The organism is Dysgonomonas sp. ZJ709 (assembly GCF_011039195.1).
In the GTDB taxonomy this organism is placed as follows: Bacteria; Bacteroidota; Bacteroidia; order Bacteroidales; family Dysgonomonadaceae; genus Dysgonomonas.
The window spans coordinates 57,672-115,342 of record NZ_JAAKEM010000001.1 but is presented as its reverse complement, the minus strand read 5'-3'; the positions used below and the strand labels follow the sequence as shown (position 1 = coordinate 115,342).

Annotated in this window: 50 protein-coding genes and 1 tRNA gene (2 of these 51 cut by a window edge); 22 read left to right on the top strand and 29 right to left on the bottom strand. The window is 38.0% G+C overall.

The annotated features are described in order from the left end of the window. The 4 genes in view from G7Y56_RS00510 to G7Y56_RS00495 are tightly spaced (at most 50 nt apart) and all read right to left on the bottom strand, a layout consistent with a single transcriptional unit that may run on beyond the window. Positions 1 to 976: the 5' portion of a TonB-dependent receptor gene (locus tag G7Y56_RS00510; RefSeq protein ID WP_185153965.1), read on the bottom strand. 812 nt of this gene lie to the left of the window's left edge; the window shows 976 of its 1,788 coding nt (coding positions 1–976); it begins with the start codon at positions 974 to 976; the stop codon falls past the left edge of the window. Positions 977 to 1,026: 50 nt separating this feature from the next. Continuing rightward, positions 1,027 to 4,026, bottom strand: coding sequence for a tetratricopeptide repeat protein (locus G7Y56_RS00505; protein ID WP_165040217.1), 3,000 nt, complete (start codon positions 4,024 to 4,026; stop codon positions 1,027 to 1,029). Next, entirely contained in the window at positions 4,023 to 4,556 is a 534-nt protein-coding gene (locus tag G7Y56_RS00500; RefSeq protein WP_165040215.1) for an NUDIX domain-containing protein, read from the bottom strand. The genes G7Y56_RS00505 and G7Y56_RS00500 overlap by 4 nt, the downstream gene beginning before the upstream one ends. A gap of 14 nt (positions 4,557 to 4,570) precedes the next feature. Continuing rightward, the gene (locus G7Y56_RS00495; RefSeq protein WP_165020365.1) at positions 4,571 to 5,155 is read right to left on the bottom strand and encodes a DUF3109 family protein; all 585 of its coding nucleotides are present in this window, start codon (positions 5,153 to 5,155) and stop codon (positions 4,571 to 4,573) included. A gap of 203 nt (positions 5,156 to 5,358) precedes the next feature. On the opposite strand from G7Y56_RS00495, the gene G7Y56_RS00490 reads away from it, so the two are divergent. The 7 genes from G7Y56_RS00490 (at position 5,359) to G7Y56_RS00460 (ending at position 14,633) form a co-directional block, all read left to right on the top strand. Beyond that, positions 5,359 to 5,430 (top strand) — tRNA-Arg (locus G7Y56_RS00490). A 113-nt stretch (positions 5,431 to 5,543) separates the two neighbouring features. Beyond that, complete coding sequence (locus tag G7Y56_RS00485; RefSeq protein ID WP_165040213.1) at positions 5,544 to 6,164, top strand: porin family protein; 621 nt, start codon at positions 5,544 to 5,546, stop codon at positions 6,162 to 6,164. 78 nt (positions 6,165 to 6,242) lie between these two features. Further along, a complete protein-coding gene (gene priA / locus G7Y56_RS00480; protein WP_165040211.1) occupies positions 6,243 to 8,681 on the top strand; it encodes a primosomal protein N' in 2,439 nt (812 codons plus the stop codon). Positions 8,682 to 8,806: 125 nt separating this feature from the next. Beyond that, positions 8,807 to 11,176 carry a transglycosylase domain-containing protein gene (locus G7Y56_RS00475; RefSeq protein ID WP_165040209.1) on the top strand — a complete coding sequence of 790 codons (2,370 nt, stop codon included), beginning with the start codon at positions 8,807 to 8,809 and terminating at the stop codon, positions 11,174 to 11,176. 306 nt (positions 11,177 to 11,482) lie between these two features. Beyond that, positions 11,483 to 12,544: a type III polyketide synthase gene (locus tag G7Y56_RS00470; RefSeq protein WP_165040207.1), complete on the top strand. Its 1,062-nt coding sequence runs from the start codon at positions 11,483 to 11,485 to the stop codon at positions 12,542 to 12,544. A 1-nt stretch (position 12,545) separates the two neighbouring features. Further along, positions 12,546 to 13,037: an isoprenylcysteine carboxyl methyltransferase family protein gene (locus G7Y56_RS00465; RefSeq protein WP_165040205.1), complete on the top strand. Its 492-nt coding sequence runs from the start codon at positions 12,546 to 12,548 to the stop codon at positions 13,035 to 13,037. A gap of 201 nt (positions 13,038 to 13,238) precedes the next feature. Then, entirely contained in the window at positions 13,239 to 14,633 is a 1,395-nt protein-coding gene (locus G7Y56_RS00460) for a DUF3943 domain-containing protein (protein ID WP_255498594.1), read from the top strand. Positions 14,634 to 14,787: 154 nt separating this feature from the next. Here the strand turns inward: G7Y56_RS00460 and G7Y56_RS00455 are convergent, their stop codons facing one another. Next, on the bottom strand, positions 14,788 to 15,891 hold the full coding sequence (locus tag G7Y56_RS00455; RefSeq protein ID WP_165040201.1) for a glycosyltransferase: 1,104 nt from the start codon (positions 15,889 to 15,891) through the stop codon (positions 14,788 to 14,790). 224 nt (positions 15,892 to 16,115) lie between these two features. Between G7Y56_RS00455 and G7Y56_RS00450 the strand changes: the two genes are divergently transcribed. The 5 genes from G7Y56_RS00450 (at position 16,116) to G7Y56_RS00430 (ending at position 22,150) form a co-directional block, all read left to right on the top strand. After that, entirely contained in the window at positions 16,116 to 19,577 is a 3,462-nt protein-coding gene (locus G7Y56_RS00450; protein WP_165040199.1) for a DUF2723 domain-containing protein, read from the top strand. A gap of 71 nt (positions 19,578 to 19,648) precedes the next feature. After that, positions 19,649 to 20,260, top strand: a complete 612-nt coding sequence (locus tag G7Y56_RS00445; protein ID WP_165040197.1) for a polysaccharide deacetylase family protein — start codon at positions 19,649 to 19,651, stop codon at positions 20,258 to 20,260. 55 nt (positions 20,261 to 20,315) lie between these two features. Next, the gene (locus G7Y56_RS00440; protein ID WP_165040195.1) at positions 20,316 to 21,422 is read left to right on the top strand and encodes a DNA replication/repair protein RecF; all 1,107 of its coding nucleotides are present in this window, start codon (positions 20,316 to 20,318) and stop codon (positions 21,420 to 21,422) included. Beyond that, on the top strand, positions 21,419 to 21,712 hold the full coding sequence (locus tag G7Y56_RS00435) for a DUF721 domain-containing protein (RefSeq protein WP_165020354.1): 294 nt from the start codon (positions 21,419 to 21,421) through the stop codon (positions 21,710 to 21,712). Before G7Y56_RS00440 ends, G7Y56_RS00435 begins: the two co-directional genes overlap by 4 nt. Positions 21,713 to 21,718: 6 nt before the next feature. Next, on the top strand, positions 21,719 to 22,150 hold the full coding sequence (locus G7Y56_RS00430; protein ID WP_165020353.1) for a thioesterase family protein: 432 nt from the start codon (positions 21,719 to 21,721) through the stop codon (positions 22,148 to 22,150). A gap of 212 nt (positions 22,151 to 22,362) precedes the next feature. On the opposite strand, the gene G7Y56_RS00425 is transcribed toward G7Y56_RS00430, so the two are convergent. The 4 genes from G7Y56_RS00425 to G7Y56_RS00410 all read right to left on the bottom strand — a co-directional run bounded on the left by G7Y56_RS00425 (position 22,363) and on the right by G7Y56_RS00410 (position 27,184). Then, positions 22,363 to 23,271 (bottom strand): AraC family transcriptional regulator, encoded by a 909-nt coding sequence (locus G7Y56_RS00425; protein WP_165040193.1) that lies wholly within the window; start codon positions 23,269 to 23,271, stop codon positions 22,363 to 22,365. A gap of 76 nt (positions 23,272 to 23,347) precedes the next feature. Next, complete coding sequence (locus G7Y56_RS00420) at positions 23,348 to 24,766, bottom strand: L-fucose/L-arabinose isomerase family protein (protein ID WP_165040191.1); 1,419 nt, start codon at positions 24,764 to 24,766, stop codon at positions 23,348 to 23,350. A 241-nt stretch (positions 24,767 to 25,007) separates the two neighbouring features. Next, positions 25,008 to 26,012, bottom strand: a complete 1,005-nt coding sequence (gene gap, locus G7Y56_RS00415) for a type I glyceraldehyde-3-phosphate dehydrogenase (RefSeq protein ID WP_165020350.1) — start codon at positions 26,010 to 26,012, stop codon at positions 25,008 to 25,010. 158 nt (positions 26,013 to 26,170) lie between these two features. Continuing rightward, the gene (locus tag G7Y56_RS00410) at positions 26,171 to 27,184 is read right to left on the bottom strand and encodes an NAD(P)-dependent oxidoreductase (RefSeq protein WP_165040189.1); all 1,014 of its coding nucleotides are present in this window, start codon (positions 27,182 to 27,184) and stop codon (positions 26,171 to 26,173) included. A gap of 297 nt (positions 27,185 to 27,481) precedes the next feature. On the opposite strand from G7Y56_RS00410, the gene rpmB reads away from it, so the two are divergent. The 7 genes from rpmB to G7Y56_RS00375 all read left to right on the top strand — a co-directional run bounded on the left by rpmB (position 27,482) and on the right by G7Y56_RS00375 (position 32,142). Beyond that, complete coding sequence (gene rpmB, locus G7Y56_RS00405) at positions 27,482 to 27,721, top strand: 50S ribosomal protein L28 (RefSeq protein WP_165020348.1); 240 nt, start codon at positions 27,482 to 27,484, stop codon at positions 27,719 to 27,721. Between the two features lie 19 nt (positions 27,722 to 27,740). After that, positions 27,741 to 27,929, top strand: a complete 189-nt coding sequence (rpmG, locus tag G7Y56_RS00400; RefSeq protein WP_165020347.1) for a 50S ribosomal protein L33 — start codon at positions 27,741 to 27,743, stop codon at positions 27,927 to 27,929. Between the two features lie 13 nt (positions 27,930 to 27,942). Continuing rightward, positions 27,943 to 28,104, top strand: coding sequence for a DUF4295 domain-containing protein (locus tag G7Y56_RS00395; RefSeq protein ID WP_165020346.1), 162 nt, complete (start codon positions 27,943 to 27,945; stop codon positions 28,102 to 28,104). A 248-nt stretch (positions 28,105 to 28,352) separates the two neighbouring features. Continuing rightward, positions 28,353 to 29,306, top strand: a complete 954-nt coding sequence (gene ftsY, locus G7Y56_RS00390; protein WP_165040187.1) for a signal recognition particle-docking protein FtsY — start codon at positions 28,353 to 28,355, stop codon at positions 29,304 to 29,306. Between the two features lie 8 nt (positions 29,307 to 29,314). Beyond that, positions 29,315 to 30,613, top strand: a complete 1,299-nt coding sequence (gene rimO, locus G7Y56_RS00385; RefSeq protein ID WP_165040185.1) for a 30S ribosomal protein S12 methylthiotransferase RimO — start codon at positions 29,315 to 29,317, stop codon at positions 30,611 to 30,613. A gap of 19 nt (positions 30,614 to 30,632) precedes the next feature. Next, on the top strand, positions 30,633 to 30,923 hold the full coding sequence (locus G7Y56_RS00380; RefSeq protein ID WP_165040183.1) for an HU family DNA-binding protein: 291 nt from the start codon (positions 30,633 to 30,635) through the stop codon (positions 30,921 to 30,923). After that, positions 30,916 to 32,142, top strand: a complete 1,227-nt coding sequence (locus tag G7Y56_RS00375) for an HU family DNA-binding protein (protein ID WP_165040181.1) — start codon at positions 30,916 to 30,918, stop codon at positions 32,140 to 32,142. Before G7Y56_RS00380 ends, G7Y56_RS00375 begins: the two co-directional genes overlap by 8 nt. A 14-nt stretch (positions 32,143 to 32,156) precedes the next feature. Here G7Y56_RS00375 and G7Y56_RS00370 read toward each other — a convergent pair whose 3' ends face one another. From G7Y56_RS00370 to trpB, 15 genes are all read right to left on the bottom strand, one after another. Continuing rightward, on the bottom strand, positions 32,157 to 32,963 hold the full coding sequence (locus tag G7Y56_RS00370; protein WP_165040179.1) for a phosphorylcholine transferase LicD: 807 nt from the start codon (positions 32,961 to 32,963) through the stop codon (positions 32,157 to 32,159). Then, a complete protein-coding gene (locus G7Y56_RS00365) occupies positions 32,963 to 33,964 on the bottom strand; it encodes a glycosyltransferase family 2 protein (protein ID WP_165040177.1) in 1,002 nt (333 codons plus the stop codon). The genes G7Y56_RS00370 and G7Y56_RS00365 overlap by 1 nt, the downstream gene beginning before the upstream one ends. Positions 33,965 to 33,972: 8 nt before the next feature. After that, the gene (locus G7Y56_RS00360) at positions 33,973 to 34,848 is read right to left on the bottom strand and encodes an alpha-1,2-fucosyltransferase (RefSeq protein WP_165040175.1); all 876 of its coding nucleotides are present in this window, start codon (positions 34,846 to 34,848) and stop codon (positions 33,973 to 33,975) included. A 15-nt stretch (positions 34,849 to 34,863) separates the two neighbouring features. Further along, the gene (locus tag G7Y56_RS00355; protein WP_165040173.1) at positions 34,864 to 36,303 is read right to left on the bottom strand and encodes a lipopolysaccharide biosynthesis protein; all 1,440 of its coding nucleotides are present in this window, start codon (positions 36,301 to 36,303) and stop codon (positions 34,864 to 34,866) included. A 91-nt stretch (positions 36,304 to 36,394) separates the two neighbouring features. Beyond that, positions 36,395 to 37,168 (bottom strand): tryptophan synthase subunit alpha, encoded by a 774-nt coding sequence (trpA, locus tag G7Y56_RS00350; RefSeq protein WP_165020337.1) that lies wholly within the window; start codon positions 37,166 to 37,168, stop codon positions 36,395 to 36,397. Beyond that, on the bottom strand, positions 37,161 to 37,787 hold the full coding sequence (locus G7Y56_RS00345; protein ID WP_165040171.1) for a phosphoribosylanthranilate isomerase: 627 nt from the start codon (positions 37,785 to 37,787) through the stop codon (positions 37,161 to 37,163). Before G7Y56_RS00345 ends, trpA begins: the two co-directional genes overlap by 8 nt. Beyond that, the gene (gene trpC, locus G7Y56_RS00340; protein ID WP_165040170.1) at positions 37,784 to 38,566 is read right to left on the bottom strand and encodes an indole-3-glycerol phosphate synthase TrpC; all 783 of its coding nucleotides are present in this window, start codon (positions 38,564 to 38,566) and stop codon (positions 37,784 to 37,786) included. The genes G7Y56_RS00345 and trpC overlap by 4 nt, the downstream gene beginning before the upstream one ends. 14 nt (positions 38,567 to 38,580) lie before the next feature. Then, entirely contained in the window at positions 38,581 to 39,786 is a 1,206-nt protein-coding gene (locus G7Y56_RS00335) for an MFS transporter (RefSeq protein WP_165040167.1), read from the bottom strand. A gap of 38 nt (positions 39,787 to 39,824) precedes the next feature. Then, entirely contained in the window at positions 39,825 to 40,397 is a 573-nt protein-coding gene (locus tag G7Y56_RS00330; RefSeq protein WP_165040165.1) for an NAD(P)H-dependent oxidoreductase, read from the bottom strand. Between the two features lie 21 nt (positions 40,398 to 40,418). After that, entirely contained in the window at positions 40,419 to 40,745 is a 327-nt protein-coding gene (locus G7Y56_RS00325) for a chorismate mutase (protein WP_165040163.1), read from the bottom strand. Between the two features lie 27 nt (positions 40,746 to 40,772). Next, positions 40,773 to 41,771 (bottom strand): anthranilate phosphoribosyltransferase, encoded by a 999-nt coding sequence (trpD, locus tag G7Y56_RS00320; RefSeq protein ID WP_165020331.1) that lies wholly within the window; start codon positions 41,769 to 41,771, stop codon positions 40,773 to 40,775. Positions 41,772 to 42,077: 306 nt separating this feature from the next. Continuing rightward, on the bottom strand, positions 42,078 to 43,436 hold the full coding sequence (locus G7Y56_RS00315) for a TrpB-like pyridoxal phosphate-dependent enzyme (RefSeq protein WP_165040161.1): 1,359 nt from the start codon (positions 43,434 to 43,436) through the stop codon (positions 42,078 to 42,080). A 9-nt stretch (positions 43,437 to 43,445) separates the two neighbouring features. Then, the gene (locus G7Y56_RS00310; protein WP_165040159.1) at positions 43,446 to 44,021 is read right to left on the bottom strand and encodes an aminodeoxychorismate/anthranilate synthase component II; all 576 of its coding nucleotides are present in this window, start codon (positions 44,019 to 44,021) and stop codon (positions 43,446 to 43,448) included. 4 nt (positions 44,022 to 44,025) lie between these two features. After that, the gene (locus G7Y56_RS00305; RefSeq protein ID WP_165040157.1) at positions 44,026 to 45,432 is read right to left on the bottom strand and encodes an anthranilate synthase component I family protein; all 1,407 of its coding nucleotides are present in this window, start codon (positions 45,430 to 45,432) and stop codon (positions 44,026 to 44,028) included. A 4-nt stretch (positions 45,433 to 45,436) separates the two neighbouring features. Then, positions 45,437 to 46,627 (bottom strand): tryptophan synthase subunit beta, encoded by a 1,191-nt coding sequence (trpB, locus tag G7Y56_RS00300; protein WP_165040155.1) that lies wholly within the window; start codon positions 46,625 to 46,627, stop codon positions 45,437 to 45,439. 357 nt (positions 46,628 to 46,984) lie between these two features. On the opposite strand from trpB, the gene G7Y56_RS00295 reads away from it, so the two are divergent. Continuing rightward, positions 46,985 to 47,977, top strand: coding sequence for a metallophosphoesterase family protein (locus G7Y56_RS00295; protein ID WP_165040153.1), 993 nt, complete (start codon positions 46,985 to 46,987; stop codon positions 47,975 to 47,977). A 270-nt stretch (positions 47,978 to 48,247) separates the two neighbouring features. Here the strand turns inward: G7Y56_RS00295 and G7Y56_RS00290 are convergent, their stop codons facing one another. Then, positions 48,248 to 51,361 carry a glycosyl hydrolase gene (locus G7Y56_RS00290; protein WP_165040151.1) on the bottom strand — a complete coding sequence of 1,038 codons (3,114 nt, stop codon included), beginning with the start codon at positions 51,359 to 51,361 and terminating at the stop codon, positions 48,248 to 48,250. 197 nt (positions 51,362 to 51,558) lie between these two features. On the opposite strand from G7Y56_RS00290, the gene G7Y56_RS00285 reads away from it, so the two are divergent. Beyond that, positions 51,559 to 51,858, top strand: coding sequence for a Dabb family protein (locus tag G7Y56_RS00285; protein WP_165040149.1), 300 nt, complete (start codon positions 51,559 to 51,561; stop codon positions 51,856 to 51,858). A gap of 3 nt (positions 51,859 to 51,861) precedes the next feature. Continuing rightward, positions 51,862 to 52,533 carry a DNA alkylation repair protein gene (locus G7Y56_RS00280; protein WP_255498592.1) on the top strand — a complete coding sequence of 224 codons (672 nt, stop codon included), beginning with the start codon at positions 51,862 to 51,864 and terminating at the stop codon, positions 52,531 to 52,533. On the opposite strand, the gene G7Y56_RS00275 is transcribed toward G7Y56_RS00280, so the two are convergent. The 4 genes from G7Y56_RS00275 to gltA all read right to left on the bottom strand — a co-directional run. After that, positions 52,530 to 53,153 (bottom strand): 4'-phosphopantetheinyl transferase superfamily protein, encoded by a 624-nt coding sequence (locus G7Y56_RS00275; RefSeq protein ID WP_165040147.1) that lies wholly within the window; start codon positions 53,151 to 53,153, stop codon positions 52,530 to 52,532. The two genes, G7Y56_RS00280 and G7Y56_RS00275, sit on opposite strands and share 4 nt — an antisense overlap. A 105-nt stretch (positions 53,154 to 53,258) precedes the next feature. Further along, entirely contained in the window at positions 53,259 to 55,040 is a 1,782-nt protein-coding gene (locus tag G7Y56_RS00270; RefSeq protein ID WP_165020322.1) for a biotin/lipoyl-containing protein, read from the bottom strand. A 392-nt stretch (positions 55,041 to 55,432) separates the two neighbouring features. Beyond that, positions 55,433 to 57,358: an FISUMP domain-containing protein gene (locus tag G7Y56_RS00265; protein ID WP_165040145.1), complete on the bottom strand. Its 1,926-nt coding sequence runs from the start codon at positions 57,356 to 57,358 to the stop codon at positions 55,433 to 55,435. 308 nt (positions 57,359 to 57,666) lie between these two features. Continuing rightward, on the bottom strand, positions 57,667 to 57,671 hold the final stretch of the coding sequence (gltA, locus tag G7Y56_RS00260) for an NADPH-dependent glutamate synthase (protein ID WP_165040143.1). The gene runs 1,468 nt beyond the window's last position; 5 of the gene's 1,473 nt are visible here — the last part of the coding sequence; the start codon falls outside the window, past its right edge — the gene reads right to left on this strand; it ends in the stop codon at positions 57,667 to 57,669.

Sequence of the window (57,671 nt, the reverse complement as noted above, 5' to 3'; positions counted from 1 at the left end):
CACTGGCATTCAGTCCCAGTTCAGCAGTCCATGATACACCTTCGAATCGGATATAAGGAGTTCCTGTGACATTCGTAAACGAATGATAGGCATCTTTCAGATGTTCAGTAGGGCTATTGAACGATTGATTCATAATTAATCCTTTCACCCCGACAACCTTATCCGAGCCGAACTCTGTATAAATATCAGCATCCAAATTTATAATTCCTCCGCCGGGAGCTTTATCTGATTTTTGAAGCCCGTATTTACTTTTGAAATAGTCGTAGCTTACATTCCCTTTATATTTCAACAAACCACTATTCGTATCGGTCGATTTTAATCCTGCGCCAAAACTTACAACATCGACGTTCTGTTTCGATTTTATATCATAAGGGAAAGTTTCAGCTGCTGACAGAGACCAGAAACTGTTACCATAATAATTATAAGCTGTATTGAAATAAGAGCCATAGAATGATAAAACAGACGGTTCGAAAGCATGCTCATATTTCAATTTTACTTTGGTATCGGCATATTTTGCTTTTACCTCATTGAAAACATATCCCGGATGAGCGAATTTAACGTCACCGTTCATCGAATTATGAGTTGCCGATATATCTAACCTATCATTGCCGGAGTTTACTAATCTATATCCGAAAGCTCCATCTAAATTGGCATTAGTACCTCCACCGAATATCAGATAGCCACGCTTTTTGCTATACTCTATATCTGTTTTGATATCACCCGAAGCTACACTACCCAATAGATTGTTAGCTAAAGATATTTGTGGCGGCTGACTTACAAAACGGGCATCCCGCTTAGCTATTGTCGGCTCGTAAATAGAAGGGAGCGAATTTATTTTAGACGCATCCTGCAATGTCGGAGTGTATTCACGTTCGAGCATTACCTGACGGGTGAGCGTTGTATCTTTCTGTGCTGCGGCAGTAAGGCTTATTAAACCTAATGCTGCTACTAAAATGGATTTATGTATATTTTTCATTTTACTCTTTTTTGAATTCGTTCTTATTGATTCCATCTGTAACAGAATTATTAATTATTCAATTTAGATAAACGTCCTGCTATCATATCGGTAATATCCTGCTCCGAACCTTTATAATTCGCCTGCAAGCTTTCAAGATACTGACGTGCCTGGAATTTATCTCCTCTAGCAACGTAAACATCTGCCAGAACGATCACAGCTCGTGCCATCCAGTATTCGTGAGTAGTACCTTCTTTCATAAATGAAACCACTTGCGCTTCTGCCTTATCGTACGATTTGGCTTTATAATATGCCTCTGCCAATAAGAACTGAGATTCTGCACCGAATACTGTTCTAGTGTTTTTAGCTACAAATTGTAAGTCTACAATAGCCTCATCTACCTTACCCAGATTTCTCAGCGATTGTCCTCTATAAAAGCGAGCCTCGTTAGCAACATCAGCTGAAACCTTAGTATTAGCTAAAATCTTGCTTGCTGCGGCAACAACATCATTATCTTTCTTCATCAGATATGCACAGCGCAATATACCGAGTTGTGCCACATCTCTGTTCTCAGCACTTGAAGCCGATTGGTTAAGATGTTCGTATGTAGCATATGCAGCTGCATAATTTTTGTTATCGAATTCTATGCCCGAAGCATAAATAAGTGCATCGTCCAGATATTTCGGATTATTAGAACTTATTACATTCTTAAAATTATCGAGCGCTGTCGTAAAGTCTTTTGCATCGAACGCCATAGTTCCTAAATGGAAACTGGCATCGCTAGCAAAAACTCCTTTAGGATAAGCTTGTAAATATTTATTTAACGCAGATTTTGCTTCATCTTTACGGCCTTTCATAAATACATTCTCGGCAGCCAGATAAGTTAATGAATCCTGACGGCTTGCAGATAGAATATTTCCTTTACCCAACGAGTTTACGTAGGAAGCATATGAACCGATATCGTTAATATCTTTATATACCCCCTCCATACTTTGAATTGCAATACGTGCTTCATCTGTATTCGGATAGTTGGATACCACTTGCTTGTAAGCTGCAATAGATTTTTGAGGATTATTTGTATTGAAATATAATTGTCCTAATTGCACACCTGCTTTTTGAGCTAGATTTGTTTTAGGGTGTTCACTCAATAGCTTTTCCAGTACCGATATTGCTTCCGGCTCTTTATTCAACATAACTAATGCCCTGCTCTTTTCAAATAAAGCATCATCGTAATATTGAGAGTTCGGATATTTAGACATCATGCTATTCAAAGCAGTAACCTTACCGCTATAGTTGCGTTGCAGTCCTAAAACGAAAGCCTTTTGGAATTCCGAATAATCTGCATTCGCCGGATTAGCATTTACAGCCTGTGCATAATAGTTTTCCGCTTCGGAGAAATTACGGCTATACAAATAACAATCACCTATTCGGTTAAGTGCATCATGATAATTAGACGATGAGCGATCTTTCTCGACAGATACATATTTCTTAAAATTTGTCAGTGCTGCACTGTAGTTTTTTGTCTGAAAGTTGGTATAACCCAAGTTATATAGTGCCAATGGATAATTCTTTTGTGAAGAACTTACCTGCCCGATATATGTGCTATAATCTTTGGCTGCCGATTGATAATTCGATTGACGGTAAGCCGTCTCACCTCTCCAAAAATAAGCTTCATTTTTAGCATCCGTATTGTAAGTACCCATATTGATGGTTGCATTGAAGTCTTTTGTTGCAGAAACATAGTCCCCGTCAATAAACGCCTGAACACCTAATTGATAAAGTATTACCTGCTTGGCATCCAATACCGGTTTACCGGGCGATTTTATCTTATCTATCACATCGAGCGCCATTTTATAATTCTTCACAGACAGTAAGGTTGTAGCTAATGCACTGTTCACCTCGTCTGCATGTTTCGAATTCGGATATTCAGTCAGGAAGCGTTGGAAAGCTGTCACCGACTGCCCAAATGCAGAAACAGACTCTCTGTTTACCAGCATTACATAATTATATAGCGCCTCTTCGCTTATTGTAGAATCAAACTGACTACGTGCCGCTGCATCGAAAGCTAATAGAGCATTTTGAGTATCATTTAGTTTTAGATAAGATTGACCAAGCAACATATTACCTGCCTGCCCCAGCTGATCTAAACTCGAAGCTACGAACTTAAGAGCGTGTGCAGCCTCTGTATAATTACCTATACTATAATAAGCATCTCCAAGTTGGTACATATCTTCACGAATCGGATTCGATTCTGCCTGAAAATATCTTTCATAATAACTTATAGCACTACTCGTATTTCCTGTACGATAATAGCTATTACCCAACAAACGATAAACTTCTGTCGAATTTTTACTATTCGGATAAGAAGCTAAGTAATCTAATCCTTCAGTTATGGTTTCCGAAAGATTACCTTCCATATATGCACTCTGGATTAAGAAGAATGTTGCATTTTCCTTATATTCCGGCTTGCTCTTCAACTTATGGAATATGGGAGTGGCGTGTGCATAATCTTTATTTTGGAAATGGATATATGCCAAATAGTAAGATGCAGGCTCACCATATCGATGGCTCCTTCTCGATAGCACCTCGAACAATTGTATCGCCTTAGCTGTATTGCCAATCTGCAAATTTGCAAAAGCAGTTCTGTAGCTATAATCTTCCTGCTCATTTATGGAGAGATAATCCACATCGCATTGCGATAACCAGTAAACAGCTTTCTGCCAGTCTTTTTCACTAAAGTGAGTCGAACCGATAAAAAAAGCCAACTGATTACGGTGATAGGTTTCAGTATATTTTTCCAGATAATCTTTCAACATATTACCGATTCCCGCTTTACCCTGATAAAACATAGAACTCAGAATAATGTAATCGGCCTCTTGCTGAAGTTTTGCATCTTTCGACTGTTTCTTGAACTCTTCAAGAGCATTTATAGCCCCCACATAGTTGTTGTTCATAAACATTTCTTGGCCCTGCGTAAAGAGCCTGTTAGGCAATTCGGCATACACAGATTTCTGTGCGTGTGCAAATTGTACACTTGCAGCGATACCCAGTACTACGAGTATTTTTTTCATATAGTAGTATTTTTTATTTTCTTAATTACTTCTTTTACCGAGTGTAACCCAAATCGCTCAGGATCGAGTTCCGATATTTTGATAAACTCTAATTTTTCAACGTCGTCATCCGCTTTTAATTGTTCTTTATCCGAAACTTTGCACAAATAAACAAGATCTAAAGTGTGAACTTCAAATCCGGAATAAACATAAGTATTTGGAATAGAGAACCAATAACGTAGGTCTAAAATATTCAGATTAGTTTCTTCCTTTACCTCTCTGGCAACAGCCTCTTCTCCGGTTTCGTACATATCTACAAAACCACCGGGCAAATCGAGTGTACCCATAGCCGGCTCATGAGCACGAGTAGCTACTAGCAACTCGTCTTTATCATTTATGATGAGGGCTATTGTAGATGAACAGGAATTGAAATAATACACAAAACCACAATCTTCACACTTTTTCGATTTGAAATTATTCTCAACAAAGTGGTGGGAGCCACATTTGGGGCAAAAGCGAAACTGAGATAATGGGTGTAGGGTATTTTTCATTAGATTATAGCGAATTATTGATTTTCTTTGCTCTTAGCATATTCTTCGGCTATCAATTCCAGTTCGTTGTACCACCCCTCGCCAAAACGACGAATAAGCGGAGTTTTCAAAAACTGATAAATTTTCAATCCGTTTTTATTACCCAAAGCTACTGCTGCTTTACAGACTTTCCATCGGTGATAATTTACCGCAGTAAATTCACGATAACGCTGTAAACGTATGGGATACAAATGACAAGAAATTGGTTTGTAAAAATCAATCTTTCCTTCTTTATGAGCTTTTTCTATGGCACATTTGCAGATACCTTTCTCATCGTAGTAAGTAAAAACACAGTCTTTACCATTGACAATAGATGTTACCATCTCACCGTCACTATCTTTGTAAGCAACACCTTCTTTTTTTATTAGTTCTTGAGCTACGGGAGATAGATCATCCCATACATGAGGCAATATGTCTTCAATTATTTTCACTTCCTCATCCTCTAGCGGAGCTCCGGAGTCTCCCTCAACACAGCACTCACCTTTGCAGGCAGACAAGTCGCACAAAAAGCTCTCTTCAACTATATCTGTTGCAACTATCGTATCGTTTATTTGAAACATTTTTTATTGTTTGCAGTTATCAAAAAATTACTTAGCAAAGATAACTGTTTTTGCTACAACATGCCATTATCAGAACTGCTAATTGAGCAAAAGAGAGATTTCTTTTAACACAATTTGATTAAAATTGAATTCTATTTGACTATTGTCCGAAATTCTTTTACTTTTGCAGTTGAATTTTTCACTCTGACCAAAGTGAAATATCTGGCGCAGTAGTTCAATGGATAGAATAGAAGTTTCCTAAACTTTAGATTCGGGTTCGATTCCCGGCTGTGCTACTTTTACTCACTAACGCAATGACTGTGAACATAATTTAACAGGAACCGAACAAAAGAAAACCACATTTGTTTAACTGCTATAGTATTCGATGTAGAACAAACAAAAACTAAAAATGAAAATGACAAAGAAAATTATTCTTGCTTTAACATTCAGCCTAGCTGTACTAAGCATACAAACAGCCTCAGCCCAAATAGTTCGCTATGGCTTTAGAGGAGGCATTGATGTTATAAATCCTAGTTTTAACTCTGATGCTCTTAAAGTGAGTAATCGTGTTGGTTATCAATTAGGAGCATCTCTTGACTTAACAGTACCTATTATAGGCCTTGGTCTAGAAACAGGAGCACTATTCGGTCGTCACAACTACGACTCAAATAGTCTTATGAAAAATCAAAACAATGACATATCTAGCTTTAACTATTTGCAAGTACCTGTATTTATAAAACAGAAATTCTCTATATTAGGTCTTGCTGGTTTATATTTTACTGCTGGTGCATATGGTAACATTAAACTAAGTGGTGGCGACCTTACACTAGAGGGAGAAAAATATGAAGCTAAAGGTTTCCAAACCGGATTAAGTGGGGGAGCTGGAGTTAGCCTATTAAACCATTTGGAATTAGGTTTTATCTACCGTCACAAACTAGGTGATACTTATTCTAGTTCTACTACAGATCTTAGTCGATACAACAAGGTAGACAGAAATATATGGTCTATAACTGCTGCATATTACTTTTAATTTGTAATTTTATAGGTGTCATAAACAAGCTTGTTATGACTAGATGCGTAACAACAATACATTTATAGTACTTATAAAATGCCACTATATGCCGATCTAATATTGCCACTGCCCTTAGATACTCTTTTCACATACGAAGTTCCCAACGAATTAAGTAATATAGCGAAAGAGGGTGTAAGGGCAGTGGTGCATTTCGGCAAAAAGAAATACTACACAGGTATCATTTTCCGTGTATACGAATCGGAAGCCCGAAATGATATAAAAGAAATCACATCCATACTGGAAGATCACCCAATTGTTTTACCTACTCAATTGCGTTTCTGGGAATGGATCTCTAACTATTACATGTGCACCCTCGGTGACGTATATAAGGCTGCACTTCCTTCTTCCCTCAAACTTGAAAGCAAAACTTTTGTGATTCTTAATCCCGAATTTGAGGTACAAGAAATATTTACACCAAATGAACAGAAGGTTTTCAATCAGCTTTCACCAACAAAAGCTCAAACAATTGCAGATATAGAAAAGCTAACAGGCTTACCGAATCCCCTTCCTGCAATAAAATCATTAGTAGACAAGCAGGCAGCTTTCATCAGCGAAGATATCCAGAATACTTATTCTCCAAAAACACAATCAGCCGTTCGACTAACAAAATCGCATACAGACGAAGAACTGAATAACTTATTAGACAGCCTCAGTAAAGCCAAAAAGCAACAGCATTTGTTCACGACTTTTTTGCATCTCAATGAAAACCAGGGTCTCATATTAAAAAAACAGCTTCTTGAAAAAGCTGATGTATCATCTGTCGTACTTAATGAACTGGTAAAAAAAGGTCTTTTAGAAATATACAACAACGAAGTCAATCGGCTTTACTATGGAGAATCGAATATAGAATCGGCATACGCTTTGAATGACTATCAGCAAGAGGCATATAATGAAATCCAAACTTCATTCGTAGAAAAAGACGTAACTTTATTATTCGGAGTAACATCGAGCGGAAAAACAGAAATATATATCCAGCTGATTAAAGACATGATCAGTAAAGGCAAACAGGTCTTATATCTATTGCCGGAGATAGCACTGACAACACAGATTACAGAGCGTTTAAAAAGTGTATTCGGAAATCAATTAGCTGTCTACCATTCCAAGTTCAACGATAACGAACGAGCCGAAATATGGAATAAACTACTGAAAAACGATGAATGCAAAGTTGTTCTAGGCGCGCGATCTGCCGTATTTTTACCCTTCACCGATCTTGGACTCGTTATTGTAGATGAAGAGCATGAGGCTTCGTATAAGCAACAAGACCCTGCACCACGGTACAATGCCCGTAATGCCGCTATTGTTCTGGCAAATATACATAAAGCAAAAACACTGCTCGGTACGGCAACACCTGCTATCGAAACCTACTATAACGCACTGAACGGGAGATATGGATTGGTAAAACTAACCAAAAGACACGAAGATATAAAGCTACCTCATATATCTGTTATCAACACGAAGGAACTTCGAAGGAAGAAACAAATGAAATCTGTCTTATCTCCTCCTCTAATTGAGGTGATGAAAGATATTTTATCAAAAAAAGAACAGGTTATATTATTCCAAAACAGACGAGGCTTCTCCTCTTTATTGGAATGTAAAACATGCTCATGGACTCCGCATTGCAAGCATTGCGATGTGAGCCTCACTTATCACAAAGGACAACGGATGATGATCTGCCATTATTGTGGAGCAACTTATTCTGTTCCTTCGGTCTGCGAAGAATGCGAAACCCCCACCCTGGAGGTAATAGGCTATGGAACAGAACGTATAGAAGAAGAGGTAAGCACCATTTTCCCCGACACATCTATCGGAAGAATGGATCTTGATACAACTCGAGGGAAAAGATCATATGAGAGAATCATTTCTGATTTCGAAGACAATAAAACAAATATCCTTATTGGCACACAAATGGTATCTAAGGGTCTGGACTTCGACAACGTTAGTGTTGTAGGAATACTGAATGCCGACAATCTCCTCAATTATCCCGACTTCAGGGCACACGAAAGAGCATTTCAGCTGATGACGCAAGTTAGCGGAAGAGCCGGTCGCAAAAACAAACAAGGGCTTGTACTTCTTCAAACATCGCATCCCGGACATCCTGTTATCAATTATGTTAGGAATAATGATTATGAATCATTCTACGAACTTCAAACGGACGAAAGGCGGCTGTTCCATTATCCCCCATTTTTCAGATTAATAGCAATTGTTATCCGAGGACGAGATGAAAATATTGTTGATGGTGGCGCACGACACTTCACTCAATTACTGAAACAATCATTCGGCGATCGCATACTTGGCCCAAGCAAACCGCCTGTTGCCCGAGTGCAGGCACTATATATCAGAAAAATCCTATTAAAGATAGAAAATCAGGCATCGATACAAAAGGTAAGAGAATCTATTATTTTTCATCAGAAAACTCTACTAGCCGATCCTGCATTCAAGGCCGTATTATTTCATTTCGATGTCGATCCGGTGTGAGTATGCGGCTATATCCAGAGAGGAATATTATAAACAGAGAAATGAATAGCATAGGCATTTAAGTTTTTTTATCTGTATAATTGAAACGTTTTATATAAATTTGCAGCAATTTAGAAGTTCTATATATGAGCAAGAAAACAAAGAAAAATAAAAACACATTCTTTAAACAACTTAGTCCCAACAAGATTGTTAAAGCATTGTGGGTACTTTTCATAGCAGGTATAGTATCAATTACACTTATATTTATCCTTATAGGCACAGGTATTATCGGCTATATGCCTCCTATCAAAGACCTTGAGAACCCCATCGACAAATACGCTTCACAGGTATACTCGGTAGATGGTCAATTATTAGGCACATTTTCTCAGGATAAAAACAATCGGATTAACTCCAGCTATAGTGACTTATCTCCCTATCTGGTTGAAGCTCTTGTTGCAACAGAGGATGCCCGATATTACTCCCATTCGGGTATCGATATTTTCGCTTTAGTCCGCGCTGTTGTAAAAACAGGAATTCTTCAGCAATCCAGCGGAGGCGGAGGTAGTACCATATCTCAACAATTATCAAAACAGTTATATTCGCCTACTGCCGAAAATGTAGTAGAACGTGTATTGCAAAAACCTATTGAATGGGTTATTGCAGTTCAATTGGAGAGATATTACACCAAAGATGAGATTATAAACCTATATCTCAACAAATTCGACTTCTTATATAATGCAGTGGGTATCCAATCTGCCGCTCAGGTATATTTCAACAAAACACCTAAAGACTTAAAAATAGAAGAGGCAGCAACCCTGATCGGGATGTGTAAAAATCCTTCGTATTACAATCCTCTTCGTAAAAATGAACGCACCAGAGGACGGCGCAATGTTGTGCTTGAGCAAATGTATAATGCCGACTACATTACAAAACAAGAACTGGATTCGTTAAAGCAATTGCCATTAGTACTAGATTTCAAAAAGGTAGACCATAAGGACGGGCTTGCTCCTTATTTCCGCGAATATCTGCGCATGGCAATGAATGCAAAAAAACCCAGTAAATCGAACTACGCATCATGGCAAACAGAACAGTTTGCATCCGATTCGCTGCAGTGGGAAACAAACCCGTTGTACGGTTGGTGTAGCAAAAATAAAAAAGCCGATGGCTCAAATTACAATCTGACAACTGACGGGTTAAAGATATATTCTACAATTGATTCCCGCATGCAGAAATATGCAGAAGAAGCTGTAGAAGAACATTTCAGCAAAGAGTTACAACCCGATTTCGACAGAGAAAAGAAAGGCCGTTCGTATGCTCCATTTTCATCTTCTGTAGCCAAGAATGTAGATTCTCTTTTGCTGCGCGCAATGAAAGTGACTGACAGATACAGAGGGCTTAAGAATCAAGGATTATCTGAAAAAGAAATCCTCAAAGAATTCAAGACGCCTACCGACATGAAAGTCTTTTCGTGGAAGGGAGAAATCGATACCACGATGACTCCATGGGATTCGATTCGTTATCACAAAGGATTTCTCCGTACCGGATTTATGGCAATGGATACTCAAACAGGTTTTGTGAGAGCTTATGTCGGCGGAATTGACTTCAAATACTTTCAATACGATATGGTAAATATGGGACGGCGACAAGTCGGTTCAACAATCAAACCATATCTGTACACGCTTGCTATGGAGGAAGGTATGACTCCTTGCGATGAAATGCTGCATGTGGAGCAAGTTCTTATAACCGAAACCGGAAAAGAATGGCGTCCGAGAAATGCGAGCGCACGTAGAGTTGGCGAAGTAGTAACTATCAAATGGGGGCTACAAAATTCTGACAACTGGGTTACAGCCTATTTAATGAAACAAACATCCCCTTATACATTTGCACGTCTGCTACACTCGTTTGGAATTACAGGACGAATAGACCCTGTAGTATCTATGTCGCTGGGAACACATGATGTATCTGTCGCTGAAATGACTGCTGCTTACACTGCATTTGCAAACAAGGGTATCCGATCCAATCCTATATATGTTACTCACATAGAAGATATGTATGGAAACATTGTTGCTACTTTCACCCCTAAACTCGACGAAGTATTTGGAGAAAGCACTTACGTAAAAATGATCGATATGCTCCGCGGCGTAGTGGATGGAGGAACCGGAAGCCGCGTCAGACGAAATTATGGAATAACAGCTCCGATGGGAGGCAAAACGGGAACAACACAAAACAACTCCGATGGTTGGTATATGGGCTTCACGCCGAAATTATCTGCCGGATGTTGGGTAGGCGGAGAAGATCGCTCCATTCATTTCGATCGCACAAGTGACGGCCAAGGTGCTAGTATGGCATTACCTATATTCGGATTATTTATGAAAAAAGTATATGCTGATCCTGATTTAGAGTATAAGCAAACCGACCAGTTTCAATCGGCAAAATATAGTCCGTGCGACAGAGCCTCCGATGATGACGATGTAATAGATCATCAACCCGTTGTAATAGATAAGATGTTCAATTAAAGAAAATATGTATCGAACTGCAAAGTAATTATCCGGAGCTTTGTGTTGATGCAACAGAATATATAAATATTTAAAAGAAATGGCTATTCACTTAAGAATAGCCATTTCTTTTTAGCTTATCATTCGGATATTTCAGTTGACTATTTATTCCTACGTTCGCCATCTATCCAGCAACTTTAGAATATTATTAAAAACAATGAATAAAGATAAAGAGTAAGGCAGAACTATTATCGTCTGGTAATTGTTTAAAACAACAGTGTTACAATATACTACTTCATTTTACTTATTGTCATAAAATTATAAATTATGCCCTCATTAGCAGCAATATCTACAATAGATTTTCCTTTCAAAACGAATCAACAAGATGTAAAAGAGTATGCCAAAGGTTTATTTGCTGTATCATTTCCTGCAGTAGAAAGAATGTTGGGTGCATTTGATAACACAGAGATTGTAACAAGAAATTTGTGTAAGTCGCTTGATTACTATTCTGACGTGCATACTTTTCAAGAGCAGAATCTCGAATACATCAGGCTTGCTCTTGAATATTCCGTCAAGGCGATTGAAAAGTGTATTTCTTCCGCACAAATTAATAAGGACGATATAACCGATATTATTTTCATCTCAACCACCGGACTTGCCACTCCAAGCATGGATGCCCTGATAATAAACAAAATGAGGCTCAACCAGCATGTCAACCGCATGTCTATTTTTGGTTTGGGATGTGGAGGAGGCGTATCGGGTTATGCAAAAGCATGTACTGTAGCTAAAGCAAATCCTGAAGCTGTGGTATTGTTAGTAGCAGTAGAATTATGTTCACTTACTTTTCTGCGTGATGATTTTAGTAAAAGTAACTTTATCGGTTCCAGTTTATTTTCGGACGGGGTTGCTGCCTGCCTGGTTATGGGAGATAATCGTATAAATAAAGCTAAGCACCAAATCAAATTTGTTGGTAACGAAAGCAAATTATATTTCGATTCGCAAGAAATAATGGGATGGGATTTTACGGATAATGGCTTTAAAGTTTTATTTTCTTCGGGTATTCCTGCTATTATTGCTCAAAATGTACACAACGATGTCTCTTCTTTCTTAGCCAAACATCAGTTGAAAATTTCAGATATAAAGAATTTCATTTTTCATCCGGGAGGTAAAAAAGTACTTGCTGCTTATGAGGAAGCACTGGGTGTAGAAGGTGATTTTTTGAAGACAACCAGAACGGTAATGAACAATTACGGCAATATGTCGAGTTCCACTGTATTGTATGTCTTGGAACAGTTTTTCACTCATGATTTTGAAGACGGTTATGGATTGATGATGTCTATGGGACCGGGATTTTCTTGTGAGATTGTTCTACTTCAAATGAAAAAATAATATGGCCTTTTTCTTTTTTATTTCATTTGTAATTCTACTACGAATCGGTGAGTTAATTCTTGCCCGAAGTAATGGACAATGGCTTTTAAAACACGGAGCGATAGAATACGGACAGAAGCACTATCCGTTTATGATCGTACTTCATACCTTGTTTTTCATTTCGTTGATCACAGAATACACTCTTGCAGGAACAGGCTCGTACAACTACCTCTTGCTTATATTATTTTTCATTTTGATTGCTTTAAAGGCATGGACTATTTTGTCGCTAGGCAGATTTTGGAATACAAAAATATACCGTGCACCCAATTTTCCATTGATAAAGAAAGGCCCTTATAAATACTTCAAGCATCCTAATTACATCATTGTCATTGCTGAGATAGCAATTATCCCTCTTGCATTTGGTCTATATTACACTGCCATTATCTTCACATTACTTAATAGTATAATGCTGTTTATCAGAATTAAAGAAGAAAATAAAGTGCTGAAAATCTGAACATAATCTAAAAATCAGATTTGTCTTAATATTGAAATCTGCCGAACATTTTAAGATGTATTATGTTAATATTTTATATCGACATAATACAAACTGGATAAGTATATTTCAATGAAAGGCTTATTTTTTTTAATATCAGCAATTGTATTTTTTTCTTGCATTTCTGTATCCGCTCAATACTCTATGCATCAGGCGCCAGCGATGAAACGTGTACTTCCTGACTCAATAGACATAGCTTACAACTCTAAAAAGAACTGGAAGTTGGCAGTAGGACAGATTGTAGGAATGAATATAGGACTCTGGGCATTTGACCGATACGCACTAAAAGCAAATTATGCTTATATCAGTATCAATACAGTAGAGAATAATTTAAAAAATGGCTTTAAATGGGATAACGATCAGATGGCGACCAATATGTTCGGGCATCCATATACCGGTAGTTTGTATTACAACTCAGCTCGTGCAAATGGATTCAATTTTTGGGAATCTGCTGCTTTTACCCTTGGAGGCAGTGTTATATGGGAAGTCCTTCTTGAAAATCAACCTCCATCTACCAATGATCTAATTGCTACTTCTGTCGGAGGTATGGTTATGGGCGAAGTGTCCTATAGTGCATCAGATTTAGTTTTGGACAATAGGGCCGAAGGGACAGAACGTTTAGGACGTGAATTTGCAGCCTTTCTCATATCACCTACTCGTGGGCTTACCCGTATTATGAATGGTGATGCATGGCAAAAGAAACCAACTTCGGGACGGCAATATGGTATACCCGAAATACGTATAGAAGCATCTACAGGAGTGAGGACATTGAGTCTTGGAAAAACATATTGGGCGAAAGAAATGGTCTGGACAACAAATCTTAATGTCGAATATGGAGATCGATTCGACACATATAATAAACAGCCCTACGATTATTTTATGTTCAGAGCCAGTTTAAATGCCCATAAATCACAACCTATTATAGGTAGATTTAATTTAACCGCGCGGCTTCACGGAACGGAGTTGATAGATACCGAGAAAGATTACCTAAGTCTTGGTTTATACCAACACTTTGCCTATTACGATTCAGATACCATTTCATCTGAATCGAACAGAATACCCTATCGGTTTTCTGTTCCGGCATCGTTTGGAGGAGGATTAATCTATCAAAACAAGAGATCTGCCAGTTGGTTATTTGATGCGTATACACATCTCAATGCTGTCATTTTAGGGGCATCCCTAAGTGATCACTACAAAGTGGATATGCGTAATTATAATATGGGAAGCGGCTTGGGCTGGCAAGCGGGATTTAATTTAACATATAAAGATATATTCGGATTACATAGTACCTACGAAGGTTACCGTATGTTTACATGGAAAGGTTATCCCGTCGGAATAGATTGGAGTACTACCGATCCTAATACTTTAAATGTACAGGGAGACAAATCTCAGGCTACTCTTCAAGCTTTTAGTTTGAGAGCAGATGTGAAACTTCATAGACGCATATACTTTACAGCCATGTCTTATTTTTATAGTCGCAGAACTAATTATGACCAATATGAGGATGTGAGAGCTCATGCAAAAGAAGGCTATCTAATGATGACTTATAGATTTTAAGGTGGGTTCGATATAAGGAAAGGCACAATAATGTCTTTTTTTGAATTTGTCATCCCGATACGTAGTGAGGGATCTGTTATCCTACAACAAGAAGTAGCCGAGATCCCTCACTACGTATCGGGATGACTCAGAGAGAAAGAAAAGATATATAATCTTATTTTTCTTCACCCCAAAAATTTAGATATTGTCGGGCGACACTTATAAAATCGTGATGCTTGTCGACAAACAATCTCCCATGTTGAGATAGGTCGGGAATTTTATGCTTATTTAAAACAACATATTCTAACTTATTAAACACATCGTCTTCTGTTGGGTAGACATTTATAATCGGGCGATTTTCGTCTTCGTCTAACAACTCATACATTTCGGGCTCTCCACCTCCTACCACAACTTTGCCCTGTGCCATCGCCAGTAAGGCATTCATTGCCGGACTATACGAATAAAGCTGATCCAGCACAACGTGAGCCTGCATCATAAGCTTCTGATACTCATCGTAGCCAACCGATTCTACACGGGAGATAACTACCTGATCAGGATACTTCCGGGCCAAACGAATCAATGCTCTGTCCATTACATCAGTACCTTTATATTCACTTCTGTCTTTATTGATTCCAATAAAAAAATTGATTCTGTCCGGAATACGATCAATGGGTTGAAATTCTATCTTTGACGTATTAATAGGTAAAGGAATATAAGCAAGCTTTTCCGAATAATAAGGCTCATACGATTTGTAGTATTCGTAGAGACAAGCTACAATACCATCAGACGACACAGCCATCTCATTGTTAGCAATCTCCCTATTTGAATTAATCCATAGAGACTCCAGCTTCTGATTATACTGCAAATTTGTGCTTTTGCCATCGACAAAAAACTCAGAATATTTAAACACATTTTTCGCTAAGCAAGCCCTTACCCAGTAGGAATCATCTCCGAAAGCACCTAAGAAAACCCGTTTGTTATTTTTCTTCAGCTGTTTGTAAAGGTATTGATTGATACGTACATTAAGCGTTACAAAACAGGGATTAATTATTTGCACGACATCATAGCCTTTGAATTTAGAGAATTTATTGAAGACTGATACTAAACATAATAGTGTATCAATAAACCCCGAGCTCTTACGCGTCAAATCAATATCGCGCGGATAATCCTTAAACCGGTCACCGTCCGAAGCCACCACAACCTCATGACCTAGAACCCGTAAGCCCTCAGCTAAGGTTAGATGCACACGGCTATATTCTCCGATAAGAAGGATTCGCATAAAGTAATCGTTTTATACAAAAGTAACACAAGTATTGATACATCACACAAAAGGAAACGATCAAACAATGTATATCTGTTCAGAATTTAAGAAGTTTTTAAATTTCGAACTCAAAAACAGAGATATGTGAACCGATACTTTCAGTGTTTTAACTATCTTTGCACCCAAATGTATAAAATACAATCATTTATTACAAAGAATTTTGTAAGTATACCATTTTCGATATGAAAAGATATAACTTAATAAATAACGTCTTCGGATGGTTCAGTTTTGCTATCGCAGCAATTGTTTACCTAATGACCATTGAGCCTACAGCAAGCTTCTGGGATTGTGGTGAGTTTATAACCTCAGCATACAAACTAGAAGTAGGACATCCGCCGGGTGCGCCGTTCTTTATGCTTACAGGAAAGTTTTTCACACTATTTGCGTCTGACACTTCGCAAGTGGCCATGATGGTGAATGCAATGTCGGCACTACTCAGTGCATTGACTATTCTGTTCCTCTTCTGGACTATTACACACTTGGCTAAGAAACTTATATACAGCGACAAGAGTAATGAAATGACTTTAGGTCAGCTTATCATTATTATGGGCTGCGGACTAGTAGGTGCTTTGACCTATACATTTACAGATACATTCTGGTTTTCGGCTGTAGAAGGCGAAGTGTACGCCTACTCATCGATGTTTACAGCTCTCGTATTCTGGCTGATACTTAAATGGGAAAACAGGGCGGACAAGCCTGGATCGGACAAATGGCTGATAATCATTGCTTATGCAATGGGGTTATCTATCGGTGTCCATCTATTAAATCTATTATGTATTCCGGCCATTGTATTGGTTTACTACTTTAAGAAAAGAGAAAATGCCAACCTGAAAGGAACATTACTAGCTCTGGCTGGCTCATTTGCGCTTATCGTATTGTTAATGTACGGTATAATACCGGGCTTTACAAAAGTTGGCGGATGGTTCGAACTTCTTTTCGTTAACGATTTAGGCTTCTCATACAATACCGGTGCTTTCGTATACATCATCTTGATAGCTATCTCTATTATTTGGGGATTGTACGAAACAATGTCAGTCAAAGGAAATATGACCAGAGCAAAGATTGCTTTTATCATTTGCATGATATTAAGTGGTGTTACATTCATCGGGTCGAACGCTATTCTGTCTATTCTGCTAATAGGTGCTTTAGTTGCATTTATATTTATCAATAAAAAAATAAATTTCAGACAATTAAATACAACTATTTTATGTCTGATGGTTATCCTTATAGGGTATTCTTCATTTGCACTAATACCTATCCGTTCGATTGCAAATCCGCCTATGGATCAGAACTCACCTGAGCATCTGTTTACATTAGCCAATTATCTGAATCGTGAACAATACGGTGACAGACCTCTTTTTCATGGAAAAACATTTGCTTCGAGTGAAGCTCGTGATCCTCAAACAGGAAGAATCAAACCGCCGGTAAGTGAAAAAAAGAATTATGATAAGGTTGTAAAAAAATCGCCTGATCAAAAAGATATGTATGTTGTAAGCGGAACAGCTCCAACTTACGAATATTCAAATACAATGACATTCCCACGTATGTATTCCGATGAAAACAGACATTTGATCGGTTATCAGATATGGGGAGGAATAAAAGATACAAAGGTACAGCCTACGATGTTCCAAAACCTTCAGTTCTTTTTTACCTATCAGTTAGATTTCATGTACTTCCGCTATTTTATGTGGAACTTCTCGGGTCGTCAGAACGATATACAAGGAACAGGTTCTTTGAATAATGGAAACTGGACAACAGGCATCAATTTTGTAGATGAAATGCTGGGCAGAGGTCCGCAAGACAATCTACCACCAGATATAGCCGACAACAAAGGGCATAATGCATATTATGCACTACCATTCCTTCTCGGAGTTCTTGGAATTTTCTTCCAATTGACCCGTAAAAAAGAAGGGGAACAACAATTCCTAATTACGTTCATGTTGTTCTTTATGACAGGTATAGCCATCATATTATACCTGAATCAGCAACCATTCGAACCACGCGAGCGTGATTATGCTTATGCAGGCTCTTTCTATGCCTTCTGTATATGGATAGGATTTGGAGTCGCATTCCTTTGGAGACTACTCAAAAAGGTATTGCCCGAAGCACCTGCTGCTGCCATAGCAACAATTGCAACAGTACTGATTCCAATACAAATGGCGAGTCAAAACTGGGACGATCATGATCGCTCGGATAGATATACGATGAGAGATTTCGGTATGAACTACTTACGTGGTTGCGAACCGAATTCGATACTCTTCTCGATGGGAGACAATGATACTTTCCCGCTATGGTATGCACAGGAAGTAGAAGGATTCCGTACCGATGTACGTGTATGTAATCTCAGCTACCTGCAAACAGACTGGTATGTAGATCAAATGCGTAGACAAGCATACGATTCGGAACCACTACCTATCAACTGGGAACGAGATCGTTATTTCGGTAATAAAGGTCAGGCTGCTTATGTTTTATCGAGAAAAGATCTTGAAAAAGCAATTACAAGCCAGCTTCAACAATCGGATATGAAGAATTTCATGGGACATATTCGTTTCAATGATTACTTCGATGTAGCAGCATTTAAAGACACAATGCAACTAAGTGAGGTAACAGAGATATTGAAAACGCAGGATAACCATGTGCCACGCAATCCATTTATCGAGAAAGGCGTAGTTATACCGAGCAGCATATACACAACTCCAATTAATACAGCGAATGTAGACTGGGCTAAATTGGGAACTAAGCCTAAATCAGATTTTACGATCAACGTGGGTGATGATAAGAATGCAGTATACCGCCAAGAGATCATGATTATGGAAATGCTTTACAACATTAATAAAGATGATTGGAAGCGCCCGTTATATTATGCTGTAACAATCGGAGAAAGCCCTATAAACCTGTCTGATCAAGCAATGCTTGAAGGTATTACTTATCGAATACTTCCGGGAGTACTGGATAGCACCGGAGTAAATACCGAAGTAATGTTCGACAATATGGTAAACAAATACCAGTGGGGTGGAATAGAGAATCCGGAAGTATATCTGGATGAAAATAATCTGAGAATGTGTCGTTCATTCCGCATGATGTTCGACAGACTTATCACAGCGTTATTAGAACAAGGAAAAAATGACAAAGCTCTGATAGCTCTCGACAAGTGTATTACCGCCATCCCGGGCAACACCGTTCCAAGAGGAGGAGAATCAATACTATTTGCGGATGCATACTTCGAATTGGGAGAGAAAGAGAAGGGGCAAATGGTTGCAAATGAGATTATGGATCGGGTTGATGCATCATTGCAATGGTACAAACGTCTGAAACAACAAGATATGGTATATTGCAGTTCGGATATCAGAGAGTATATGGATATCAAACTGAAAATATTAGATATTTATCAACGATACGACAGAACAAAATATCAACCGCTACTTGATCAGATTATGGCTGAAACTGATCTATTCTTAAGCAATGGAGTAAGTTTCAACGATCGTGCCCATCCACTTGACTTTTTGATGAGAGTAGCCATAAGAGGCTATATGATCGAAGAGGATACCACTGCTAAAAAAGCAGAAGGTGCAACAATGGAAAAAGCAGCCGGATTGATACAAAAATACAAACCTGAACTTTTACAAAAATATTTTGGTCAATAAAAAAGATGAATTAAAATATACTTGCAGCAATAAAAGTGCTGCAAGTCTGTTTATGTTCATAAAATAAGTTTATGCTAATAGAACAGCCGCCTATATTATACCGTCTCTTATACAAAGACTCTATATGGAGGATACCTATAGAAGGGGAGAAAACGGTATACTTAACTTTCGACGATGGACCTATACCGGAGATCACTCCATGGGTATTAGATTTGTTGGATCAATACGAGGTCAAAGCGACATTTTTCTGCGTAGGCGATAATGTCCGTAAACATCCCGATATCTATCAAATGGTACTCGACAGAGGGCATCGTGTAGGCAATCACACATTCAATCACATTCAGGGTATACGTAAGTTCACAAAAAGATACGTGGAAAATACCCGTCTCGCATCTGAATACATAGATTCCGATCTCTTTCGTCCACCACACGGACATATGAGAATACCTCAATATCTCACTCTGAGAAAAAAATACAAGATTATCATGTGGGATGTTGTTACCCGTGATTACAGCAAGTGTATGACTCCCGATAAAGTATTGAATGCGGTGAAGAAATATACACGTGACGGATCTATTATTGTATTCCACGATTCAATAAAAGCAGAGAAGAATATGAAATATGCTCTACCTAAGAGCATAGAGTGGCTTAAAGAGCAAGGTTATACCTTTAAATTATTATAAACTTCCGATATCACATATAAAAATTGTATTTTTGTAAGAGCAAATTTATATGTGAATGATTCTAGAACGTTTATCCATACTCAACTATAAAAATATAGAGCAAGCCGACTTGAGCCTGTCTCCTAAGATAAACTGCTTCTTAGGCAGCAATGGTATGGGCAAGACCAACCTACTGGATGCGATCTATTACCTTTCGTTCTGTAAAAGTCACAACAACCCTATCGATTCGCAAAATATCTACCATGATGCAGACTTTGCCGTTATGCAAGGCTGGTATCAATTAGAGGGGAAGCAAGAAGAGTTTTTCTGTAGTCTGCGACGAAAACAAAAGAAACAGTTTAAGCGAAATAAAAAGGAATACGAACGTTTTTCCGACCATATAGGAACATTACCGCTTGTTATGGTTTCGCCTTCCGACACCGAATTAATAAATGGAGGAAGCGATGAACGAAGAAAGTTTATGGACCTTTTTCTGTCGCAATTCGACAAAGAATATTTACACTCACTTATAAGGTACGGCAAAGCCCTTCAACAGCGTAATGCTTTATTAAAAAGTGATGGGCGTATCGACGAAACACTTCTGGAACTTTGGGACGAACAACTGATAGAAGAAGGTAAAATTATCTATAAGAAGAGATTTGATTTTATAGAAAAATTTATCCCTACATTCCAGAAATTCTATGATTTTATATGCCTTTCGAATGAAAGAGTAGAATTAAAATACGAATCTCATTTTTCTGACAATAACTTTGAGGCTTTACTCAAACAAAAAAGAGAAAAGGACAAGATATTAGGCTATACAAGCATTGGGGTCCACAAGGATGATCTGGACATGCAGATGGACGGATATTCAATTAAGAGGGTAGGTTCGCAAGGACAGAATAAAACTTATGTAGTAGCTCTTAAACTAGCTCAATTCGATTTCCTGAGACAGGCTACTGCCACTACCCCGATATTACTACTCGACGATATTTTTGATAAACTGGATTCATCGCGCGTAGAGCAAATTGTAAAACTTGTTTTAGATAAAGATTTCGGGCAGATATTCATCACTGATACCAATAGAGAGCATTTAGACCACATATTATCACGGACTAATAGCCTGTACCACTTGTACAGTGTAGACAAAGGTGCTGTTATTCAAACAAATGTTACTGTATGAGAAAGAAGAATACAGAAACTATTGGTGAAGTACTCAGGCAGTTCTTCGAAGAAAATCAGTTTTTCAAAAAGAAGTTTGCCGAAAGCCGTGTTATCTCAGGATGGTCTAAACTGTTAGGTCCTTCTATCAGCGGATATACAACAAATATTTATTTGCGAAACAGTATATTATATGTACACCTCAGCTCTTCGGTACTGAGGTCTGAACTACTGATGGCAAAAGAAAGATTAATTACAAATCTCAATAAGCATGCCGGCATGCCTGTTGTAAATGATATAATATTCAGATAAACCGTTATGGAAATAAAAGAAGAAACATTTAAAACCACACTCCCTATTCAAATTCGCTTTAGTGACATCGACGCCTTAGGGCACATCAACAACAACATATATTTCAGCTACTTCGATCTTGGAAAGACTGACTATTTCGAGAAAATAAAATCTTCGTTGGTAAATTGGACAGAAGGTATTGTCGTTATTGCACATATCAGTGTCGATTTCTTTTCACCTATCTACTACAAAGAGATTGTTGCGGTAGACACCAAAGTTATAAAACTGGGAGAGAAAAGTGGAGTCTGCCTTCAACAAATCAGAAATATTAAAACAAACGAAATAAAGTGCAGATGTGAGTCTGTATTCGTTACATACAATCCCGATACGCAATCATCGATGGCAATACCCGATATTTGGAGAAAAGCTATTTCTGAATTTGAAGGAAAAGAATTGTAAATAATGTGAGTTCAATATAAGCATTATGCAATTATAAGTTATGAGCTAGGATCAATTTATCTTTCGCCCATTCTGTCATCCCGATACGCAGTGAGGGATCTTGACTACTCCTTGATTTATAGGAGAACAGATCCCTCACTGCGTATCGGGATGACAAATTTAAATGAAGCTTTTATTGTTTATTTCCTTATATCGAGCTCACTTTAAATAATCTATTCCACAAGTTGTTTAGTTACAACATATCTATTAATATATTCCGAAGGCGAGAGTCCTGTATTTTTCTTAAAGAATGCAGAAAAGTAAGTAACTGATTCAAAATTCATCTGATATGCAATTTCCTTAATCGATATTGCCGAATAGGTCAGGTATTCTTTCGCACGTATTACACGCAACTGGCTTTGATACTTCGCCGGAGATATACCTGTATAGCTTTTGAATAGTTTTCTGAACCATGAGTACCCTACATCAAGAGCGGACGCTATATCTTGCGGGCTGACATTACTATCGACATCCTGCTTCATCAAGAGCCGTGCCCGCTCGACAATCGAGCCTAGTTTATTCCTTTCAAATTGCTTATTTATAGATTCGGAACGCATCAACCCCAACAAAAGGACAGCAATACTTCCCAACACTTGCTGATAACCGCTATACTCGGATTGAGCTGTAGTTATAGCCTGAATGAAAAGGCTTGTAATAGATTCCGATAGATGAATATTGAAAACAGGCTCTTCGATCGAAAAGAAATCTTTCTTAATCAGGTTATCAATATATTCCCCCTCAAATCCTACCCAATAGGTAGCCCAACCTGTTTTTTTACTAGGGTAGTAAGTATGCCATTCGTTTGGAAAAAGAAGAATCATATCACCGGCTGCCACAACCATATTCGAACAATGTGAACTTTCAAAATAGCCTTCACCTTCGGTAATGTAGATTAATTGATATTCCTTCAATACCCGTCCTTTGCATTTATCGAACATATACCCCTTGGGATGCCCCTGAGGAGGGTAAGGGCTATCGGCCTTCACTTTCTGATAACCGAGGGTCGTAACATAACTTCCCCAGTCATTATCCCGCTCGTTTATCGTTAAGTATTTTACAATGGTAAGCCTATCTTGTGTCATAGTATTTAGCAAAAAGGTTGATGACGTAAGACAAAGTAAAATAAAAAGGTAACACGCCCCTGCTAAAGAGAAAGCATTAACATATATTTTTCACTGGAATCGATAGTAATTGAGCTAACTTCTCTATTGTTTCTCTACAATGCCCTACCCCTATTGCACAATGATGTGACGGACCTGCCTTCGACCAGCTATTAATAAATTCTTTTGCTGAAATAGGGAATTTATAGCAACTGTTAGTATTTCCGGTCTGAAGTATTTTGCCGGCAACAGATTCACCCTGAGCAATAAGAAGAAATACTCCATCGTTCGATTCTACTACTGACAACAGTGTTACCGGCCCGTGCTTAACAGTCATTTGTATCGACAGTCCTTTACCCGGTTTACCATGATAGATAGGTAATGGAACTAAGCCTACCTGTTCTTCGGCAATGGCAACATACGCAGGTCCATCATGCCCGAGCATAACGATATCCGCATCGAAATCGATAGCATAAAATTCGGAGAATGAACCACCCGCACCTAGTAAGGATAAGATTTTCATTGCGATCAGGTTTTTCACTTCACATTCTCCCGCCACAGGTATTCCTTTAGCTGTCAGCAATGTATTGCCTGCGATAAGGGATGTCACAATATTTTCATAGTCATTGCCACTTGTCCCTTCGTAATAATATGCCAATCCGCCTAACTTGTTATTCGCAATCAGATTATCGAACGCCACAGAGGTTTGTGCAGCACGCTCTATTTCATAACTATCGCACTCTTCCGAAATATTGAATATATCGGAAAACTCGACTACCTTATTATGAAGTTCTTTTTCTCCCACCCGATCTCTGTAGTGTTTAACTTCGCACATTTCCAACAATTTGAAACTAGAACCAAAAGTAGCCTGCTGACGAGTGACATCTGTATATACATCGAGCATACCATTATAGTAATGCCCTAGTATTCCGAAAGTAGAGCATTGAAGCCCTTTTTTAGTTTTCGCCGCATTCAGATATTGCTTTATTTCGAGCCAAGTGCCTTCATCCTGCATATACCCCGAAACAATATCGTATCGGATATTCGCCCTATTGAATACTGAACATAATTCGGGTACAGCACACGCCTGACAATACTCGAGCCACATTCCGGTTCTATCTTTCCGGTCAGGCAGGCTATTAAGTCTATCAATATCAATCCGACTTGCCGGTTGTATATTAAGAATAACAACAAACTTATTGAGCTGCTGCACAAGAGGCAGTATGGTCGATGAAAGTGCATACGTAGAAATATAAAGAAAGATAATATCGACTTCCTCCACAATCATCTTTGTTTTGGCAATTAATGCCTTATCTATATTATCAATTATCCCGACATTTATTATATCTGCCCCTTCTTGCTCCATATTCGCTGCAATTGTATTTTGATATGATTGAAGATGGTTAAGTAATTGGTCAAACTGCGTCCAGTATGTATCTAATCCTATTCCGACTAAGCCAACTTTAAGATTTTTCATTATTATAGATATTTAGGTTCATAGCAAAAATAAGGCAGGTCGACACAATCTCTTTTTTGAAAAGTGATACTAATTGATTGTTTTTTGATAGATCAAATAAATTGGCAAATAAACTAACTCAGAATTTATTTATAGAATGAGTGGAAATCAATGAGATTATATAGAAATTGAACACTGGGGGATAAAACAAAAAAGCACCCCAACTATTTGGGATGCTTTCTTATATAGAGATAATTTATAATTATCCGTTAACTTTAGCCATTTTAGCAACAAGTTCAAGAACTTTGTTAGAATAACCCCACTCATTGTCATACCAGCTAACAACTTTAACGAAAGTTGGACTCAATTGGATACCAGCTTTAGCGTCAAAGATAGAAGTACGAGCATCGCCGATGAAGTCAGAAGAAACAACTTCTTCGTCAGTATATCCAAGGATACCTTTCAATTCTCCGTCAGCAGCAGATTTCATAGCAGCACAGATGTCAGCATAAGAAGTTTCTTTAGCTAAACGAGCTGTTAAGTCAACTACAGACACGTCCAAAGTTGGAACGCGGAAAGCCATACCAGTAAGTTTTCCGTTCAATTCAGGAATAACTTTACCTACAGCTTTAGCAGCACCTGTAGAAGAAGGGATAATATTACCAGCAGCAGCACGTCCACCTCTCCAGTCTTTAGCAGAAGGTCCGTCAACTGTTTTTTGAGTAGCAGTTGTAGCATGTACTGTTGTCATTAACGCTTCTACAATACCGAATTTGTCGTTCAATACTTTAGCGATAGGAGCAAGACAGTTAGTAGTACAAGATGCGTTAGAAACGAATTGAGTTCCTTTTACATAAGAGCTATCATTTACTCCGCAAACGAACATAGGGGTATCGTCTTTAGAAGGAGCAGACATAACTACATATTTAGCACCAGCGTCGATATGACCTTGAGCAGATTTTTTATCAAGGAAAAGACCTGTTGATTCTACTACATATTCAGCACCTACAGCATCCCATTTCAAGTCAGCTGGGTTTCTTTCAGCAGTTACACGGATAGCGTTTCCGTTTACTACTAATTTACCGTCTTTGATTTCAACAGTTCCGTCGAATCTTCCGTGGATAGTATCGTAACGTAGCATATAAGCCATGTACTCTACATCTATAAGGTCATTGATTCCTACGATTTGAATATCGCTTCTGCCTTGAGCAGCACGGAAAACTAGACGACCGATACGTCCGAAACCGTTAATACCTACTTTAATCATTTTGTTTTACTTTTATTGGTTAAAAAATTGAATAAATCCGTAATTAGTATTTTAGACTAAATATTGCTTTTCCACAAAGAAAAAAGCTTCCATCTAAAAGCAGTACAAAAATAGCAAAAATATTTCTTATTGGGGGTATAATGTTCATTATTTTTAACTTACAACCAGTGGTTTTCTCTGTACCATTGTACTGATTCAGCCAAACCTTGGCGAAGATTATACTGTGGCGAAAAACCAAGATCATCGATCAGCGGTTGTATATCGCACTCCCAATTCCTTTGCTTCATTATCTTGTACTTATCTTTATTGAGGGTCGAAGGTTGCTTCGTAAATAGAGAAAGACCTTCGGCAATTGTAGAAATAACTTTAAGCAACCACAAAGGGACTTTCAGGCTCAAGACATGCTTCTTGCCTATCGATTCCTTTACAAGCTGCGTATATTCCTTATCGGTATATACATCACCATCGGCAACAAAGTACGTTCTATTACTAATATTGCTTTCCAGGCTGAGAAACACAGCATCTACTAAATCCTTTACATATATAAACGTAAGATGCTGGGGTCTGAAGCCTGCTCCAACATCCAATCCTGATCTTACAGTCTTAACCATGAGAAAATAATCCTTCTCACGTGGTCCATACACCCCTGTCGGGCGAAGTATTATATAAGGAAAGTCAGTTGTTGATTCTAAATATTGTTCTGCTTTTAATTTACTTCTCCCATACTCCGTATTCGGATTTGGCTTATCTGTAAATTTTAATGGGGTATAGTTGATTTCATCGCCGGCCCCCATTGCACTAAGGCTACTCATCAAAACAAACTTTAGAGGAGTACAATCTGCGGCTTTGAGCGCATCTACAAAATTGACTGTATACTGGTAGTTTATTTTTTTGAAGTCTTCCTTCTTGAAACATTTGGTGACTCCTGCATTGTGAACAACATAATCGAACTTACCATACAAAGAAACAAATTCACGTAATTGATCGGTCAAAGATTCTTTATTAGCAAAATTCAGATCAATAAATTGAATACGCTCATCCTGCAAATATTCCTTGCTACTGCTTTTACGCACACCAGCCCACACAGCATATCCTTTCTCCAAAGCTTTTTCGACGAGAAAGCTACCTATAAATCCGCTAGCACCTGTAATGAGTATCTTCTTTTTATTCATTCAATCAACCTTTGAGTTCCAAATCACCTAAAGTAAGACAATAAAGATGAAGCTATTAAAAAGCATTCTGTTTAGTTTGCTATTATCCAGAGCCACTCAGATATTTTTGCCAAAGGTAGTAAAAATAAGCATTGTCGAGATATTGCACCAACTATGTTTTTCTACCTGATTGTCAAAATAAAAGATAAAAAGAACTTTAACAGTATAATTATTTGTGATTTTGAAAAATATAACTAAATTTGCATCCCAATTTAAGCAGGAAAATAAGAAAATAAACAATAAATAAAATAGATAGCAATGTCCAAAATTTGTCAAATTACAGGAAAAAAAGCTATGGTTGGCAACAACGTTTCTCACTCTAACAAAAAGACTAAGAGAAAATTTAATGTCAATCTATTCAGAAAAAAATTCTACTGGGTAGAACAAGATTGTTGGATCAGCCTAAATATATCTGCTGCAGGTCTACGTACAGTCAACAAAGTAGGTTTAGATGCTGCTCTTAAGAAAGCGGCTGAAGCAGGTTATTTGAACGCTTAATAATTAGGAGGATCGAGAAATGGCTAAGAAAGCAAAAGGAAACAGAGTCCAAGTAATATTGGAGTGCACAGAGCACAAAGAAAGTGGTATGCCGGGTACATCTCGCTACATTACTACTAAAAACAGAAAAAACACAACAGAAAGACTAGAGTTGAAAAAATACAACGCTGTTTTGAAGAAAGTAACTGTTCATAAAGAAATCAAGTAAAAAGACATAAACCATGGCAAAGAAAACAGTCGCTGGTTATCGTGACCCATCGTCTAAAGATGGTCGTAACTACGCAAAAGTAATCAAAATGGAAAAATCACCTAAAACAGGTGCTTACACATTTAAAGAGGAAATGGTTCCTAACGAATCAGTAAAAGACTATTTCACGAAATAATTTCGTTAAAAATATCTAAAAGGCCTCCTTCATTTTTATGCAGGGAGGTTTTTTGTTTCCCATTTACTAGCTTTGTAATACCTTAGATGCACAATATAATTACAAAGAATCTTATTCGGCAAAGTATATAGTGCCGGATCGTACCAAGTGTTATCAAATTACTAATATTACATATTTGCAATCATAACAGATACTGTTGTTATGATCCGGAAATAACAAATAGGTCTCTGACCTGAAAATATAAATCTATGGGATTGTTTAATTTCTTCTCAAAACAGAAAAAAGAAACATTAGATAAAGGGCTCGAAAAAACCAAAGAATCGATGTTCTCTAAACTATCACGAATTGTAGCCGGAAAATCGAAGGTTGACGAGGATGTGCTTGATGATCTTGAAGAGGTACTGATTACTTCTGATGTAGGCGTCAATACAACATTGAAGATTATAGAACGGATAGAAGCTCGTGCAGAGAAAGACAAGTATGTAAATGCAGAAGAACTAAACAATATTCTAAGAGAAGAAATTGTTGCATTATTAACTGAAAACAATACAACAGACACCGAAGACTTTAGTATTCCAGAAGACAAAAAGCCTTATGTAATAATGGTTGTAGGAGTTAATGGTGTAGGTAAAACAACCACAATAGGAAAGCTAGCCAATCAGTTCAAGAAAGCAGGTAAATCTGTTTATCTCGGGGCTGCTGACACCTTTAGAGCTGCTGCTGTAGAGCAATTGGTTATCTGGGGAGAGAGAGTCGGCGTACCTGTTGTAAAACAAGCAATGGGATCTGATCCTGCATCTGTAGCATTCGATACATTGAGTTCAGCTAAAGCGAACAATGCTGATGTCGTGATAATAGACACGGCAGGACGTCTCCATAATAAAGTAGGTTTGATGAATGAATTATCCAAAATCAAAAAAGTAATGGATAAAATCATACCCGAAGCTCCGCACGAAGTTTTATTGGTTCTTGATGGCTCGACAGGACAAAACGCATTTGAACAAGCCACTCAATTTACAGCAGCTACCGATGTTACAGCACTTGCTATTACAAAGTTGGATGGTACAGCTAAAGGTGGTGTAGTGATTGGTATTTCAGACCAGTTCAAGATTCCGGTAAAATACATCGGACTCGGCGAAGGCATAGAAGACCTTCAGGTATTTAGACGAAAAGAATTTGTGGATAGCTTGTTTGGTGAGTAATTTTTAGGATGAAGAAAAATAGAATAGACGTCATAACTCTTGGTTGTTCGAAAAACCTTGTAGATTCAGAGTTGCTTATGAAGCAACTATTAGCAAATGGTTATACTGTAAAACACGATCCCGAAAAATCGGAAGGAGAAATCGTAGTAATCAATACATGTGGATTTATCGGCGATGCCAAAGAAGAATCGATAAATATGATTCTCGAATTTGCCGAAGCAAAAAAAGAGCGCAAGCTTAATAAGCTATTTGTAATGGGCTGCCTTACCGAAAGGTATATGGACGAGCTAAAAGTTGAGATACCCGAAGTCGATAATTTTTACGGTAAATTCAACTGGAAAACATTAATCAGCGATTTAGGAAAATCATATAATCAGGATATGGCTCTGGAGCGTAGCATTACTACTCCTCAGCACTATGCCTACCTTAAAATATCGGAGGGATGTAACCGAACTTGTTCTTATTGTTCTATTCCTATCATGACAGGAAAGCATCAGTCAAGAGCGATAGAGGAGATAGAAGAAGAAGTACGTGGTTTAGTCGCATCGGGAGTTAAAGAATTTCAGATGATCGCTCAGGATTTGACTTTTTATGGGTTAGATCTGTATAAAACCATGAAATTACCTGAACTGGTTGAACGTATTGCAAAAGTAAAAGGAGTAGAATGGATTCGTCTACATTATGCTTATCCTACAAACTTCCCTTTAGAATTATTGCGAGTAATGCGCGAAAATGATAATGTCTGCAAATACCTCGACATTGCCTTACAACATGTTAGCGATAATATGTTGACCAAGATGCGCAGAAATATATCGAAAGAACAAACATATAATCTCTTAAAACAAATAAGAGAAGAAGTTCCCGGCATTCACATCCGTACAACATTGATGGTAGGACATCCCGGAGAAACACAAAAAGATTTTGATGAACTATTGCAGTTTGTAAAAGACGTACAGTTCGAACGTATGGGAGCTTTTCCCTACTCTCACGAAGATGGAACTTATGCGTACGACAACTATAAGGATAGTATTTCCGATGCTGTTAAGCAAGAGAGAATGGATCAACTAATGGCTTTACAAGAAAGAATTGCATTAGAGACCAATGAACAGAAAATAGATAAAATCCTTAAAGTCATCATTGACAAAGAAGAAGAGGATTATTATATAGGACGAACCGAATATGATTCTCCGGAGGTAGATCCGGAAGTATTGATCAACAAAGACAAATCGCTGAACATCGGCGAATTCTATAACGTTAAAATAACAGGTGCACAACCTTTTGATTTATATGCAGAAATAGTTTCCTAAATTCTAAATACGCAGACCCATGACAAACCAGGAATTAATAGCTGCCTTAGCCAAACGCTTAGTGTGGACACAACGGCAAACATCAGATACACTTGATGCTACTGTATCCATTATTAATACGAATCTTGAAGATAGCAATTCTATCAATATTCAAGGTTTTGGTTTGTTTGAAACAAAGAAAAAAGGTGAACGCATCTCTGTAAATCCTGTTTCGAAACAGCGATTTCTCATTCCTCCAAAGATTACATTAGCTTTCCGCCCGGGACAGACTATAAAAGATAACCTTAAAAAGATAGAGGTAAATGAATGAGCGACTTACACTACAGGACTTAATCGACCTTTTAGCTAAAAAGCAGGAGGTTACGAAGAAAGATGCAGAATTATTTTTGCGCGAATTAATTGCACTCATCACAGAAAATATAGAAAAAAACGAGCCTGTAAAGATTAAAGATTTTGGCACGTTCAAATTGGTGAAAGTTAACTCTCGCCGAAGTGTAGACGTTAATACGGGCGAAGCCATAGAAATAGCTGCTCATTATAAGTTAAGCTTCGCTCCCGATAAATCTCTTCGCGAAGCTGTCAACCGACCATTCTCTCATTTCGAAAGTATAATCTTGGAAGATGGTGTTTCTTTTGACAATATAGAAGATGAGGCATTCAATGCCGACGGAAATGATGAGTACAACAGTACGGACGAGGTAACAATTTTAGAGGAAGATAGCATAGAAGAAATCGTTAATGAGAATCCTAAGCCTGAAGATAAAATACAAGAGGAGGTGGCGGAAGATGCTATTATAATCGAAGATCAAAGCCCGGAGGAAGATTCTACACATGATCGTAGATCAGATATATCAGACTCTAAAGAAGATGCTGTAATAATAAAGGAAGAGGGAACAGAACTCCCAATTGTAGAAAATGAGAAAAAAGAAATTACTACATTTTTAGAAGATACAGATATAGAAGACGAATATCAGTCATCGAAGAAATCTTCCCGAAAATGGAGATATATCTATCTTGGCTTCTTTATTGTAATTATGCTTACTTGCTTTACGATAGGAGGCTTATTCTTTAACGAAATATCCAGATTCTTTAGTGGCAAAGAACCTATTGATATTGCAATAATAACCGAACAAAAGGATAATCTTAATCCAAGAAAAGCAGATACAATAAATATAGCATCAACGGTAAATACCGTAAAAGATTCAATTCCAAATGAGCCAGAGAAGGCTAAAGGGCAAGTTAATGAAGAGGGAATAAATTCTAATACCAATAGTAAGAGCCTTGGCGAAGAAACAATTCAAGAAGGGCAAACCCTTCGTTTGATTGCTCTAAAATACTATGGGAATAAATCTTTTTGGGTATATATCTATCAGGAGAATAAATCGAAGATACGAAATCCTAATAATGTGCCAATCGGTACAAGATTGGTCATTCCATCTTTAGATAAATATAATGTCGATCCTACCAATCCACAAGAAGTAAAGAAAGCTCAGAAAATGGAGGGACAAATAATATCCGAAACTAATTAAAGTCTAAGATTATTTCATAGATATTCCACTTTAAGAAAGTGCGTAAGCCGCTTATCTTTAGGTGGAATATTCATATAGTCTCCGTATTGCTTAGTCAAGTATTTATCAACATCCTTAGGAGCTGAAAAGAGCTTCCCTTCGAACTCAATTCTGCTTAAGGGGAACATATATTGCGCATTATGATTCGTTGAATTACCGATACCATAACTGTGCAAAATATTGTCAGGTTTGGTAACCGCACAAATCAGGTGTGCGATCCACATCAAAAAAACTCCGATAGGATATAATAACAACGAAACTGAATATTCATAGAAATATTTCACCGAATGGAAAGGTCGCCCTCGCTTCAACCGCCTGAATGATCGACCATAAAAGAAGTCCACGATATTCTTAAGCCATCTGTAACTCCTCTCTTCGGAAAATATATCGATGAAGATGCCCTTTTCTTTATAACAAGCCATATCTTCCTCTTCGGAATAGACAATAGAGAATCGATCTCTTACTTTCGAAAATAGCAATCGATAGCTTTTCTCTTTCGGTGTTTGTAGGTATAGATTATCGGGCAACTCTTTAGGCAATATCTCAAGCAGCTTCTTATAATCTGTGCGCATGAGTTCGATATCGATATCATCGTCCCATGGGATAAATCCGCCATGCCGTTTTGCGCCAAGCAATGTACCTCCGCTTATCCAATAGGGAATATTGTGTTTATTGCAGATATCTGTTACCGAAACAAGAATATCAAACATTTTCAGTTGCAATATTCTTAGCTCAGAACCTTCGGGATTATATACACTTAAATCTTCTATATCTTGTTTCATTATTTACGACTTAAGAAGCAAACCTGTTTTATTAATTTTGCTAATACAATTGGTTTGTATGAAGCAAATTTAGGAAAGAACAGCTTGCTATATTTTTTCTGAGAGATACATAAAACAGCCCACCGACTCCAAAGGAATGCGATAAAATCAGATTGTTTATATTTCCTCTTCATTTTATTCTGGCGAGCCAGCTTGGTGAACCACGCAGCTACATTATCAAATTGATCTATCGAGACTTCTTGTTTCTTACCTAAAGCATATAATTGAAATGTAATTTTATGACAATATAGCTCTTCGTCACTCGGCTGAATACCGAGATCTTTTAATCCATCGGCAATAATTTTGTCTTTCAGTTTGCTTTGTGTGTCTGCATTCAAAACGGATACATTCGAATTGTGCCAACGATATAAAAATAGTTCTTTTTTAAGATTCGCTATTTCTCCCAGATTAGCAATCCTACACCACAATTCATAATCCTCGACATGCTTATATCTTTCGTCATACCTGTTCTTTATTAAGATATCACGGCGTAACATCATACTCGGATGTACAAAAGGATCGGAGAATAACAGATTTATCTGTAATAGATTATTACTTGCCAGATTCCTTATCCGACCTGTTACATCATTAAAGTTATTTATAACCAAAGCATTTGTTCCACACATAATATGCGAAGGATGCTTATCTAAGAATTCCACCTGCTTTTCCAATCTGTCACAAAAAGAAATATCATCGGCATCCATGCGGGCAATATATTCACCGCCACAATAATCGATACCACGATTAAGCGTTTTGATCAAGCCAATATTTTCGGTATTCTTCAAATAATAAATCCGATTGTCTTTATACTTCGATACTATTGCCTCGCTCCTATCAGTTGAGCCATCATTGATAAGTATCAATTCCCAATCGGTAAAGGTCTGGGTAATGATACTTTCAATAGCCTGAGCAATATATAACTCGGCATTGTAGACAGGCATTAAGATAGAAACTTTAGGCATTGTTTTAATTATATTTTGATCCACCCTTTCGGGTAAAATTCATCCAGTAATTCGTTTTTATTCTCATCAGCATACCACTTATCGGGTGCTATGACTATTTTATCCGAGTTATTGTTGAGCCATGCAGCCCACCAACTAAAAGTGCTGTTTGCTATAATATTGTGTTTGCACAAACTCATCAGTTGGAGATCAATATAGCTTTTATTACTACTATTTCCTCTAACATAATGAATAGGAGCATCACCAAAGCTAAGATTTTCTTTCACCCAATCAAAATCTTCGGAAAAGATATAAAATACAGGATTAACCACCTTCGTGCAGATAATTTCAATAGCTTTTTCGTAATAACTTTTATCGCAAGTTACAAAATTATTAACTGCACTTTTATCTGTAACATAGTCTCCGCGACGAATGTGCACCGCAACAGAGTTTGTATTTTTAATTTCCTCTGACAATTCTAAATTCTTGCCATCAAGAGGATATCTGAACGTAAAATCACGTCGAATGTCTTCTTCTGTTTCTTTAAAATACCGCTCGCTTTGAAAATAACCCGACATAAAAATATTACCTCCTAACGTCTCGAACTTCGGTTCATACAAAATAGCCCATCGATCGGAAAAGAATCCCAGTTGTTGAAAGAACGGGCGGTGTTTTTGAATAAAGGGGCGGGCTTTTACGAATAGCTTACTTTTAAGTGATGAAGTAATCTTTTCATCTATATTAAAGATATCAAGGGTATACAATCGGTTAGTAGTCTGAGTCTTCTTTTCAAGAGCGTATAAATCTATAGCCACAGATGTATTCAAACGTTTTGCTAATCCCTTAGCCGCTGCATATTGAAACATCTGATTGCCTAATCCTCCCGATAATATAACTGTAACCATTCGTATGAAATAAAATTAATCCTGCTCTTTTCTCCTTATCAGATTGATACAATCATCCAGCACTTTCGACCCCAGAAGTTTTACGATCAATATATATATCCCTGTACCTAAAATTAACTGTACCGCCAATAGCAGGAAATTATTCTCAATTATTCTATTAAAAAAATAGAGTGGAGCAAAAGATATAATTGCAATTGAGATATAGGGAAATATATCCGATAATACATGTTTCAGCTTATAGGTTGTAACCCGACCTACAAACACATACCCTATAAAAAAGGCTAAAATATTGACAATACTTACTCCCGTTACCAATCCTAAAACGCCATATCGGATAGATATCAGAATAGAAGAAAGAGATAGAATATTACGTATCAATTCGATAATAAAGAATCGCCCCGACTTCCCTCTATGTTGAAGAAGGGTAGCTATAAGGCTATATAATGGGAATACCGATCCTCCAACCGCTAATATCTGTAAGATGGGAATTGCATCGACCCATTCTTCGGGTAGCAATATTACAACAATAGGCTTTGCCATAATAATCATTATCAGCGCAATAGGGAACGATATAAATGCTGTAATGCGCATTATTTTCCGATAGACCCTGATCCCTCTTTCATCATCGTTTATCTGCGTAAGCAAAGGGTATGCAACAGTTTTAATGCCATCGCTGATCACCGATTGAGGTATATTGTTCAATTTACTAGACTGACCATAAATACCCGCCTGGGATATCGAAAAATATTTACCTATAATAATAGCATAGATATTACTACAAACCTGATTGAGAATAGCTGTCAGTAAAACCTTTATGCTGAAAGACGACATCCGCTTGATATGGATAAATGCAAAGCCACCCTGTGGTCTCCACTTGATAAAAATCCAGAGAAATACGCTTCGCAAGAAACTTTGCATTACCAATTGTGCAGCAAGGCTCCAGACTCCAAAGCCATTGAATGCCATCGTTATGGCAATTATGCCCGATATACAACCTGCTAAAAGAGTGATTCGGGTATTAGTCTTAAAATCCATATTACGTACCAAATTCACGTTCTGAATAATGCTTAACGCATTAAAAACGAAAGAAAGGAATATAAAACGTGACAGATTGGTCAGTATCGGTTTATCATAATATGCACTAATGAATGGTGCGCAAAAGAAAAATACAATATAGAGAAATATGCTGATCGAAATATTGAAGTAAAAAACAGAACTATATTCCTGATTCAAGACCTCTTTCTTACGAATGAGTGCTGATGAAAATCCACTCTCTTGGAGCAAGTTAGCTACAGCGGTAAAAATAGCCAGTACAGCCACCAATCCGAAATCGTCGGGAGAGAGCAAACGAGCCAATATAATTATGAACACAAGTTGGATAACTTGTTGTCCACCTTTATCTATAAAGCTCCAAGTAAGAGCTACTGCTGTTTTTTTCTTAAGAGGTTCAGACATTTATTTTGTACATCTTTGAAAGACAAAGGTATCAAAAAAAAAGCTTGAATATTCACATTCAAGCTCTCTTATATAAATTCTAAGTTATCGATTAACTTTCCAAACTCTTCTTTAATTCGCTCACCGCTTCTTTTATACTAGCCGACTCTTTCAATAAGGTAATAAATTTACTGCCAATAATCGCACCACTGGCGTTAGCTTGCGCTGCGTCAAGAGTCGCCTTGTTCGATATTCCGAAGCCGATAAGACGAGGGTTACGCAGATTCATTCCATTGATCTTTCGGAAATAAGCCTGTTTACCTTCATCGAAGCTTTTTTGCGCACCGGTAGTCGATGCAGACGATACCATATAGATAAATCCATCGGTATGCTCATCTATCAGACGAACACGCTCATCCGAAGTTTCGGGAGTAATAAGCATTACTATCTTGATATCATATTTATCTGCTATCGGTTTATATTCTTCAATATAATCCTTGAAAGGCAGATCGGGAATAATAGCTCCGTCTACACCCACTTCCTTACATTTCTTACAAAAATCCTCAAAGCCATATTGCATAATCGGATTTAAATAGCCCATCAAGATTAATGGTATCGTTACATCTTTACGAATGTCTTTTAACTGGTCGAATAGTATTCTTAGAGTCATACCATTGCGAAGGGCTACTGTGCCACTAGCCTGTATTGTCGGCCCATCTGCCATCGGGTCGGAGAAAGGGATGCCTATCTCAATCAAATCGATGCCGTTAGCCTGCAACTCACGAATCACATCGCATGTATCATTCAATTGCGGATACCCTGCTGTGAAATAGATGGAAAGTATATCCTTTTGCTTACTTTCGAAAAGTTGTTTTATTCTATTCATATCTTAGTTCTTTTATAAATTTCTCTATTAATGGAATATCCTTTATTCCGGGTTCTGTCTCGAACTTACTGTTTAAATCTAAAGCATATAGTTTTGGAAGAGATAGCGACTTGATGTTTTCGACATCCTCTACCGATATTCCTCCGCTTAAAAGGAAAGGTGTTTCACCTTTATATGCTTCTAAGATAGACCAATCGAATTTCAGACCCGATCCACCGTGATGCTTTGTTTTTGTATCAAATAAGAAATAGTCGCAAACAGTCTCATATTCTTTTGTCTGCTCAAAGTCTTTTTCCTCCGATACATTGAATGCTTTAATCACCTCAACATCAGATAAGCTTTTGCATTGAGAACAATATTCAGCAGATTCCTGCCCATGCAGTTGAACCTTATTTAGATTGTATTTAGCAATCTGCTTTGATACGACCTCTATATCTTCATTCACAAATACTCCTACCCTCTCTATTGTTTTAGGCAAAACATTCAAGACCTGTGGGTCTAAATCGTTAATATATCGTGGAGATTTAGGATAGAATATCAATCCCATAAAATCGACCGGCAATTTGCCTAGAGCCTCTATATTTTGGGGATCTTTCATCCCGCAAACTTTTATTTTCATTTCAACTGCTTAATGAAATCATCCAACGCTTTACCCGGATTGTCGGTTTTCATAAAGTTCTCTCCCATCAGGAAACCTCTGTATCCGACTTCTTGCAAATCGATTACTGTTTGAGGTTGAGAAATTCCGCTTTCCGATATTTTTACAAATTCATTGGGTATCTTTTCTACTAAATCGAACGATATTTGTATGTCTGTAACGAAAGTGCTCAAGTTGCGGTTGTTTACTCCTACCACATCCACTTTATCATTTATATGGTCTAACTCTTTTTCGTTATGTATTTCTAACAAAACATCTAAGCCTAAATCTTTTGCTTTAGCTGCCAATTGTTTTGTTTCGTCAACCGACAATGCGGATGCAATAAGCAATATGGCATTCGCCCCATATATTTTTGCCTGATAAAGCTGATATTCGTCTATCATAAAATCCTTACGCAGAAGGGGAGTTTCGGTTATACTACGGGCTAGTTCCAAATCGGCGAGCGTACCACCAAAGAAATCCAAATCGGTAAGTACCGATATAGCACTCGCCCCATTTTTAGAGTAGAAAGGAATAACTTCTTCGATCTTGGCACTCTCGAAAATCCATCCACGAGATGGTGATCTTCTCTTAAATTCGGATATAATTCCCGTGGAAGAATTTAAAAGAGATTCTTTAAAAGAATACTTATTCGTAGTATCGGTAATCTTCTTTGCTAATTCAGCGATATTGATAACACTCTTTTGCTGCGCTACTTCGATACGCTTATTTGCTATTATCTTATCTAGTATATTGTCCATATCTGTTGGGTTGATTATTCATTAATTACTACATTCTCGACGATCTCTGTCTTATCTTTTTTAAACACTCTTATTTGTGACACAAGTATTATAATACATATCCCTAACAAGCTAACCATTGCATACGAGTACCGCAAACTGGTTACATGCGAAATATAGCCTATCAATGGCGGTCCTGCAAGGAATCCAAGAAAGCTGATACTCGATACGATTGTCAGTGCCAGACCTGTCGGTATCCTTGTTTTTTGTCCGGCAATACTATATATTGTAGGCACTATACTCGATGTGCCCAATCCTACAATCATAAAACCGATAGTGGTCACAATAATATGTGGATAGGCAACTGAAATGAGCAGGCCAACAAAAATTAAAAATCCGCTCATTTGTATGATCCGCATTCTGCTCCATCTCCTTATAGCCTTGTCTGCAATAAAACGCCCCGATGCCATCATTATCATAAAAGCTGTAAATCCGATCGGAACAAGCGATTCTGGTACTTTCACCACATCTTTAAAATAGATTCCACTCCAATCGAACATACTACCTTCGGCTGCCATTCCGCAAAATGCGACAATGCCGAGCATAAATAGAAATTTTTCAGGTTTATTCCGTTTTTTAGCATGTTGTTCTTCAGGGTTACTTCTTACCCTTTTCATATCCGGTTGCAAGTACTTATGATTAAAGAACACAATACAGTTTACCAGAATAACAATGAAAATAAAATGTTGAAACGGACTAAGTTTCAGATTTATCATTAAAAGTCCGATCAATGAGCCTGTAAATCCTGCCAGACTCCACCCTCCGTGAAAGGAAGACATTATAGATTTTCCGTATAAATCCTCTGTTGTGACACCTTGCGTATTCAATGATATATTACAAAAGTTACCACATATTCCATAAAACACAAGGCTCAAAATCAACGAATATTGAGTAGTTGACAAACCTATAGCCAACAAACTTAGCGAATATAATGGAAAGGCATACAACAATATATTTCTGCTCCCCAATTTCGAAACAAGAAGTCCCGATACTGTCATAGCACAAACCTGCCCTATCGGTATCATAAATAAAACTGTTCCCCAAGCTGCATCGTCAAGACTGAGAAACGATTTAATATCGGGTATGCGACTCGCCCAACTAGAGAAACATAAGCCTTGGCAAAAATAAAATGCAAAGACTGCTAAACGTATGCGCTTGAGTGGTAATTGTTCGGTTTCCATCAATTATACTATGTTATCAAAAGACCTATATATATAATTTATTTAGATGCTATTCTTTCTATCTTATCCAGCCACTTAGCTCTTTGCTCAACGGTTGATGTTTTCATAACCGCCAGATAAGTGGTGCGCATATTTTTTATTCCACAAAATGCCCCGATATTTTTACGGATAAGTTTACCGCCAATATCTCCGACTATCCATTTATAATACCAGACAGGAGAATCCATTGTACTGATTATTTCGGAAGTTTTACCCACTAATAGCTTTTTAGGAAAAGGAGATTTCTCTTGGTACTCGAAAGCAAATCCAGGGAGAAACAATCGATCTATAAATCCTTTCAAAATAGCGGGCATAGAAGCCCACCATGTAGGATAGATCCATACAATATGCTCAGCCCATTGCAATTTTGCCCAAGCTTCTAACATATCGGGCTCCAATTCTGTACGCTTTCTATATCCATAAGCCAGATTGAGATTAAATACCATGTCGGCAAGAGCTATTTCTTGTACTTCGCTACCTTTACTTAAACTCCCTTTTTTATAGCTTTGATGTAAAGCATGACAAAAACTTTCTCTGTCAGGGTGTCCGTTTATAATCAGAACTTTTTTCATTTTATCTTTTTTAAAACTCTATTAATAATATGATTTTTTCATATCACTATATAATCGATTTTGTTTTGCAAGCTCTTCTTCCGTAAAAACTCTAATCATTGTCCTGTATACCTTTTCCACAATAGAAGGGTCTAAACTATGCTGTTCTGCTAATGATTTTACTTTATTAATTACCAAGCTCACCCTGTCTCCTGCAATAACATCGTTCGTTGTCTTTTTAAATTGCGCAGCCTGATCCACATAGCGGCTTCTGTCTGCTATAAGCTTCACCAAAGCTTTGTCTATCTTATCTATATTGAGACGAACTTCATCTAATGAAGTGCAATGAGTAATATTATTTGATTCCATAAGTTTTATGATTTTATCAACAAATAATTAACTGTTTAATTCGATAAACTTTTTAAACAGAATCTTCACTTTGCCACTATCTATCGACTCGCGAGCCTGTGCAATACATTCTTCAAGAGATAGATTTGAGTTTATTGTCTGAATAGCAATTGCCGAATTAGCTATAACTGCATTTTTCTGCGCCTCGGTAGCCGTATTATTTATGACACTGCTAAAGATTACTGCCGCATCTTCCTTCGTTGTGCCACCATCCAGATCTTTGTCTGTACAACGATTAAAGCCAAGGTCTTCGGGTGAATAAATACTCTCGCCAAACTTGTTGATAACCTTAAAGTCATTCGTAAGCGAAATTTCATCATACCCATCCAGACTATGTACTATCGAATAATCCACATCGGTCTGCTGATATGTATAGAAATACATACGAGCCATTTTAAGATTGAATACCCCTAATACAGTCCTTTTGGGTTTGATCGGATTCACTATCGGTCCTAACATATTAAAGAATGTACGTACCCCCAATGCTTTACGCACAGGTGCTACTATTCTTAACGCATCATTAAATAATGGTGCATGCAGGTAAGCAATATTCAGTTTATCCAACGACTCTTCGAGTTTACTTATATCTTTCGTGAATTTCACACCATGCTGTTCCATTACAGTAGATGCCCCACTAACAGAAGTCGCACCATAGTTACCATGTTTTGCAACTTTATATCCTGCGCCTGCAACAACAAAGCACGAAAGTGTGGATATATTGAACGTATTTTTGTTGTCGCCTCCCGTTCCTACGATATCGATCGGATTGTAAGGAACTAAAGCGTCTACATTGGTACGCAGATCGAGCAAAGCATCGGCAAAACCGAGAAATTCATCGACATTGATACTACGCATCAGAAATACGCTTATAAAAGCGGCTATTTGCGATTCGTTGTATTCTCCTGCTGCCATCTTGGTCATTACCTCTTTCGCTTCGTCACGGTTGAGGTATTGATGCTCAAAAAGTCTATTTAGTATTTGTTTCATATCAGCCACTCCAACCTCCTTATAAGGGAGGCTTTGATTTTACTATTATTATTTATCATTACTATTTTAACGTGAGTTCGACATAAAGTATATTGAATAACAGATATTTGTGTATATCCTTTTGTAAACTTGGTGTAAATCATTGTGTTCTTAGTGGTTTAAATGTCTTTTCTTACCACAAAGGACTCTAAGATTTATCACGAAGAACACGAAATACAAGATAATAGCATTGGTATTTAAATACATAGATATACTTCCTTATATCGAACTCACGTTATTTTATTGCCCTAATCCCCCTCAGGGGGATTAGGGGGCTAATTTCTCTAACGTATCTGTTGTCTTGGCAATATCTTCGTCGGTCAACTTGAAATTTGTCATTGTGCCGCTCAGGTATTGATCGTAAGCACTCATATCAATCAGTCCATGACCAGACAGACAAAACAAGATATTCTTTTGCACTCCTTCTTCTTTAGCCTTCAACGCTTCTCTGATTGCGGCTGCAATAGCATGAGTCGATTCGGGAGCAGGGATAATTCCTTCCGTATTTGCAAATAGCTGTCCGGCTTCGAATGTTTCCAATTGAGGAATATCCTGTACCTCAACCAATCCGTCTTTATGCAATTGACTAACAATTGTGCCTGCACCATGATAACGCAATCCTCCTGCATGGATATCCGCCGGTTGGAAGTCGTGACCGAGTGTGTACATTGGCAACAAAGGAGTAAGACCAGTACTATCGCCATAATCATATTCGAATTTACCTCTCGACAGTTTAGGACAACTTGCAGGCTCGGCAGCAATTATGCGAATTCCTTTTCCATCAAGGATTTTATGTCGTAAGAATGGGAAACTGATCCCTGAGAAATTTGATCCGCCACCGAAACAACCGATTACAATATCAGGATATTCGCCTGCTATCTCCATTTGTTTTTCACTCTCCAAGCCGATAACCGTCTGGTGAAGTGATACGTGATTCAACACACTGCCTAACGTATAACGCGTATCATCGTCTTTAAGTGCCATTTCCACGGCTTCGGATATCGCAATACCCAAGCTACCCGAATTATTGGGATCTTTAGCCAGAATACTTCTACCCGCTTCGGTTTTGTTACTTGGCGACGGTATTACATTCGCTCCCCAAGTTTGCATCATCGAACGGCGATATGGCTTTTGTTCGTAACTAACCTTTACCATATATACATCCAATTCAAGACCGAATACACTTGCGGCAAAGCTTAATGCTGTACCCCATTGTCCGGCTCCTGTCTCGGTAGTAAGGCGTTTAATACCTTGCTTTTTATTATAATATGCCTGAGGCAACGCAGAGTTCAATTTGTGAGAACCGATAGGACTTACACCTTCGTTCTTGAAATAGATGTGAGCAGGTGTACCCAACGCTTTTTCTAAACCGGTAGCTCTAACAAGCGGGGTCGGTCTCCATATTTTATAAAGCTCTCTTACCTCGTCGGGAATATCGATCCATCTTTCTTGTGATAATTCCTGATCGATTAATTCTTTTGCAAAAATAGGCTCCAGATCAGCGGGGTCTATAACCTCTTTAGTTTTTGGATTAAGTGGAGGAAGAGGCTTAGTCTTCATATCTGCCACTATATTATACCATTGCGTAGGAATATCGTTTTCGCTTAATAAAATTTTCTTGTTCATGTTTTCTAATTATTTTGATTCGTAGGTTAAAAAATTCTTTATTATAGTTTCTCCCACAGGGGTTAACACCGATTCGGGATGAAATTGCACACCGTGTATGTCATACTCTTTATGTTTCAATGCCATGATCTGCCCACTCCCGTCTACTGCTGTTACTTCAATGCAGTCGGGTAAGTTTTGAGGATCGACAATCCACGAATGGTAGCGACCCACTTCGAACTCATTGTCCAATCCGTCAAATAGACAATCGGATTGTATAACTTTTATTTGTGTAGCTACGCCATGATATACATCTTCCAGATTAATCAGTTTAGCCCCGAAAGCCTCTCCTATTGCCTGATGACCGAGGCAAACGCCTAGAATTGGTTTCTTGCCCGCATATTCTTTTATCAGAGGGAGTAATAAGCCTGCTTCGGATGGAATACCGGGACCGGGAGACAGGATGATTTTATCATACTTCGCTATATCCGCAAGGCTGATCTTATCGTTACGATACACATCGACATCTGTATAACCAAGCGATTTCACAAGATGTACCAAATTGTATGTGAATGAGTCGTAATTATCGAATATTAATATTTTCATTTTCTTAATTTTTTAGATTCACGGCTGCATCCACAGCTTTTTTCAATGCTCCAAGCTTATTTTTCACTTCCATCACTTCGGTATCGGGGTTCGATTTGGATACGATACCACCACCTGCCTGATAATGGAGTGTATTATTTTTACTCATAAAGGTACGTATCGTTATTGCCTGATTAAGATCGCCGTTGAATCCGATATAACCGATACAACCACCATAAGCACCCCGCATTTGTTTTTCTATATCGCGAATCAATTGCATTGCTCTCACCTTAGGCGCTCCCGAAAGAGTACCCGCAGGGAAAGTATCGGCATAAACCGATATACTATCTTTGTCTTTATCTACAATACCGCTAACACGTGATACCAAATGGATAACATGCGAGTAGAATTGTACATTTTTATAAAAATCGACTTTCACATCGTGGCAATTACGACTAAGGTCGTTGCGAGCCAGATCGACAAGCATTACATGCTCTGCATTCTCTTTCTCGTCTTTAAGTAAAGCTTCTGATAAGATACGATCCTTTTCGTCGTCTCCTGTACGGAAATAAGTTCCCGCAATAGGGTCTATATATGCTTTCCCTTTTTGAATCCGGCAATGAGTTTCGGGCGATGAACCGAATATACGGAACGATCCGAAATCGAAGTAGAATAAGTAAGGCGATGGGTTGATGGAACGGAGCGAGCGATACACTTTAAAATCATCGCCGGCAAATCGTTGGGTAAAACATCTCGATAATACGATCTGGAATACATCGCCACGTTTGCAATGAGCAATACCTTTTTCTATCATCTCTTTATGATCCTCATCGGTAATCATCGATTGCTCGTTACCTATTGCTTCGAAATTGTAAGAAGCGATATTGTTATTCGCCAAGATGCCTTCGAGTTTAGATGATTCTGCCTGTGCTCCTTCTGCGATATTTTCTACAATTGTCAATTCGTTTTTCAAATGATTGATAACCAAAATAAAACGGTAAAGAATATAATAAAATTCAGGGATATCGGAATTATTCAGTTTCTTATTGATAGGATCTACGGCTTCAAAATAGCGGATAGCGTCATACGAAGTATAACCAAAGAAGCCATTGATGTTTGTAGCGTTTTCGCCTTGTACATTAAATTGATGAATAAATTCGTTGAATTTGTCAGTTAATTTTTCATTGTCAAGCAATACCTGGTGCTTAATTGTATTATCAGGATAGGTCGTCGTAATTTGATTTTTTTCCACCTTGAACCGAGCGATCGGGTCAATACCGATAAAAGAAAAACTATTCTCACCACCATGATAATCGGAACTTTCCAACAATGCCGACTCGGGGTATATATCCCGTACCTTAAGATAGATACCTACCGGTGTTTGTAGATCGGCAAGTAGCTTTGTCGTTTTTACCTTTATATTATAGTTCATATTTTTAGCTTTTAGCTTCATTATATTTGATATAAGTCTCCATGTCCTTATCGCCACGTCCAGATAGGCATAGAACAACAACATCATCTGCCTTAAATTTCTTTTGCCCTAATACACCTAACGCATGTGCCGATTCGATAGCGGGTATGATGCCCTCAAGCCTTGTCAATTCGAATGCGTATTCCATTGCTTCATCGTCGGTAACAGCAAGCACTTCCGAGCGTCCTGTCTTTGCTAAATGAGCGTGCATAGGTCCTATACCCGGATAGTCGAGTCCGGCAGAAATAGAATACGGTTCTTCTATTTGTCCGTCTTCCGATTGCATAATCAGGGTTTTACTGCCATGAATAATTCCTGCTTTTCCTAAGTGAATAGTTGCGGCTGATTCTCCGGAATTTACACCTTTTCCGGCAGCTTCGGCAAGTATTATTTTCACATCAGGCTCATCGATAAAATGGTAGATTGCTCCGGCTGCGTTGCTACCTCCGCCAACACATGCTATCATATAATCGGGAGTCTCACGCCCTTCTTTTTCAAGCAATTGTTTACGAATCTCTTCACTGATTACCGATTGTAAACGAGCAACCATATCGGGATAAGGATGAGGCCCTACGGTAGAACCTATAATATAATACGTATCGGATGGGTTACAACACCAGTCTCGAATGGCTTCGTTAGTTGCATCTTTCAATGTCATGTTTCCACTGGTAACAGGTATAACTGTGGCACCAAGCATTTCCATTTTTTGTACGTTCAGATTCTGGCGCTCTACATCTGTCTTACCCATATATACAATACATTCCATATCCATCAAGGCACATACAGTAGCAGTGGCTACACCATGTTGTCCTGCCCCTGTTTCGGCAATAATACGAGTCTTACCCATACGACGGGCAAGCAATATCTGACCGATTGTATTATTTATTTTATGAGCACCTGTATGATTTAAATCTTCACGCTTAAGATAAATTTTACATCCGTATTTTTCGGAAAGTCGCTTTGCCAGATAAAGTGGAGACGGACGACCTACGTAGTCTCTTAATAAATCGTGAAACTCTTTCTGAAACGAAGGATCATTCAATACTTTCAGATATGTATTCTTCAAATCTTCAACATTATCATAAAGAATTTCAGGGATATAAGCCCCTCCAAACTCTCCATAAAATCCATTGCTATCGACGTCAAATTTTCCCATTATATTTTGTTTTTATTTATTTCTTGTTCATAAAAAAGGCCCATCGTGAGTAACGATAGGCCTTGTATTCTATTTTCATTCAATTTAGTTAATACATAGCGATTCTGCTCACGACTTTTTGAGTTGAGAACGCCACCACCAATATGTATTTAATAATTGAAACTGCATCTTTTCTTTCTTTATGTATTTGCAAAGATATAAAAAAAATGATATTGTCAAATCTTAATTTACTTTTTTTTGACTTTTTGGAGAACTGTCAGCTAATTAACCCTTTTTGCAACTAAAAAGGCTTTACCATCTTCTCTTTTTTAGTAATTTAGCAGTATTCAAAATCTAATTTTCAAATAAAATTTAATCATGAGACAATTACTATTAGCTTTTTGCTTGCTATTATTTACTTATTCGGCGCAAGCACAAGAAAAAACATTGAAATTCAACTCAAGCGGAGATTTTAAAATAATCCAGTTCACAGATGTTCATTACAAACAAGGGAAACCTGAATCGGCAGTTGCAATAGAACTAATCAACGAAGTATTAAATGCCGAAAAACCAGACCTTGTTATATTCACAGGCGATGTTATATGGGCTAAGCCTGTAAAACAAGGACTAGATGAAGTCTTTGCTCCGGTTATAGAAAGAGGGATACCTTGGGCTTATGTTTTTGGCAATCATGATGATGAATTTGGTATGTCGCGACAAGAATTAATGGATTATGTGGTGCAAAAACCATATTGTCTAGCACAAGCAGGAGACGAAAGTCTTGATGGTGTGGGTAACTATATATTAGAAGTGAAAGATAAGAAAAATGAAAAGCTAAAAACTCTTCTTTATTTATTTGATTCGGGAGCATACACCCCAATAAAGAATCTTGGAAGCTACGACTGGATGAGACTGAGCCAGATACAATGGTACACTAATCAAAGTGCTGCTTATACCAAAAACAATAATGGGAAACCTTATCCTGCTCTGGCATTTTTCCACATTCCACTTGCTGAGTATCCATTGATGACTACTGCTAAGGATGCAAAGATAATCGGAGAAAAAAGAGAAGATGAATGTAATGGAAAACTAAATTCGGGGATGTTTGCAGCAATGCGTCAGGCAGGTGATGTGATGGGCACATTTGTAGGACATGATCACGATAATGATTACATCGGTGAATACTACAATATATATCTTGCTTATGGTCGTTATTCGGGTGGTAAAACAGTTTACAACAACCTCGGCAAGAATGGTTGCCGTGTTATCGAAATGAAAGAAGGCAAACGAGAGTTTTCTACTTATATACGTTTACTTGGTGGAGAAAAGCTATATCCTGTGGAATATCCTAAGACTTTTTCTAAAAAATAATAAACTCACGTGACTTCGATATAAGGGAAGGAACAACAAAATGTAATAAAGATTTTGTCATCCCGATACGTAGTGAGACACCTTGTTACAAGATAACAGATCTCTCACTACGTATCGGGATGGCAGAATAGACGAAAGATAGACACCAGACAATGACTCATAATCATATGATGCTTATGTCGAACTCACGTTAAACTTATTACCAAGTATAGAAAAGCCTTGCAGAATACTTAAAACTGCAAGGCTTTTCTATATTTAAAACGCCCTAAATCAATTCACCTGACCAACCTCTAAATTAAAATCAGTCATCAGACCATAATCCAATTGATCGTAAGCATTACCTGCCGGGTAAGCAGGAACACCCCTGAATTGCCAAGGTCCTACAATACCTTTTTGAGCTTTATGAAATGGTCCTAACAAATTCTTATTACTACCAACGATCTTTATCTCTACTTTATTTTCACCTTGATTCATAAGCTTAGTTACATCGATATTATAAGGCTTAGTTATAATCAACCCTGCCGATTTATCATTAACCAATACCTCGGCAACAGAGCCAGCCCATTCGCCTAAACTTACACGATATACACCCTCCATTTTCGGAATCTCAAATGCTTTACTATATGTAACGATTTGTCCATAGAATGGTAAACCCTGTTCTTTCCAGCTACCAAGATTTAACTGTGATTGTGGTGCTATTATCGCAAAACCTTTGGCTATCGGTTTTACAGCAAACGCACCCGATATATAGATAGGCTCTATTTCAGCCATGATCTTCATTGGTGATAATTCGAGGACTAATTGGTTCTCCCCTTTTTTCACTATGCCTCCTATATTGAACACTCTCATTTGAGGATCGATAGGACTAACACCTTGCTCAGTTTTAATTTCTTTGCCATTCAGCGATATCTTATACAACCACGATCTTTCGATAGTCGCCTGCATAGCAGACATATCGAAGTCTCCATCGATGGCAAATTTATAAATCACTTTAAAGCCTCCCGTTTGGAATGTATCCCTCTTTACTATATTGTCTTTGTATTGCACGGATGTATTCCATGGATTACCATCTACAAAGCCATGATACTTAAACACCTTATCGGCAGCATCGAACATGTGTATATCTTTAAATATATCCTTACCAAGATATAAATCACAGAAGTCTATAGCTAGTATATTATCCTTATCAGCTTTCACTTTCACCTCACCTTTGGCAACTACAGGCTCATATTTATTTGCTTTCTTAGGCGAAGGCTCAAACTTATCTTGTTTCTTATCGAAAACATACAGAAGCAGACTGCCCGCAGGAGGAATATTATAATCTATCGAAACTTTATCTCCATTAACTATTTCAGTATAATCGAGCATTTCACCCGTTAGTGTATTCAGTTCCACAGCATCCTTACCGACTATCGAGACTTTTCCTTTGACAGCCTCATCCAAGCTGGAATTTACAAGAAACAAAACATTACCGTCTTTCATTTCGCGGCGGTGGTGTAATAAATTGCCCCCTTGAACATCTGCAAAAGATATTTTAGGTGATCCAAAATATTCACTGATGGTAGCAGGACTAAGACCTTGAAGATAGGTTATAGCTTTACCTTCAGCGAAAAAATCTGTTACTTCTTTACTCGCTTTACCATTTAGCAATGTTGGTTTAGAGAAAGCTAAGATAATCCCACCATTTGCGGAAAATTCTTTCAGCAAGTTAAATGTAGCCAGATCAAGATTTTCAGTTAAAGGAGGAATCACAACTTTCGAATAATTTCTTTTCCCGATACCAAAACCATTGTTAGTTACCTTTCCCTGATCTTTGATAATGTTTTCCGAACCGAGATCATATTCTACTTGTGCTTTTTCCAGTGTTGTAACAAAGTTCTGGAAGTTAGTTCCAATAGTCATTAATTCGGGATTACTTCTTCGATAAGAATAGTAAAGCCATACCGAGGTGGTAGGTTCTAATATGAGAATATCATTCTTTTGCTGACCCGATGATAATGCCATTGACAGACGCGCGTAGTGATCGTTCAGCGTCTTATAATAAGGCCACCAAGGTGTATGAGCAGAGAATGAGGGTGGATAGTCGTATTTTCGCGCACCCGATATGGTGAGATGACTTAAATGCTGATTCATAAAATTGACACCTAATACATATTCCCAATCGCCTAATCGCTTAAGATCGGTAAAAGTTTCCTCCCAACCGCCACCGCCATAGGTTTCGCTTAGCGTTCTTTTATTCCCCATCTGATTGGCAACACTAGCCAATTCCTTTACTGCTCTTATATTTCCAAATTGTGCTTGCGGCGATTCTTCGTTGAATTGATTGAAAAGCATATCGATTGCAGGGGTCTGATGCCATGCGTACATTGCCATATTATCACCGCCATGACCCACATCGGGCCAGCCATGTTCCCAATAATGACCTGTAAATTCCAGATTGTTTTGCTCGCAGTATTCAAAACACGGTTTCGCCCAGCGATCTATAAATAATTGTAGTAATGTTTGCGTATAATTGTGGCGAACTTCTTTCCAGTTACCTGTTTCTTCATATAGAGATGGTAAGTTTACCTTTAGATCATAGCCCCATTCTTTTTGAAACACATCGAACAGATCGGGAGTCCAACGAATACCGCCCGTCGTATTAATATTAGGTTCATCGGTAAACCATCCGGGAACCGTTTTACCGAATTCTTCCCCTATATGCTTCTTGTAGCCATCCATTGTTATCTCTATAAATTTCTGAGTAACTCGCGGATACAATAGATCCACATACGAAAATCCTCCATACCACGGAGATTTCCGTTCGTAGGTTTTCGCGAACAGATAATATGTGCCTTTCTTTCCCTGCTCGTCTTTCACTTTAGCAGTTATATCGACCATCTGCCCGTTCTCGTCTTTGAGACACAGATAATATTGAGATACAGTATCGGGTAACACCTCTACTTTGAGCATCTCCAATCCCCCACCCTGATTGTAGCTTTCGGGCATTTCGGCGGGCACATGTCCCCCTGCAAAACCACTCGGATAAGAATTCTCATCATATATCCAAATATTCATGTCCAACTCTTTACCTTTAGCTATTGCATGTTTGTACAGATTGTACCAGTCGTCGGACATATATTCGGTAACCATACCCGGACGAGGATGGATAAATACACCACCGAAACCTTTAGCTTTCAGATCGGTAAGAGTACTGTCTATAATACCGGTTGTCACTTTCGTATTCCACACATAAAGTGGTGCAGTACGATATTCTTTCGATGGATCGGCAAACTCTTTCTCTAAGCTGCTAAAATCATTGATACCAGAAGGTGTATCATCTATATTTCCTGAATTACAGGAAAAGAATAATAATACAATAATGATGGTTAATGCATTCTTCATAATAGTAGGATGTATTTAGATTTCTCAATAGTAAGACATGTTAACAAATATAGGTGATGCAACCTGTTGCACGTATCAATAATTGACATATTCGTTTTGATAATTGATATTTAAACAGAATAAAATTCAATAGCCGAATATCTTGCTTATGATCTCATTAATCGCTATTTTTGCCTACTTATAAATCAAAAAGCAACATGGTAAAACATATCGTATTCTGGAAACTCAAAGAGGAAGCGCATGGTAATAATAAAGAAACCAATGCCCTATTAATCAAAGAAAAACTCGAAGCCCTTAGCGGTAAAATAGATGGTTTGCTTAAAATAGAAGTAGGTATCGATTTCTTAGGCGGAGCTAACTATGATGTTGCGCTATATTCTGAACTGGCAACTAAGGAGTCGTTGGATACTTACCAAAATCATCCTTTACACCAAGCTGTACTTCCATTTGTAAAAGAAGCTGTAGCTGATAGAAAAGCAGTGGATTTCGAAATATAAGAAATGGAGAAACAAGAAGATATTATTAGAGACATACGCACTCGTTGCCGTATGGCTATGAACGGCATGGCTTCTGCAAGCATGCGCGAACGTGGACTTACTTACAAATTAAACTTCGGATTAGTCATTCAGCAAATCAAAGATTTGGCAGGACAATACGAAGCGAATGCAGAGTTAGCCGAAACTCTTTGGAAAGAAGAGACCCGCGAATTGAAAATTCTATCAACGTTTCTGTTCCCTATTGACAAATTCTCGCCCGATACGGCGAACAGATGGGTTACTGAAATCCCTAATCAGGAAATGAGAGAGCAAGTATGCCTCAATCTATTCCAAGAGCTTCCTTTTGCCGATCAGCTGGCAATAGCATGGGGAAATAGTGAAGACGAAAATATACGCACATCAGGCTATTGGTTATTAGTAAGACTACTACTGACAAAGAAATTTGAAGGGGTACTCACTGCTGATTACTTTTCACATATCTGGGAAGATATTATAACTGAAAATACATTTCTGAGAAATTCAGCTTTGCTAATCCTAAAACATATTGGCCGTCAATCGAAAGATGAAGCCAACCTGATTTTGGAGAAAGTATCTATATATAAAGACGATCAGGATCTGTTGAAACAAGAAGCTTATAACAGTCTAGATTTCGAGTTCGAATTCTTTTGGGGTTAATTATCTAATATGAGATAAGATAACACAAAATCAGTCTCTACCTGATAGAAGGCACTAAAATTATGTACCTCATTCGTCCTGCTTTCCGAGGCTTTAAACCAGCCTCTTATTTGTGGCGTAAACGGATGTATGTATAAATGCTTTAAGAAATCTACTCCCTCCACATCCAGCAACTTGAACATTGCTTCTTTTGCTGACCAGTGAAGCAGTAGATGTATCAACTCGTTATCCTTATCGATATGCTCTCTTTCTGAGATAATACGTGACTGAACACGTCTTATTTTATCCGAGATCTTCTCAATATCAATGCCAACTTTATGATGTTGATTAAGAGCCACCGCAACATAGCCTTTAGTATGTGAAACACTAATATTGCATGATGCATCTTTTAGATACGGACGACCCGATGGGTAATAAACAATCTCTTTTTCGTCACCTGCCAACTCTTTGAGTAATACCCTGACAGCCAGCATTTCCAAAATACGTGATTCTGATTTAATAGAAAGAATTCCTCCCAACCAATCGTGATGGCCTAACAAATGCAAAAGTTCTTCTTTCGATTCTTCTATTTGCCATACACCTAGTATTGTATCTGATATTTCTTCTTTTAAATAAAGCATCGGGATTGTATTATTCGGACAAAGAAACGGATAATTGAGATAAAAACAAAAACGAGAGAAAGATAAAATCCTTCCCCCGCTTTCAATATATAAAGGTTGATCTTTTTAACCGATATAAGCTAGCACTTGATTCTTTTGAACCTTAGCACCTTGCTTAGTTTCTATTTGAAGAATTTTACCCGATGCCAATGCTTTTACCTCCTCTATACCGTAATATGTTTGGATAAAGCAAATAACATCTCCTTCTTTTACCGGCGTACCGATTACAGGAGCTGTAGAAACATCAGCAACATCTATCTGCCAGATAACTTGTCCGCTTATAGTTGCCTGCAATGGTTTTGCATCAGGATATTTAGCCTGAATAGCTTCTGCATCGAATGCAGGAACATCCACCACCTGACGAGTCACAATAATTGGAGCTCCGGCTTTCTCTTTTGCCGTTTCCAATTCTTTGTTGAAACGCTCTTTAGCCAAACCGGATTTATAATCACGGTATTGACGATCATGCATAGCAAGTTCGAATAACTCTTCATCATCCTGACCATAATCCCATCCGTTCTCATCCATTTCTTTACGATACTTATCCAATTCGTCCGGATATTCATCTTGCGGATTACCTGTATAGAATTCCAGATTTTTCGATTTAGCAAGCTCTATGATTTCATCATCCAATTTGCCAGGAAGCTGTCCGGCTTTACCCAGTATCATATTCCAACTATCTTTATCAATGTTAGAGAAACGAGGTTGACCTTGTGCCATTGCAAAGATATTCATCAATGCAATATTCTTAGTATATTGGCTGAACGGTGTTACCAATGGAGGATAACCCAATTTAGGCCATACATATTCCACTTCCTGAAATAGTTCAACAACCAAGTCGTTCAACGAAACTTCAGGTTTACCATTATTACGAAGAGCCATATTGATAGCCGGATGCATTGTACGCAAATCCGCCATCATAGACCCCATCATCCCACCCGGAAGACCACAGCCCACGAGTAGCGAGTTCATTATTTTGTTAGACGGGTCAATAAAATAACCCAAGAAGTCGTCGATGAAAGATTGTGTCAAAGCACGAGCTTCCATATATGCTTTCATGTTGATGTCAGGCACAGAGAAGCCTGCATCTTTCAACATTGCTTGTATAGTAATAATATCCGGATGGATCATACCCCAAGCCAATGGATCGATAGCAGTATCTAAATAGTCGGCACCTGCACGAGCTACTTCTAACATAGAAGCAACGGAGAAACCGGGGCCTGTATGTCCATGGTATTCGATTGGAATATTCGGGTGACGATCTTTAAGCGCTTTAGTAAGTTTACCTAAGAAAGCAGGACGACCAACACCGGCCATATCTTTCAAACAGAATTCTTCTGCACCGAAGTCTACCAATTTATCGGCAAAATTCAGATAGTAATCTACTGTATGGATTGGAGAGTGAGTGATACAAAGAGCTGTTTGAGAAATCATACCAGCCTCTTTTGCATACTTAATAGATAATTCGAGGTTACGGGCATCATTCAAACCGTCAAAAGAACGAGAAATATTTGTTCCTTGTGCATGTTTTACTTTAAACATCAAACGACGCACATCCTTTGGCACAGGATACATACGCAAAGCATTCAAACCACGTTCCAGCATATGTGTTTGGATACCTACCTTGTTAAAAGGCGCAGTCCAATCACGTACAGCTTTATTTGGATTTTCGCCATACATAAGGTTTACCTGTTCAAAAGCTCCACCATTAGTCTCTACACGGGCAAAACAACCCATGTCGATAATAACCGGTGCGATTTGAGTTAATTGGTCTACACGTGGCTGGTACTTTCCTGACGACTGCCACATGTCACGATAAACAAGACTAAATTTGATTTCTCTTCCCATAGTGTTTTTATATGTTGGTATGAAAGAACAAAAGAATTAAATTATAGCTATTTGCCCTTCAAATTTGTTAATTCGTTAACTACACAACTATTTCTCTGATAGCAGTACAAATTTAGCCTTTATCTTCAATTAGGAGAAATATTTAAATACTAAAATGATCAATTTGTCATAAAAAAACAAGTTAATTCTTTAAGTTCGTAAAAATGGCTTAAATAGTGCACAAACAGCCTATAAGTGAGCAAGAAGTTTGCAACTTATTTTCAAAAAATCAGTTAGAACATAATAGATGCAATGTGAGGTTAATAAAAAATAAGCCACCGTTTTTTTAACTGATGGCTTACTCTATAAATTAATGCATGAACTGAACAAAATACAAGATTCCTAACAATATATTAGTCTTTCTTACATCTTACCGACATACTTACAACATTGACATAAGCTGTCCGGCTAAGAATACCTCCTGCTCCGGAGTAACTGGAGTAAGACACCCCATATGTACGATTGCTATAAGCGACCCGGCTGCTCGCGTGAAAACTAAATCCCGACCCAAAAGACGCTGTGCCACCTCGTTGAGCATAACCTGCAAGCAGCGCTGAAAAACCACCGCGATTTAGACTATTGGAGGTAGAGGTGCTATTTTGGCAAATATCAAGCATTGAAAATACTGTAGGAGCCGTGAAGATCCCTCCCGGAAGTGTTAATGTACCACCAATATCAGGAGTAGAACTATATTTGGACGTGCTCCTTTGCATTTCGTTTTCGAACATAGTCCATTCATAATCGGATGGCAAATGCCAGCCTGCTGGGCAAATACCTTGCCGTTTCGCAATATTGACAGCGCTTTCCTCTGTCGACTGAGATATATTCAAAGAGCCTGTAGCCGCTGAATTATTGTACAATAAACCCAGATGTTTATTTTGATTGTAAGAAGTAGCATCGCCAGCATCTGTTGTACTCGGATTGGGGTATGTCCAATAAGGGGAGGTGAAAGATTCAGCCAAGCTATTTGTCATAGCAGGGGGAACAGCGTTACCATCGGTACGGACAGGATCGTATTGTTTAGTAGCCAGATTAGTAGTCATCCAGCGACCTGCAGCTCCAAATGAAGCAGAATAAAAATCATTTCCATCTTGATCCTGATGCTTCAGCACTTGGGTTCCCCAAGAAGCAATATTTGCGGGCGCTTGAGGCACTGAACTCACATCAGGCATCCCCTCAGACCCTATACACGACATGGCTGTAACAACGATATCGGCAAATCGCTTTGGGGAATAAGTATCTTCAAACCTCATTTTAGCTTCTGCATATCTTGTATTACTCCCTGCTGCTTTCGCCTTGTAGTAAAAAAAAGTAGAATTTGTCGATCCTTTTTTGTTATCGGCTCCACCGGTTACAGGAGTGGCACTTTCCAGTATGCCCTTAGGATCTTCTACTGTTACTTTCCAGATGGTGTTACCTTTAACAGTAATATTTTTGTTAACTGTATTATATAGAGGGGCAACAGAAAAATCTGTAAAATTACTTACACTACTTTCAATCAGACTAATCGCATAATTAGTTTGATTGAGGCTTACTGTTCTCATTACTTCTCCACCACATTTATTGCTCGGTATTGTAAAGACCACCTGTGTTTCTCTTGTCTGCCAAGGATTAGTAGCTATATCGGCAATATTACTCATATTAGCAGGTTGAAAACTATAAATGGTAGGATTAGAAGACAAAGGACTACTCCACGAGCTTATAGGATTGCCGGATGCTACAACGACACCACCGCCATATGAATCCGATCTGGAAGCTATTGTAACTTCTGCTTCTTTAGGCGTCCAACTCACCGATAATTCTTGCAAAGGAATAGTTGCTCCACGGGCATCTAAGCCACTGGGAATATCTATCATAACATTTTGGTTCAATCCATTTAATGAAATACCAGGTATAGCATAATCTAACATCTTAAGCGCAGGACGCCACTTGTCTCCATCCCAAAGATATAAACCATCCGAAAAATAACCATCGCATTTCTCTGTATTATACACCCACAGACCCGTATGGTTCAGCTTGTAATCAGGATCAGCAAGTTTCTGCTCGGGTGTTAGTAAATCGTCAAGATCGTTGGGAACAGTTAGTTTTACTCGTGGCAGAAGTAAGCCTTTAGTAGATGTTGTGTTATCCGCAGCAGGGGCATACTCTTTCAAATCGAGCAAAGCACCTTGTATCGCTTTCTCACTCGAACCGATAGTTACCTGAGCATTTAATGGAATACTTAAAATGATTATTGCAAGAATACTTAAAACAGAGATGAAATTATTGGTTTGTTTCATTTTATAAAGTTTTGTTAGTTTGTCTTCAAATCAAGTCATAAAATCGGACATCGAAAGATAAAAAAAATAGAAATCGGGTTAATTTCCATATTGAAATTAACCCGATTCTTATATTTAGAATGATACTTTGTGTATTAGCAACTAAAAAAAGAGTTTTATCTTTTATCTTTAATTAAGTCAATTTTACAATTAAAATCATCAGAACACAAAGAGCTATTCTTAATAAAGTAGTCATTAGAATAGCATAATGTCAATTTCTTCTAGACTACAAAGATAATAATTACTTTTAAAAAAACTGAGTCTAAATATCATT

Coding starts and splice junctions, on each gene's coding strand:
- G7Y56_RS00505 (WP_165040217.1), bottom strand. CDS start 4,026: ATGAAAAAAATACTCGTAGTACTGGGTATCGCTGCAAGTGTACAATTT.
- G7Y56_RS00500 (WP_165040215.1), bottom strand. CDS start 4,556: ATGAAAAATACCCTACACCCATTATCTCAGTTTCGCTTTTGCCCCAAA.
- G7Y56_RS00495 (WP_165020365.1), bottom strand. CDS start 5,155: ATGTTTCAAATAAACGATACGATAGTTGCAACAGATATAGTTGAAGAG.
- G7Y56_RS00485 (WP_165040213.1), top strand. CDS start 5,544: ATGAAAATGACAAAGAAAATTATTCTTGCTTTAACATTCAGCCTAGCT.
- priA (WP_165040211.1), top strand. CDS start 6,243: ATGCCACTATATGCCGATCTAATATTGCCACTGCCCTTAGATACTCTT.
- G7Y56_RS00475 (WP_165040209.1), top strand. CDS start 8,807: ATGAGCAAGAAAACAAAGAAAAATAAAAACACATTCTTTAAACAACTT.
- G7Y56_RS00470 (WP_165040207.1), top strand. CDS start 11,483: ATGCCCTCATTAGCAGCAATATCTACAATAGATTTTCCTTTCAAAACG.
- G7Y56_RS00465 (WP_165040205.1), top strand. CDS start 12,546: ATGGCCTTTTTCTTTTTTATTTCATTTGTAATTCTACTACGAATCGGT.
- G7Y56_RS00460 (WP_255498594.1), top strand. CDS start 13,239: ATGAAACGTGTACTTCCTGACTCAATAGACATAGCTTACAACTCTAAA.
- G7Y56_RS00455 (WP_165040201.1), bottom strand. CDS start 15,891: ATGCGAATCCTTCTTATCGGAGAATATAGCCGTGTGCATCTAACCTTA.
- G7Y56_RS00450 (WP_165040199.1), top strand. CDS start 16,116: ATGAAAAGATATAACTTAATAAATAACGTCTTCGGATGGTTCAGTTTT.
- G7Y56_RS00445 (WP_165040197.1), top strand. CDS start 19,649: ATGCTAATAGAACAGCCGCCTATATTATACCGTCTCTTATACAAAGAC.
- G7Y56_RS00440 (WP_165040195.1), top strand. CDS start 20,316: ATGATTCTAGAACGTTTATCCATACTCAACTATAAAAATATAGAGCAA.
- G7Y56_RS00435 (WP_165020354.1), top strand. CDS start 21,419: ATGAGAAAGAAGAATACAGAAACTATTGGTGAAGTACTCAGGCAGTTC.
- G7Y56_RS00430 (WP_165020353.1), top strand. CDS start 21,719: ATGGAAATAAAAGAAGAAACATTTAAAACCACACTCCCTATTCAAATT.
- G7Y56_RS00425 (WP_165040193.1), bottom strand. CDS start 23,271: ATGACACAAGATAGGCTTACCATTGTAAAATACTTAACGATAAACGAG.
- G7Y56_RS00420 (WP_165040191.1), bottom strand. CDS start 24,766: ATGAAAAATCTTAAAGTTGGCTTAGTCGGAATAGGATTAGATACATAC.
- gap (WP_165020350.1), bottom strand. CDS start 26,012: ATGATTAAAGTAGGTATTAACGGTTTCGGACGTATCGGTCGTCTAGTT.
- G7Y56_RS00410 (WP_165040189.1), bottom strand. CDS start 27,184: ATGAATAAAAAGAAGATACTCATTACAGGTGCTAGCGGATTTATAGGT.
- rpmB (WP_165020348.1), top strand. CDS start 27,482: ATGTCCAAAATTTGTCAAATTACAGGAAAAAAAGCTATGGTTGGCAAC.
- rpmG (WP_165020347.1), top strand. CDS start 27,741: ATGGCTAAGAAAGCAAAAGGAAACAGAGTCCAAGTAATATTGGAGTGC.
- G7Y56_RS00395 (WP_165020346.1), top strand. CDS start 27,943: ATGGCAAAGAAAACAGTCGCTGGTTATCGTGACCCATCGTCTAAAGAT.
- ftsY (WP_165040187.1), top strand. CDS start 28,353: ATGGGATTGTTTAATTTCTTCTCAAAACAGAAAAAAGAAACATTAGAT.
- rimO (WP_165040185.1), top strand. CDS start 29,315: ATGAAGAAAAATAGAATAGACGTCATAACTCTTGGTTGTTCGAAAAAC.
- G7Y56_RS00380 (WP_165040183.1), top strand. CDS start 30,633: ATGACAAACCAGGAATTAATAGCTGCCTTAGCCAAACGCTTAGTGTGG.
- G7Y56_RS00375 (WP_165040181.1), top strand. CDS start 30,916: ATGAATGAGCGACTTACACTACAGGACTTAATCGACCTTTTAGCTAAA.
- G7Y56_RS00370 (WP_165040179.1), bottom strand. CDS start 32,963: ATGAAACAAGATATAGAAGATTTAAGTGTATATAATCCCGAAGGTTCT.
- G7Y56_RS00365 (WP_165040177.1), bottom strand. CDS start 33,964: ATGCCTAAAGTTTCTATCTTAATGCCTGTCTACAATGCCGAGTTATAT.
- G7Y56_RS00360 (WP_165040175.1), bottom strand. CDS start 34,848: ATGGTTACAGTTATATTATCGGGAGGATTAGGCAATCAGATGTTTCAA.
- G7Y56_RS00355 (WP_165040173.1), bottom strand. CDS start 36,303: ATGTCTGAACCTCTTAAGAAAAAAACAGCAGTAGCTCTTACTTGGAGC.
- trpA (WP_165020337.1), bottom strand. CDS start 37,168: ATGAATAGAATAAAACAACTTTTCGAAAGTAAGCAAAAGGATATACTT.
- G7Y56_RS00345 (WP_165040171.1), bottom strand. CDS start 37,787: ATGAAAATAAAAGTTTGCGGGATGAAAGATCCCCAAAATATAGAGGCT.
- trpC (WP_165040170.1), bottom strand. CDS start 38,566: ATGGACAATATACTAGATAAGATAATAGCAAATAAGCGTATCGAAGTA.
- G7Y56_RS00335 (WP_165040167.1), bottom strand. CDS start 39,786: ATGGAAACCGAACAATTACCACTCAAGCGCATACGTTTAGCAGTCTTT.
- G7Y56_RS00330 (WP_165040165.1), bottom strand. CDS start 40,397: ATGAAAAAAGTTCTGATTATAAACGGACACCCTGACAGAGAAAGTTTT.
- G7Y56_RS00325 (WP_165040163.1), bottom strand. CDS start 40,745: ATGGAATCAAATAATATTACTCATTGCACTTCATTAGATGAAGTTCGT.
- trpD (WP_165020331.1), bottom strand. CDS start 41,771: ATGAAACAAATACTAAATAGACTTTTTGAGCATCAATACCTCAACCGT.
- G7Y56_RS00315 (WP_165040161.1), bottom strand. CDS start 43,436: ATGAACAAGAAAATTTTATTAAGCGAAAACGATATTCCTACGCAATGG.
- G7Y56_RS00310 (WP_165040159.1), bottom strand. CDS start 44,021: ATGAAAATATTAATATTCGATAATTACGACTCATTCACATACAATTTG.
- G7Y56_RS00305 (WP_165040157.1), bottom strand. CDS start 45,432: ATGAACTATAATATAAAGGTAAAAACGACAAAGCTACTTGCCGATCTA.
- trpB (WP_165040155.1), bottom strand. CDS start 46,627: ATGGGAAAATTTGACGTCGATAGCAATGGATTTTATGGAGAGTTTGGA.
- G7Y56_RS00295 (WP_165040153.1), top strand. CDS start 46,985: ATGAGACAATTACTATTAGCTTTTTGCTTGCTATTATTTACTTATTCG.
- G7Y56_RS00290 (WP_165040151.1), bottom strand. CDS start 51,361: ATGAAGAATGCATTAACCATCATTATTGTATTATTATTCTTTTCCTGT.
- G7Y56_RS00285 (WP_165040149.1), top strand. CDS start 51,559: ATGGTAAAACATATCGTATTCTGGAAACTCAAAGAGGAAGCGCATGGT.
- G7Y56_RS00280 (WP_255498592.1), top strand. CDS start 51,862: ATGGAGAAACAAGAAGATATTATTAGAGACATACGCACTCGTTGCCGT.
- G7Y56_RS00275 (WP_165040147.1), bottom strand. CDS start 53,153: ATGCTTTATTTAAAAGAAGAAATATCAGATACAATACTAGGTGTATGG.
- G7Y56_RS00270 (WP_165020322.1), bottom strand. CDS start 55,040: ATGGGAAGAGAAATCAAATTTAGTCTTGTTTATCGTGACATGTGGCAG.
- G7Y56_RS00265 (WP_165040145.1), bottom strand. CDS start 57,358: ATGAAACAAACCAATAATTTCATCTCTGTTTTAAGTATTCTTGCAATA.